The organism is Brevundimonas sp. (assembly GCF_051858995.1).
In the GTDB taxonomy this organism is placed as follows: Bacteria; Pseudomonadota; Alphaproteobacteria; order Caulobacterales; family Caulobacteraceae; genus Brevundimonas.
Genome location: NZ_JBHYGN010000004.1, coordinates 1 through 52,756 on the forward strand (window position 1 = coordinate 1; position 52,756 = coordinate 52,756).

Annotated in this window: 48 protein-coding genes, 1 tRNA gene, 1 other RNA gene and 1 pseudogene; 22 read left to right on the forward strand and 29 right to left on the reverse strand. The window is 68.2% G+C overall.

Annotated features, from left to right (window positions below; translation table 11 throughout):
* The first annotated feature begins 300 nt into the window (after positions 1 to 300).
* Positions 301 to 1,206 carry an SDR family NAD(P)-dependent oxidoreductase gene (locus tag ACTIEF_RS04135; RefSeq protein WP_439470937.1) on the forward strand — a complete coding sequence of 302 codons (906 nt, stop codon included), beginning with the start codon at positions 301 to 303 and terminating at the stop codon, positions 1,204 to 1,206.
* A gap of 169 nt (positions 1,207 to 1,375) precedes the next feature.
* Positions 1,376 to 2,581 (forward strand): acetyl-CoA C-acyltransferase, encoded by a 1,206-nt coding sequence (locus tag ACTIEF_RS04140; RefSeq protein ID WP_439470938.1) that lies wholly within the window; start codon positions 1,376 to 1,378, stop codon positions 2,579 to 2,581.
* A gap of 171 nt (positions 2,582 to 2,752) precedes the next feature.
* Here ACTIEF_RS04140 and ACTIEF_RS04145 read toward each other — a convergent pair whose 3' ends face one another.
* Positions 2,753 to 3,484, reverse strand: a complete 732-nt coding sequence (locus ACTIEF_RS04145; RefSeq protein ID WP_439470939.1) for a helix-turn-helix transcriptional regulator — start codon at positions 3,482 to 3,484, stop codon at positions 2,753 to 2,755.
* 103 nt (positions 3,485 to 3,587) lie between these two features.
* Between ACTIEF_RS04145 and ACTIEF_RS04150 the strand changes: the two genes are divergently transcribed.
* Complete coding sequence (locus tag ACTIEF_RS04150) at positions 3,588 to 4,202, forward strand: glutathione S-transferase family protein (protein ID WP_439470940.1); 615 nt, start codon at positions 3,588 to 3,590, stop codon at positions 4,200 to 4,202.
* A 6-nt stretch (positions 4,203 to 4,208) separates the two neighbouring features.
* Here the strand turns inward: ACTIEF_RS04150 and ACTIEF_RS04155 are convergent, their stop codons facing one another.
* Genes ACTIEF_RS04155 through otsB form a run of 3 tightly spaced genes read right to left on the reverse strand, consistent with a single transcriptional unit; the run spans position 4,209 to position 8,221 of the window.
* A complete protein-coding gene (locus ACTIEF_RS04155; protein WP_439470941.1) occupies positions 4,209 to 5,639 on the reverse strand; it encodes an alpha,alpha-trehalose-phosphate synthase (UDP-forming) in 1,431 nt (476 codons plus the stop codon).
* Between the two features lie 9 nt (positions 5,640 to 5,648).
* On the reverse strand, positions 5,649 to 7,436 hold the full coding sequence (locus tag ACTIEF_RS04160; protein WP_439470942.1) for a glycoside hydrolase family 15 protein: 1,788 nt from the start codon (positions 7,434 to 7,436) through the stop codon (positions 5,649 to 5,651).
* Positions 7,433 to 8,221 carry a trehalose-phosphatase gene (gene otsB, locus ACTIEF_RS04165; RefSeq protein ID WP_439470943.1) on the reverse strand — a complete coding sequence of 263 codons (789 nt, stop codon included), beginning with the start codon at positions 8,219 to 8,221 and terminating at the stop codon, positions 7,433 to 7,435. Before otsB ends, ACTIEF_RS04160 begins: the two co-directional genes overlap by 4 nt.
* 125 nt (positions 8,222 to 8,346) lie before the next feature.
* Between otsB and ACTIEF_RS04170 the strand changes: the two genes are divergently transcribed.
* A complete protein-coding gene (locus tag ACTIEF_RS04170; protein ID WP_439470944.1) occupies positions 8,347 to 9,339 on the forward strand; it encodes a KpsF/GutQ family sugar-phosphate isomerase in 993 nt (330 codons plus the stop codon).
* Between the two features lie 118 nt (positions 9,340 to 9,457).
* Here the strand turns inward: ACTIEF_RS04170 and ACTIEF_RS04175 are convergent, their stop codons facing one another.
* On the reverse strand, positions 9,458 to 10,042 hold the full coding sequence (locus tag ACTIEF_RS04175; RefSeq protein WP_439470945.1) for a CAP domain-containing protein: 585 nt from the start codon (positions 10,040 to 10,042) through the stop codon (positions 9,458 to 9,460).
* Between the two features lie 64 nt (positions 10,043 to 10,106).
* Complete coding sequence (locus ACTIEF_RS04180) at positions 10,107 to 10,670, reverse strand: hemerythrin domain-containing protein (protein WP_439470946.1); 564 nt, start codon at positions 10,668 to 10,670, stop codon at positions 10,107 to 10,109.
* A gap of 172 nt (positions 10,671 to 10,842) precedes the next feature.
* Here ACTIEF_RS04180 and ACTIEF_RS04185 point away from each other — a divergent pair, with 172 nt between their 5' ends.
* Positions 10,843 to 11,220, forward strand: coding sequence for a VOC family protein (locus ACTIEF_RS04185; RefSeq protein ID WP_439470947.1), 378 nt, complete (start codon positions 10,843 to 10,845; stop codon positions 11,218 to 11,220).
* Between the two features lie 62 nt (positions 11,221 to 11,282).
* Here ACTIEF_RS04185 and ACTIEF_RS04190 read toward each other — a convergent pair whose 3' ends face one another.
* A complete protein-coding gene (locus ACTIEF_RS04190) occupies positions 11,283 to 11,969 on the reverse strand; it encodes a hypothetical protein (RefSeq protein ID WP_439470948.1) in 687 nt (228 codons plus the stop codon).
* 375 nt (positions 11,970 to 12,344) lie between these two features.
* Here ACTIEF_RS04190 and ACTIEF_RS04195 point away from each other — a divergent pair, with 375 nt between their 5' ends.
* The 4 genes from ACTIEF_RS04195 to ACTIEF_RS04210 all read left to right on the forward strand — a co-directional run bounded on the left by ACTIEF_RS04195 (position 12,345) and on the right by ACTIEF_RS04210 (position 17,773).
* Positions 12,345 to 13,550 carry an acetyl-CoA C-acetyltransferase gene (locus tag ACTIEF_RS04195; RefSeq protein ID WP_439470949.1) on the forward strand — a complete coding sequence of 402 codons (1,206 nt, stop codon included), beginning with the start codon at positions 12,345 to 12,347 and terminating at the stop codon, positions 13,548 to 13,550.
* A gap of 17 nt (positions 13,551 to 13,567) precedes the next feature.
* Positions 13,568 to 15,742: a 3-hydroxyacyl-CoA dehydrogenase NAD-binding domain-containing protein gene (locus ACTIEF_RS04200; RefSeq protein WP_439470950.1), complete on the forward strand. Its 2,175-nt coding sequence runs from the start codon at positions 13,568 to 13,570 to the stop codon at positions 15,740 to 15,742.
* 253 nt (positions 15,743 to 15,995) lie between these two features.
* On the forward strand, positions 15,996 to 17,651 hold the full coding sequence (locus tag ACTIEF_RS04205) for an amidohydrolase (RefSeq protein ID WP_439470951.1): 1,656 nt from the start codon (positions 15,996 to 15,998) through the stop codon (positions 17,649 to 17,651).
* Positions 17,652 to 17,699: 48 nt separating this feature from the next.
* Positions 17,700 to 17,773 (forward strand) — tRNA-Gly (locus ACTIEF_RS04210).
* A gap of 270 nt (positions 17,774 to 18,043) precedes the next feature.
* Here the strand turns inward: ACTIEF_RS04210 and ACTIEF_RS04215 are convergent.
* The 8 genes from ACTIEF_RS04215 to ACTIEF_RS04250 form a co-directional block, all read right to left on the reverse strand.
* A complete protein-coding gene (locus ACTIEF_RS04215; RefSeq protein ID WP_439470952.1) occupies positions 18,044 to 19,030 on the reverse strand; it encodes a TraB/GumN family protein in 987 nt (328 codons plus the stop codon).
* Between the two features lie 41 nt (positions 19,031 to 19,071).
* Entirely contained in the window at positions 19,072 to 19,725 is a 654-nt protein-coding gene (locus tag ACTIEF_RS04220) for a hypothetical protein (RefSeq protein ID WP_439470953.1), read from the reverse strand.
* An 8-nt stretch (positions 19,726 to 19,733) separates the two neighbouring features.
* Positions 19,734 to 19,922, reverse strand: coding sequence for a helix-turn-helix transcriptional regulator (locus tag ACTIEF_RS04225; protein WP_439470954.1), 189 nt, complete (start codon positions 19,920 to 19,922; stop codon positions 19,734 to 19,736).
* A gap of 10 nt (positions 19,923 to 19,932) precedes the next feature.
* The gene (locus ACTIEF_RS04230; RefSeq protein ID WP_439470955.1) at positions 19,933 to 20,370 is read right to left on the reverse strand and encodes a hypothetical protein; all 438 of its coding nucleotides are present in this window, start codon (positions 20,368 to 20,370) and stop codon (positions 19,933 to 19,935) included.
* Positions 20,371 to 20,459: 89 nt separating this feature from the next.
* On the reverse strand, positions 20,460 to 21,728 hold the full coding sequence (locus tag ACTIEF_RS04235; protein ID WP_439470956.1) for a DNA recombination protein RmuC: 1,269 nt from the start codon (positions 21,726 to 21,728) through the stop codon (positions 20,460 to 20,462).
* Between the two features lie 413 nt (positions 21,729 to 22,141).
* Positions 22,142 to 22,744 (reverse strand): recombination mediator RecR, encoded by a 603-nt coding sequence (gene recR, locus ACTIEF_RS04240; protein ID WP_439470957.1) that lies wholly within the window; start codon positions 22,742 to 22,744, stop codon positions 22,142 to 22,144.
* Positions 22,744 to 23,121 carry a CPCC family cysteine-rich protein gene (locus ACTIEF_RS04245; RefSeq protein WP_439470958.1) on the reverse strand — a complete coding sequence of 126 codons (378 nt, stop codon included), beginning with the start codon at positions 23,119 to 23,121 and terminating at the stop codon, positions 22,744 to 22,746. The genes recR and ACTIEF_RS04245 overlap by 1 nt, the downstream gene beginning before the upstream one ends.
* Positions 23,121 to 23,450: a YbaB/EbfC family nucleoid-associated protein gene (locus ACTIEF_RS04250; protein WP_439470959.1), complete on the reverse strand. Its 330-nt coding sequence runs from the start codon at positions 23,448 to 23,450 to the stop codon at positions 23,121 to 23,123. The genes ACTIEF_RS04245 and ACTIEF_RS04250 overlap by 1 nt, the downstream gene beginning before the upstream one ends.
* Positions 23,451 to 23,613: 163 nt before the next feature.
* Between ACTIEF_RS04250 and ACTIEF_RS04255 the strand changes: the two genes are divergently transcribed.
* Entirely contained in the window at positions 23,614 to 24,228 is a 615-nt protein-coding gene (locus ACTIEF_RS04255) for a malonic semialdehyde reductase (RefSeq protein WP_439470960.1), read from the forward strand.
* 241 nt (positions 24,229 to 24,469) lie between these two features.
* Here the strand turns inward: ACTIEF_RS04255 and ACTIEF_RS04260 are convergent, their stop codons facing one another.
* Together ACTIEF_RS04260 and ffs are read right to left on the reverse strand one after the other, a co-directional pair.
* Entirely contained in the window at positions 24,470 to 26,323 is a 1,854-nt protein-coding gene (locus ACTIEF_RS04260; protein WP_439470961.1) for a DNA polymerase III subunit gamma/tau, read from the reverse strand.
* Positions 26,324 to 26,501: 178 nt separating this feature from the next.
* An RNA gene (ffs, locus tag ACTIEF_RS04265) (signal recognition particle sRNA small type) lies at positions 26,502 to 26,595 on the reverse strand.
* Positions 26,596 to 26,653: 58 nt separating this feature from the next.
* On the opposite strand from ffs, the gene nudC reads away from it, so the two are divergent.
* Complete coding sequence (nudC, locus tag ACTIEF_RS04270) at positions 26,654 to 27,586, forward strand: NAD(+) diphosphatase (protein ID WP_439470962.1); 933 nt, start codon at positions 26,654 to 26,656, stop codon at positions 27,584 to 27,586.
* 93 nt (positions 27,587 to 27,679) lie between these two features.
* On the opposite strand, the gene ACTIEF_RS04275 is transcribed toward nudC, so the two are convergent.
* The gene (locus ACTIEF_RS04275; RefSeq protein ID WP_439470963.1) at positions 27,680 to 28,402 is read right to left on the reverse strand and encodes a 3-deoxy-manno-octulosonate cytidylyltransferase; all 723 of its coding nucleotides are present in this window, start codon (positions 28,400 to 28,402) and stop codon (positions 27,680 to 27,682) included.
* 150 nt (positions 28,403 to 28,552) lie between these two features.
* Here ACTIEF_RS04275 and ACTIEF_RS04280 point away from each other — a divergent pair, with 150 nt between their 5' ends.
* The gene (locus tag ACTIEF_RS04280) at positions 28,553 to 29,266 is read left to right on the forward strand and encodes a c-type cytochrome (protein WP_439470964.1); all 714 of its coding nucleotides are present in this window, start codon (positions 28,553 to 28,555) and stop codon (positions 29,264 to 29,266) included.
* Positions 29,267 to 29,482: 216 nt separating this feature from the next.
* Here the strand turns inward: ACTIEF_RS04280 and ACTIEF_RS04285 are convergent, their stop codons facing one another.
* Together ACTIEF_RS04285 and ACTIEF_RS04290 are read right to left on the reverse strand one after the other, a co-directional pair.
* A complete protein-coding gene (locus ACTIEF_RS04285) occupies positions 29,483 to 30,256 on the reverse strand; it encodes a C40 family peptidase (protein WP_439470965.1) in 774 nt (257 codons plus the stop codon).
* Positions 30,257 to 30,424: 168 nt separating this feature from the next.
* Positions 30,425 to 31,804 carry a leucyl aminopeptidase family protein gene (locus ACTIEF_RS04290; RefSeq protein WP_439470966.1) on the reverse strand — a complete coding sequence of 460 codons (1,380 nt, stop codon included), beginning with the start codon at positions 31,802 to 31,804 and terminating at the stop codon, positions 30,425 to 30,427.
* Positions 31,805 to 31,878: 74 nt separating this feature from the next.
* Between ACTIEF_RS04290 and ACTIEF_RS04295 the strand changes: the two genes are divergently transcribed.
* The 5 genes from ACTIEF_RS04295 (at position 31,879) to thrS (ending at position 36,210) form a co-directional block, all read left to right on the forward strand.
* On the forward strand, positions 31,879 to 32,712 hold the full coding sequence (locus ACTIEF_RS04295; protein WP_439470967.1) for a tetratricopeptide repeat protein: 834 nt from the start codon (positions 31,879 to 31,881) through the stop codon (positions 32,710 to 32,712).
* A 39-nt stretch (positions 32,713 to 32,751) separates the two neighbouring features.
* Positions 32,752 to 33,414 (forward strand): HAD-IA family hydrolase, encoded by a 663-nt coding sequence (locus ACTIEF_RS04300; protein WP_439470968.1) that lies wholly within the window; start codon positions 32,752 to 32,754, stop codon positions 33,412 to 33,414.
* An 82-nt stretch (positions 33,415 to 33,496) separates the two neighbouring features.
* The gene (locus ACTIEF_RS04305) at positions 33,497 to 33,979 is read left to right on the forward strand and encodes an iron-sulfur cluster assembly scaffold protein (RefSeq protein WP_439470969.1); all 483 of its coding nucleotides are present in this window, start codon (positions 33,497 to 33,499) and stop codon (positions 33,977 to 33,979) included.
* A 45-nt stretch (positions 33,980 to 34,024) separates the two neighbouring features.
* A complete protein-coding gene (gene yidD / locus ACTIEF_RS04310; RefSeq protein ID WP_439470970.1) occupies positions 34,025 to 34,285 on the forward strand; it encodes a membrane protein insertion efficiency factor YidD in 261 nt (86 codons plus the stop codon).
* Positions 34,282 to 36,210 carry a threonine--tRNA ligase gene (thrS, locus tag ACTIEF_RS04315; RefSeq protein WP_439470971.1) on the forward strand — a complete coding sequence of 643 codons (1,929 nt, stop codon included), beginning with the start codon at positions 34,282 to 34,284 and terminating at the stop codon, positions 36,208 to 36,210. Before yidD ends, thrS begins: the two co-directional genes overlap by 4 nt.
* 180 nt (positions 36,211 to 36,390) lie before the next feature.
* Here the strand turns inward: thrS and phnE are convergent, their stop codons facing one another.
* From phnE to ACTIEF_RS04340, 5 genes and pseudogenes are all read right to left on the reverse strand, one after another.
* The gene (gene phnE, locus ACTIEF_RS04320; protein ID WP_439470983.1) at positions 36,391 to 37,149 is read right to left on the reverse strand and encodes a phosphonate ABC transporter, permease protein PhnE; all 759 of its coding nucleotides are present in this window, start codon (positions 37,147 to 37,149) and stop codon (positions 36,391 to 36,393) included.
* Between the two features lie 231 nt (positions 37,150 to 37,380).
* A pseudogene (phnD, locus tag ACTIEF_RS04325) lies at positions 37,381 to 38,235 on the reverse strand (phosphate/phosphite/phosphonate ABC transporter substrate-binding protein); the annotation flags it as partial.
* Positions 38,236 to 38,285: 50 nt separating this feature from the next.
* On the reverse strand, positions 38,286 to 39,290 hold the full coding sequence (gene phnD, locus ACTIEF_RS04330; RefSeq protein ID WP_439470972.1) for a phosphate/phosphite/phosphonate ABC transporter substrate-binding protein: 1,005 nt from the start codon (positions 39,288 to 39,290) through the stop codon (positions 38,286 to 38,288).
* Positions 39,287 to 40,084, reverse strand: coding sequence for a phosphonate ABC transporter ATP-binding protein (gene phnC / locus ACTIEF_RS04335; RefSeq protein ID WP_439470973.1), 798 nt, complete (start codon positions 40,082 to 40,084; stop codon positions 39,287 to 39,289). Before phnC ends, phnD (ACTIEF_RS04330) begins: the two co-directional genes overlap by 4 nt.
* A gap of 124 nt (positions 40,085 to 40,208) precedes the next feature.
* Positions 40,209 to 42,992 (reverse strand): M16 family metallopeptidase, encoded by a 2,784-nt coding sequence (locus ACTIEF_RS04340; RefSeq protein WP_439470974.1) that lies wholly within the window; start codon positions 42,990 to 42,992, stop codon positions 40,209 to 40,211.
* Positions 42,993 to 43,252: 260 nt separating this feature from the next.
* Between ACTIEF_RS04340 and ACTIEF_RS04345 the strand changes: the two genes are divergently transcribed.
* The 5 genes from ACTIEF_RS04345 to ACTIEF_RS04365 all read left to right on the forward strand — a co-directional run bounded on the left by ACTIEF_RS04345 (position 43,253) and on the right by ACTIEF_RS04365 (position 47,614).
* Positions 43,253 to 44,518: a type III PLP-dependent enzyme gene (locus ACTIEF_RS04345; RefSeq protein WP_439470975.1), complete on the forward strand. Its 1,266-nt coding sequence runs from the start codon at positions 43,253 to 43,255 to the stop codon at positions 44,516 to 44,518.
* Positions 44,519 to 44,641: 123 nt separating this feature from the next.
* Positions 44,642 to 45,694: a 1,9-bis(guanidino)-5-aza-nonane synthase gene (locus ACTIEF_RS04350; RefSeq protein ID WP_141627881.1), complete on the forward strand. Its 1,053-nt coding sequence runs from the start codon at positions 44,642 to 44,644 to the stop codon at positions 45,692 to 45,694.
* A gap of 224 nt (positions 45,695 to 45,918) precedes the next feature.
* Positions 45,919 to 46,263 carry a ribonuclease gene (locus ACTIEF_RS04355; protein WP_439470976.1) on the forward strand — a complete coding sequence of 115 codons (345 nt, stop codon included), beginning with the start codon at positions 45,919 to 45,921 and terminating at the stop codon, positions 46,261 to 46,263.
* 110 nt (positions 46,264 to 46,373) lie between these two features.
* A complete protein-coding gene (locus tag ACTIEF_RS04360) occupies positions 46,374 to 46,856 on the forward strand; it encodes a hypothetical protein (RefSeq protein ID WP_439470977.1) in 483 nt (160 codons plus the stop codon).
* Positions 46,838 to 47,614: a PA-phosphatase gene (locus ACTIEF_RS04365; RefSeq protein WP_439470978.1), complete on the forward strand. Its 777-nt coding sequence runs from the start codon at positions 46,838 to 46,840 to the stop codon at positions 47,612 to 47,614. Before ACTIEF_RS04360 ends, ACTIEF_RS04365 begins: the two co-directional genes overlap by 19 nt.
* Here the strand turns inward: ACTIEF_RS04365 and aguB are convergent.
* The 4 genes from aguB to ACTIEF_RS04385 form a co-directional block, all read right to left on the reverse strand.
* A complete protein-coding gene (gene aguB, locus ACTIEF_RS04370) occupies positions 47,611 to 48,519 on the reverse strand; it encodes an N-carbamoylputrescine amidase (protein WP_439470979.1) in 909 nt (302 codons plus the stop codon). The genes ACTIEF_RS04365 and aguB overlap by 4 nt on opposite strands.
* Positions 48,516 to 48,911 carry a four helix bundle protein gene (locus ACTIEF_RS04375; RefSeq protein ID WP_439470980.1) on the reverse strand — a complete coding sequence of 132 codons (396 nt, stop codon included), beginning with the start codon at positions 48,909 to 48,911 and terminating at the stop codon, positions 48,516 to 48,518. The genes aguB and ACTIEF_RS04375 overlap by 4 nt, the downstream gene beginning before the upstream one ends.
* Positions 48,908 to 49,909 carry an agmatine deiminase family protein gene (locus ACTIEF_RS04380; RefSeq protein WP_439470981.1) on the reverse strand — a complete coding sequence of 334 codons (1,002 nt, stop codon included), beginning with the start codon at positions 49,907 to 49,909 and terminating at the stop codon, positions 48,908 to 48,910. The genes ACTIEF_RS04375 and ACTIEF_RS04380 overlap by 4 nt, the downstream gene beginning before the upstream one ends.
* Before the next feature lie 131 nt (positions 49,910 to 50,040).
* Complete coding sequence (locus tag ACTIEF_RS04385) at positions 50,041 to 52,419, reverse strand: TonB-dependent receptor domain-containing protein (RefSeq protein ID WP_439470982.1); 2,379 nt, start codon at positions 52,417 to 52,419, stop codon at positions 50,041 to 50,043.
* Positions 52,420 to 52,756: the final 337 nt, after the last annotated feature.

Here is a 52,756-nt window from a genome sequence, read left to right on the forward strand (position 1 = left end):
CGATGGTGTGGTAGCCGGCGTCGATCGCCCCATACCAACCATTCGGCTCGGCAGCCGCTGCGCCGGCTGCGAACAGCCCCGCAATCGCGACGCCGGCGAGAAGTTTCACCTTCATCTTTTCTCTCACACTCAAGGTTGCCCGAAAGCCCACGCTTACACGGGGCGCTCCCGGCACCTAACCACAATGTACCGTTCCGGTTCCTTAATCTGGCTCTGAATGCGGCGACTGTGGCGCCATTTCAACACATTGCCGCGACGGAACCCCTGCTAGGAGGGAGGTACAAAAGGGAGACGCTTCAGATGACGATGAGATTTGACGGCAAGGTAGCCATCGTGACCGGCGCCGGCGGCGGTCTGGGCCGCGAACACGCCCTCGCGCTCGCCAAACGTGGCGCAAAGGTGGTCGTCAACGATCTGGGCGGGGCCCGCGACGGCTCCGGCGCCTCCGCCACCGCCGCCGAGGCCGTGGTCGCCGAGATCGAGGCCCTGGGCGGTGAAGCCCTCGCCAACGCCGCCTCGGTCACCGACTACGCCGCGGTCGAGGCCATGGTGAAGGCCGCCATGGACAAGTGGGGCCGCGTCGACATCTTGGTGAACAACGCGGGCGTCCTGCGCGACAAGACCTTCGCCAAGATGGAGCTGGCCGACTTCCAGTTCGTCATGGACGTGCACCTGATGGGCGCTGTGAACTGCACCAAGGCGGTGTGGGAGATCATGCGAGCCCAGAACTATGGCCGCATCGTCATGACCACCTCCTCGTCGGGCCTGTACGGAAACTTCGGCCAGTCGAACTACGGCGCGGCCAAGATGGCGCTGGTCGGCTTCATGCAGACCCTGTCCATCGAGGGCGCCAAGAACGATATCCGCGTCAACTGTCTCGCTCCGACCGCCCACACCCGCATGACCGAGGATCTGGGCGCCGCCCTGCCGCTGGAAGCGCTGGGGCCGGAGCTGGTGTCGCCGGGCCTGCTGTATCTGGTCAGCGAGAACGCCCCCAGCCGCTGTATCCTCGCCGCCGGAGCCGGCGGCTTCGAGCGCGCCTATGTCACCCTCACCCAGGGCATCCACGCCGTCGGCGAGGACGCTCCGGAGCAGATCGAGGCCCGCTTCTCCGAGATCTCGGACCGGGCCGGCGAGATCATTCCCGAGATGGGCGCCGCCCAGGGCATGATCGAACTGACCAAGGCTCAAGCCGCTCACGCCTGATCCCAGCCCTGCCGCCGCGCCGCGCTTGCGTTGACGCGGCGGCAGGAGCCTAGGTTATGGAAATCGCCCGACCGGACGCAGAAGCCGGAGGGAACAGAGAAGGAAACCGCGCTCAAGCAGCGAGCGACCGCGTCGCGAGCGATAGCGCCCCAAAGAGAGAACATCGAAGATGTCCCGCGAAGCCGTCATCGTCTCCACCGCCCGCACCCCCATCGGCCGCGCCTATCGCGGGGCCTTCAACGACACCCAGGCCCAGCAACTGGGCGCCCATGCGGTGAAACACGCCGTGGCCCGCGCCGGGATCGAACTGGCCGAGGTCGAGGACGTGGTCATGGGCGCGGCCCTGCAGCAGGGCTCGACCGGCACCAATGTCGCCCGTCAGGTGGCGCTGGCCGCCGGCCTGCCGTCCACCGTCCCGGGCATGTCGCTGGATCGCCAGTGCGCCTCCGGCCTGATGGGCATCGCCACCGCCGCCAAACAGGTCGTCTTCGACCTGCAGAAGGTCGCCGTCGGCGGCGGTCTGGAAAGCATCTCGCTGGTCCAGAACCAGTATATGAACCTGTACCGCGGCAAGGACGAGGAGCTGCTGAAGCTCTCGCCGCACATGTACATGTCGATGCTGGAGACCGCCGAGGTGGTCGCCCGACGCTACGGCATCAGCCGCGACGCCCAGGACGAATACGCCCTGCAATCGCAGCAGCGCACCGCCGCCGCCCAGGCCGCAGGCAAGTTCGACGACGAGATCGTGCCGATGACCACCAACATGCTGGTGGTCGACAAGGCGACAGGCGAGACCTCCAAGAAGGAGATCACCCTGTCGAAGGATGAGGGCAACCGCGCCGACACGACGCTGGAAGGCCTGAAGTCGCTGAAGCCGGTGTTCGGCTCGGGCGAGGAGATCCAACAGGGCGAGTTCATCACCGCCGGCAACGCCAGCCAACTGTCGGACGGCGCCTCGGCCTGCGTGATCATGGAAGCCGGCGAAGCGGTGAAGCGCGGCCTGCAGCCGCTGGGCGCCTATCGCGGCATGGCCGTGGCCGGCTGCGAACCGGACGAGATGGGCATCGGCCCGGTCTACGCCGTGCCCAAGCTGCTGAAGCGCCACGGCCTGACCATGGACGACATCGGCATCTGGGAGCTGAACGAGGCCTTCGCCGTGCAGGTGCTCTACTGCCGCGACACCCTGGGCATTCCGAACGAACTGCTGAACGTCTCGGGCGGCGCCATCTCGATCGGCCACCCCTACGGCATGTCGGGCGCCCGGATGACCGGCCACGTCCTGATCGAAGGCAAGCGTCGCGGCGCCAAATACGGCGTGGTGACCATGTGCATCGGCGGCGGCATGGGCGCGGCGGGCCTGTTCGAGATTTATTGAGAACAGGTCCTCCCCTCGGGGGAGGTGGCGCGGCGCGTAGCGCCGTGACGGAGGGACGCAGGCGACAGCTGGACGCCCCTTTTTCACGTCAGGACCGAGTGCTGTTCCACCACCCCTCCACCATCCTCGCCTGCGGTTTCGGACGGTCCCCCTCCCCCGAGGGGGAGGAACCTACTTGTGCGGATCCGGCTTACCCGCCGCGATCCACGCCGCCTTCTCGGCATCCATCTTGGCCCGCCATTTCCCACGCAGGACGGCAGGGCGGCCGGGGTAGCGGTCTTCCAGGAACTCGGCGGTGACCACCCGGTCGGTGCGGAAGGTGCGAAAGTCGTCGCGCGTCTCGCACCAGCCGACCAGCAGCCGCGTCGTGTCGCGATAGCCGACCAGACAGGGCCAGATGACCCGCAGGGTCTCGCGCCCCTGTTCGTCCGCATAGTGGAGCCGCAGCTTGCGGCCCGCGTGGATCCAGGTGCGGACCTGGGCCATATCCAGCGCGTCAGCCTTGCGGGCGCTGTCCCACACCGGCGGCCCGGCGACGGCGGGCTCCAGCAGGACCGGACGCAGCCGCTCCGGCACGGTGGCCGCAATCTTGGCGATCAGGTCACGGGCGGCGCGGGACAGGGCCGGGTCCCCTCGCGAGGCCACCCATTGCGCCCCCAGCACCGCCGCCTCGATCTCGTCCGAGGTCAGCATCAGGGGCGGCATGTCGAACCCGCCCTCCAGCACATAGCCCAGCCCCGCCTCGCCCCGGATCGGCACCCGCTGGCCCATCAGGGTGGCGATGTCGCGGTAGATGGAGCGTTTCGACGTCTCCAGCTCGGCGGCGATGGCGTCCGCCGTCACGGGTTTGGACGAGCGCCGCAGCACCTGGATAATTTGAAAAAGGCGGTCCGCGCGTCTCATCACCAACCCCTAATGCACGGCTGCTGACAGCATGCTGGCAGCAGGGTGGCAGTAGATCAATCTCCATCGGCGGCGAGGGGCCGTCATCCTTTGGGAGATCATCATGCTGACGCTTTTTCACGCCCCGCAGTCGCGGTCGGGTCGCATCGTCTGGCTGATGGAAGAGATCGGCGCGCCCTATGAGATCGAATACGTCGACATCTTCCGCGCCCTGACCGGCACGGGTCGCGCCGACCGCAACAACCTGCACCCGGACGGCAAGGTCCCGGCCCTGCTGCATGACGGGGCTCTGGTCACCGAGTCCGCCGCCATCGCCCTGTATCTGACCGACCTTTTCCCGCAGGCCGATCTGGGCGCCCCGGTCGGCTCGCCCGAGCGGGCCGCCTATGTCACCTGGCTGGCCTGGACGGCGGGCGAGATGGAGCCCGCCTACTGGAGCAAGATCAGCGGTCAGGCCGACGCCGACCCGCTGGCCATGAAGCGCTATGAGCAGGCCAACGCCCGCATCCTGACCGCGCTGGAGCACGGCCCCTATCTGATGGGTCACCGGTTCACGGCGGTGGACGTCATGGTCGGCTCGGCCATGGCCTGGGGTCGCGACTTCGGGCCGAAGAGCGAACTGCTGGATCGCTGGCTGGAGCGGGTCAGCAACCGCCCCGCCAATCGCGCCGCCATGGGCAAGGATGGAACCCCTGCCCTGATCGCCGAGGTCGCCTGATTGACCTCAGGCCGCGTGGGCGGCGGGACCGTTCCCGTCGCCCGCATGGCCGTTGCCGGGGCGATCAATGGCCTGCAGGGCCGTGACGAAGGCGTCGCGCCACAGGCTGACGTCGGTGTCCTGCACCACCGTCATCAGGGCCTCCCACTTCCGGCGGCGTTCGACCAGCGGCATGTCCAGCGCCTTCTTGATGGCGTCGGACAGCTCCTCGCGGCTGAACGGATTGACCAGCAGGGCCTCGCCCATCTGCTCGGCGGCCCCGGCGAAACGGGACAGGACCAGCACGCCGGGATCGTCCGGATTCTGGGCCGCCACATACTCCTTGGCCACCAGGTTCATCCCGTCGCGCAGGGGCGTGACCAGCCCCACCCGCGCGGCGCGATAGATGCCCGCCAGCTGGTCCCGGCGATAGGTGCGGTTCAGATAGCGGATCGGCTGCCAGTCCATATCGGCGAACTCGCCGTTGATCCGGCCCGCCAGCGCGTCCAGCCGGGCGCGGATGTCCTGATAGGTATCCACCTCGTCGCGACTGATCGGCGTGACCTGCAGCAGGAAGACCTCGCCGCGCTTCTCCGGGTTGTCCTTGAGGAACTGGTCGTAGCCGCTGAGCCGCTCCTCCAGCCCCTTGGAGTAGTCCAGCCGGTCGACCCCGACCATCATCGACCGGAAGGCGGCCGAGGCCGACATCCGGTCATAGGTGCGTCGTCCGAGTACGGAGTTTCGCGCGGACATGAACTCTTCGACGTCGATGCCGATGGGGAAGACGCCGGTCTGGACGCTGCGCCCGAAGGCCTCCACCTGACCGTCCGGCGTGACCGTCCCCTTCTCCTCGACCTCGACGTAGCGCTGGAACAGCTCCATCCATTCGCGGGTGTGGAAGCCGATCAGGTCGTAGTCGAACATCGATTCCACCAGCCGACGATGGTGCGGCAGGGTCACCAGCAACTGGCGCGCGGGCCAGGGCGTGTGCAGGAAGAAGCCGATGCGGTTGGTGATCCCCCGCCGGCGCAGGTCCCGGGCCAGCGGGATCATGTGGTAGTCATGGATCCAGATGATGTCGTCCGGCTGGATCAACGGCGCCAGCACATCGGCGAAGCGGGCGTTGGTCCGCTCATACCCTTCGCCGTACGACCGCTCATAGGCGGCCAGATCGGTGCGGTGGTGGAACAGGGGCCATAGGGTCTTGTTGGCGTAGCCGTTGTAATATTCGTCGACGTCCTGCGCCTCGAGATCGACCAGGCCGACGGTGACGCCCGCCCGATCCTCGAACTTCAGCTCTCCGGTGAATTTCTCGACCGTCTCGCCCGACCAGCCGAACCACAGGCCGTCATACTTCCGCAGCGCCGCCGACAGGGCCATGGCCAGACCGCCCGCCGAACCCGAGGCGGGGTCTTTCGGGGCCGAGACCCGGTTGGAAACGACAATCAATCTACTCATGGGGCAGGCTCACCGGACATCCGTCCACGACCGGCTCAGCAGCACGGCGCAGTTGATGATGCCGACCAGCGAATAGGTCTGCGGATAGTTCCCCCACAGTTCGTCGTCGCCCAGCGAGATGTCCTCGCTGAGCAGGCCCGCGTGCGTGCGGCGGCTCAGCATCTGTTCGAAGATTTCGCGCGCTTCCTCGTCGCGGCCATTCTGGTGCAGGGCCTCGATGAACCAGAAGGTGCAGAAGTTGAACGCCGTCTCCGGCTCGCCGAAGTCGTCCGGCTCCACATAGCGGAACAGGTAGGGGCCCTTCTTCAAATCCCGTTCGATGGCGTCGAAGGTGGCGACCTGGCGCGGGTCCATGGCGTCGAGGAAGCCGAGGTCGGTCAACTGCAGCAAGCTGGCGTCCAGCTCGCGATTGCCGAAGCTGGCGGCGAACCGGCCCTCGTCAGGCAGGAAGGCCTCGGTCTCGATCCGCTGACGGATTTCATCGGCGCGGCCCCGCCAGACCTCGGCCCGCTCGGGCAGGCCCAGATGACCCGCCGCCTTGGCCAGGCGATCGCAGGCGGCCCAGCACATAACCGATGAATAGGTGTGCACCCGCGCGATGGTGCGGAACTCCCACAGCCCCGCATCGACCTGATCGTGCATGGCGTAGGCGCGTTCGCCGACCCGCTCCAGCGCGTGGAAGTCGTCGATGGTGCCGGGGCGCAGCAGGCGCTGGTCGTAGAAGGCCTGCACCAGCGGCAGGACGATCTGTCCGTAGACGTCGTGCTGCAGGTGCTCGCGCGCCTGGTTGCCGACGCGGACCGGCTTCATGCCGCGATAGCCAGCGACCGTCTCGGTGATCCGCTCGTCGATGTCCTCTTCCAGACCGACGCCATAGACCGGCTGCACATGGCCGCCGCCCGAGGCGTCGACCAGATTGCGCAGATAGCCGAGATAGTTCTCGAGGATGTCGACCGCGCCCAGCCGGTTCAGCGCCCGCACCACATAGTAGGCGTCGCGGATCCAGCAGTAGCGATAGTCCCAGTTGCGCCCGCTCTCGGGGAACTCGGGCACCGAAGTGGTCAGGGCCGCGACGATGGCCCCGGTCTCCTCATAGGCGCATAGCTTCAGGGTGATCGCCGCCCGGATCACCGCCTCCTGATAGTCCAGCGGCAGGTAGAGCTTGCGCACCCAGTCCTGCCAGTAGGCCACGGTGCGATCCAGCGCCGCCGCGACGCCCGGACCGACGTCCTGATCATAGCCCTCGTCCGGCCCCAGGAAGAAGGCGTGGGCCTTCTCCAGCCGGAAGGTCCGCTCGTTGATCACATGCGAGACCGGGCAGTCGGTGGTCAGGCGCAGGGTCACGTCCGTGCACAGATAGCGGATGTGGTTCGAACCGCTGGTCCGCTCGGCCCGGCGCGCGCCCCAGTCGGCGGAGGGGCGCAGGCGCACGCGGATGCGGGGCGAGCCCTCCAGCGGACGCACGATCCGGCCATAGGCCAGCGGACGATAGGTGCGGCTGTGCTTCGGGTGGCGGGGGCAGAAGTCGATGATCTCGACCATGGCCCCGTCCTCGTCGGTCAGGACCGTGCGCAGCACCGGGGTGTTGCGGATGTAGGCCTGGCTGATGTGCTTCAGCCCTTCCATCTCGATGTCCCAGAAGCCGTGCTCGGGATCGTCGCCGTCCATCAGGGCCGAGAAGACCGGGTCGCCGTCGACGCGGGGGGCGCAGGCCCAGACATAGCGACCGCGCCGGTCGATCAGGGCGCTGATTGAACAATTGCCAATGGGGGCGAGGTCGAGGTCCGGGCGGCTCATGCGTCGGCCTCCAGCTGTTCCAGCCAGTCCAGCACCGCCGTCACTCCGGTCAGGCTGTAGCGGGCGGCGGTCTCGCGCGGCGGACCGACCAGCACGCCGAAGCCGCCCAGTTCAGTCGCGGCTCTGAACCCGTCCTCGTCGGTCAGGTCGTCGCCCAGCATGACGGGCACGCCGTCCCTGAACGGCGCCTCCTGCATGAAGGCCTTCAGCGCCGTGCCCTTGCTGGCGCCGGGCGTCTTCAGTTCGATGACCATGTTGCCCGGCTGGAGCATCAGCCCCGTCTCGGCGGCCAGGCGACGGGTAAGGGCCTCGGCCTCCAGCGCCGCGGCGGGCGCGCCGCGATAGTGCAGGCCCGCGGCCACGGCCTTGTCCTCGACCACCACGCCGGGGCGGGTGCGGGCGAATTCCTCAAAGGCGGCGACGGCGTTGCGAACGCTCTCAGACGCCTCGGCCCGCAGGAAGGTCCCGTCGGCGCGACGCCGTTCCAGGCCGTGCACGCCGGACGCCGAGGCCATGCTGCGGTCGGAGATGCGGTCGATCTCGGCGACCGTCCGGCCACTGATGATCGCGACCCGACCGCCAAGGCGGGGCGCCAGTGCGGTCAGCACGGCGGTGCGCCGCGCCTCGGGTACGACGCCTTCGGGCGTGTCCGCGAACTCGGCCAGCACGCCGTCGAGATCGAGAAAGAGAGAAATCCGGTCCAGCCGCGCGGGTGGCGCGGGCAAACGCGGGATGGCGTCGACCACCGTGGTCACGGCGTCGAGAGTCAGATCAGACGTCCCCATGGCAATCCTAACGACCTCGGGACCGAAGGGTTTCCCCCAGCTTGGCTTTTTCTTCGCAGATGCAGCAAAGCGCCCGGATACGTTCCGTGTTGCCGAACCGCCCGCGATCCGCCAATTCCCCCGCCATGACCGAAGCCGCCCCCCTGCCCGCCGATCCCGCCGCCATGGTCGCCCGCGCCCGCGAGGTGATCGCGCTGAACGTCTCCGCCCTTCAGCAGCTGGAAGCCGCCATCGACGACAGCCTGGCCAAGGCGGTCGAGATCATCCTGTCGCGGCCCGGCTATCTGGTCGTCACCGGCATGGGCAAGTCGGGGCATATCGGCGGCAAGATCGCCGCCACCCTGGCCTCGACCGGCACCAACGCCTTCTTCGTCCACCCGGCGGAGATGAGCCACGGCGACCTGGGCATGCTGCGCAAGGACGTCACCCTGCTGGCCATCTCCAACTCGGGCGAGAGCCGCGAGCTGCGTGATCCGCTGATCTATTGCCAGCGCGAGGGCATTCCGGTCATCGGCATCACCCAGCGTCCGAACAGCTTCCTCGGTCGGTCGTCGGCGGTCTGCCTGACCCTGCCGAACGCGCCGGAGGCCCATCCGGACGGCCTGGCCCCGACCACCTCCACCCTGATGACCCTGGCCATGGGCGATGCGCTCGCCATGGTCCTGACCGAGCGCCGGGGCTTCACGGCGGAAGACTTCGGCCTGCACCATCCGGGCGGCAAGCTGGGCATGAGCCTGCAGAGCGTGCGCGACTGGATGGGCGACCGCCCGCCGGCCCCAGCCACCGTGACCCTGACCGCGACCTTCGCCGAGGTCGTCTCGGCCATCACCGAGGGCCGCAAGGGCGCCGCCGCCGTGATCAAGGCCGACGGCACGCTGGCGGGCATCGTCACCGACGGCGACGTCCGCCGGGCCTTCGCGCGCGGCGACCTGACCGGCCTGACCGCCGCCGACGTCATGAGCCCGAAGCCCAAGGTCATCGATCCGAACGCCCGCATGAGCGACGCCATCGACCTGATGACCCAGAACAAGATCGCCACCCTGCTGATCGTCGAGAACGACCGCCCGGCGGCCATCGTCCACATCGCCGAGCTGATGCAGGCGGGGTATGTGAGCTAGCGAGTGGCTAGTGGCTAGTGGCTGGTGGCTAGTGGCTGGCCACCATCCTGCGACAGCGCCGTTGGCGTCGCCCTTCCGCAACCAGCGAATCCAGAAACACTAGCCACTAGCCACTCCTTCAATACGCCCTCATCCCGTCCACATTCCCCGGCGGTGAATAGCGGCAGGCCAGCACCGACCGGTCCCCCCGGCGCACCACCGCGCAGCCGACGTGCGTCGTCCGGCTCCAGATCAGCTGGGTGTAGTGGCCCACGACGGTCCAGTCGCCGGTGCGGCTGACCGCCGGGAAGGTCCCGTGGCGATACTGCGCCTTCTCGGCGATCCATTCCGCGACCATCTCCTCGGGCGTCCAGCGACGGTCGCCCCAACCGGTCCACAGGTTTTCTCCATGACCGTGCGGAGCCGGATCATGGGCGAAGCTGTTGGTGTCCAGCAGACGCTCGGCCCAGACCCGCGCCTCCCGCTCCAGCCCCTCGTCCCAGATCAGCGGCGCCGACCCTACCCGCGCCCGCTCTGCGTTGTGGGCGCGCAGCACTCGCGCCTCGATGGCGTCCGACGGCTGGCCATCACGCGGCGGGGCCACCGGCTGGATTTCCCGCGCACGGGGATCAGCCTGCCGGATGTGCACCGGGTCCGGCGCCGCGCAGCCGGACGTGGCGGACAGGGTCGTGACGGCGAAGACGAGACAGGCGAGGCGGCGCATCGGAACTCCGGTTCGGGCGGACCGGGTCAAAGCGTATGCCGCCGCCTCGCGTTCCCGCCAGAGCTTAGCGCTCCAGCGGAACCCCCTGGCCATCCATCGGCTCGTCGGTCAGGGCGCTCTCGACGTCGTCACCCTCCATGGTCCGGGTCTCGGCGGGCTTGCCGGCCTGGAACTCCTCCATGGCGCTCATCTTGCGGGCGCGCATGCGGTCCGCGAGTTCGTCCATGTCCAGACCGGCGTCGCGGGCCTGGCTGAACATGCCCTCGACCCGCTGCTCCTCTTCCTTGACGTGGTGCTCGATCATCTCGGACAGCACCTTGACCTTGGCGTCATAGAAGTCCTCGTCCGGGCTCCCCGCCTCGATCTCGTTGATTAGCATCTTGGCCGAGTCGTGCTCGACATAGCTCTCGTCCAGCAGGTCATCCTCGATCCGTCCACGACAGGCCGGATAGAAAATCTCTTCCTCAATGGCGGTATGGACCTTCAGCTCCAGACAGGCCTGTTCGGCCAGCTTGCGCTTGCGGTCACGGCTGGTCGCCTTCTCGAACGCCTCGAAGATCTCCTCCACCTTTCGGTGATCGGCCTTCAGCATGGCGATGGCGTCCATCTCTTCATACGACTGAGCCATGGTGTCCTCCTGTGCAATGGCTGCGAGCCCCGGAAAGGCGAGGCGCGCCGCTGCGTTCCAAAGGTCAAGCTAGCTGAGAGTCGTTCGCTCGAATTCGCCCCTCCGGGCGTCGGAGAGCCGACACAACAGGCTGTTTCGCGCGTTCCGAAGCGGACACAGCAGGATTATCGCCATGCTCGACCACATCGGCCTCGACGTCACCGACATCGCCCGCTCCCGCGCCTTCTACGAACAGGCGCTGGCCCCGCTGGGCTATGCGGTCGTGCAGGTCATCGAGGAGGGCGGGACCACCGTCGTCATGTTCGGCGTGGACGGCCAGATCGACTTCGTCATCGCCGACAAGGACCGCCCCGGCGAGGCCAACCATATCGCCTTCCGCGCACAGACCCGGGCTCTGGTCGACGCCTTCCACGCGGCGGCGTTGGCGGCGGGCGGCCGCGACCACGGCGGGCCGGGCCTGCGTCCCGCGTACGGCGAGACCTACTATGCGGCCTTCGTCTTCGATCCGGACGGGTTCAATGTCGAGGCGGTGTGCCACGCGGCGGGGTGACCCGACACTCCCGACACTTCCAACCTTGCCAAATCGTGGTACCGGAACCTGTCTTCCCGAGACTATTCTCGCGCATCAGCACCTGGCTGCTGCTGGGGCGGTCCCTGAGGCTCGTTTAAGTTCAGCGCATTCTGAACAGGCTCCGGCGTGTGCCCGATCCAGTGAAGCCAGTTTACGTCCCTATTAGTCTCAATCTCCTGCTCAGAGATGAGGAACGTCACGCGCAGAAAAGAACAGCCCCTAAACGTACAGTTTCGCAAGAATATTCCATTGATCGGCAAATCCCCGTCGCGCAACGCTATGGCATCGCAGTGGGGAGAACGCCCCTCAGCAACTGAATTCCCAGAAACGAGAAGCACGTTAGAGGGGCCAATGATCTCACAGTCGATAAAGGTCTTACCCTCGATTACTGGATGGGATGGCAGGACAAATTCGCTGAGGTAGATTCTTTTGGCCTCAAATGTTTTCGCGAGAGGGTCAACCATCCCTCCGCGCAACATCATCGTATTATCGTACTTAGTTCGAACCCATTTCGCCCTTGATGAGGCGAAGAGCCAATAAGAAACCGACACAACCAGCCCACCACATATCCCGGCTCCGACCCACGAAAACGGTGCATACGCAGACAGCAATTCGGCAGCCTTGGCGGCCCAAGCGGTCAGTGCAAACGCTCCAAGCCAGATGCCAATTTGAACGAAATTCCCAAGCCCCGACCAAACGAAGCTGACCACTTTTTGAATGCTGCCCATGACGACACCGTCGTCAGATTCCAACGTTCTTTGCAAGCTGCCCTAGTCACCCATTCTGCGAAGAAGTGCACGTCGTTGCGATCGCTCCCATGAGCCCCGCTCTGCCTCCGCTCTGAGAAGCGACACGACCAATCCTGACGCACTCCCCCGCTAAACTCCCCTCTCAACCCGACAGGGAGGCTCGAGATGGCAGGGTTTCCGCATTTTTCGCTGACAGGGTCATCCACCCCTTTCGCAGACGTGACCACAGGCATACTTGACGTTGACGTAAACGTACGCTTTCTGACGCCCAAGTTTCAATTCTGCACCCGCATCCCCTCATGCAGCGAGGCGCCGCGCGCCGAGCGGTAGGGGAAACCAAGAAAGAGACCTTCCATGGCCGACGCCTATATCTACGACGCCGTGCGCACCCCGCGCGGCAAGGGCAAGAAGGACGGCTCGCTGCACGAGATCACCGCCCTGTCGCTGGCGACCCAGGTGCTGGAAGCCCTGCGGGACCGCAACGATCTGGACACCTCCAAGGTGGACGACGTGATCCTCGGCTGCGTCTCGCCGGTGGGCGAGCAGGGCTCGGACATCGCCCGCACCGCCGTGCTGAGCGCGGGCTGGGCCCAGACGACCGCGGGCGTGCAGATCAACCGCTTCTGCGCCTCGGGCCTGGAAGCCGTGAACATGGCGGCCGCGAAGGTGAAGGCCGGTGAGGCCGACTTCGCCGTCGGCGGCGGCATCGAGGCGATGAGCCGCGTGCCCATGGGTTCGGACGGCGGCGCCTGGCCGATCGACCCGACCTCGGCCTTCCCGACCTATTTCGTGCCGCAAGGCGTCTCGGCCGACATGATCGCGTCGAAATACGGCTTCAGCCGCGACGACGTGGACGCCTATTCGGTCGAAAGCCACAAGCGCGCCGCCAGGAGCTGGGCCGAGGGCCGCTTCGCCAAATCGGTCATCCCGGTGAAGGACCAGCTGGGCCTGATCCGTCTGGACCGTGACGAGACCATCCGTCCGAACGCCGACATGCAGACCATGGGCGCGCTGAACCCGTCCTTCGCCCAGATGGGTGAGTTCGCCTTCGACGCCGTGATCAACCAGCGCTACCCCGAGGTCGAGCGCGTGAACCACGTGCACACCCCCGGCAACTCGTCGGGCATCGTGGACGGTTCGGCCGGCGTGCTGATCGGCTCGCTGGAAGCCGGCAAGGCCCTGGGCCTGAAGCCGCGCGCCCGCATCAAGGGCGCCGCCTCGATCGGCTCGGAGCCGTCGATCATGCTGACCGGTCCGGAGTTCGTGACCCAGAAGCTGCTCGGCAAGCTGGGCATGACCACCGCCGACATCGACGTGTGGGAGCTGAACGAAGCCTTCGCCGCCGTGGTGCTGCGCTACATGCAGGCGCTGAACATCCCACACGACAAGATCAATGTGAACGGCGGCGGCATCTCGATGGGCCACCCGCTCGGCGCCACCGGCGCCATGATCACCGGCATCGCCCTGGACGAGCTGGAGCGCTCGAACAAGGAAACTGCCCTGATCACCCTGTGCATCGGCGGCGGCATGGGCACCGCCACCGTCATCGAACGCGTCTGATCCGAGGGAATAGAACCATGGAAAACTTCAAGATCGACGTGGATGCCGACGGCATCGCCCTGATCACCTTCGACGTCCCGGGACGCTCGATGAACACCCTGACCGGTTCGGTGATGAACGAAATCCCTGAGTGGGTCGAACGCATCAAGACCGACGACGCCATCAAGGGCGCGGTCCTGACCTCGGGCAAGGCGAGCGGCTTCTGCGCCGGCGCCGACCTGGGCGACATCGCCGGCGGCATGATCGGCGGGACCAGCCTGCAGGACGCGTTCGACGCGGGCTGGAAGATGAACGGCGCCCTGCGCGCGCTGGAAACCTGCGGCAAGCCGGTGGCCGCGGCCATCAACGGTCTGGCGCTCGGCGGCGGCCTCGAGCTGACGCTGGCCTGCCACTACCGCGTGGTGGCCGATGACTCGAAGATCCAGCTGGGCCTGCCCGAGATCAAGGTCGGCCTGTTCCCCGGCGGCGGCGGCACCCAGCGCCTGACGCGCCTGATCGGCGTGCAGAACGCCCTGATGGCGATGAGCGAAGGCAAGCCCTGGCGCCCGAACGACGCCAAGGGCGCGGGCGTCGTCCACGAAGTCGTGGCCAAGGGCACGGAAGTCGACGCCGCCAAGGCCTGGATCAATGGCGGCGGCAAGGCGGCCCAGCCGTGGGACGACAAGTCCTTCAAACTGCCCGGCGGCGGCCCCTATCACCCGGCGGGCGTGCAGACCTTCATCGTCGGCAACGCCATGCTGCGCAAGCAGTCCTACGGCAACTACCCGGCCGTGCTGAACCTGATGAAGGCCGTCTATGAGGGCGTTCAGGTTCCGATGGACGCCGCCCTGCGCATCGAGACCCGCTACTTCATCAAGACCCTGATGACGCCGCAGGCCCAGGCCATGATCCGCTCGCTGTTCCTGTCCAAGCAGGAACTCGACAAGGGCGCCGTCCGCCCGGCGGGTGTGCCCAAGTCGGACCCGAAGAAGGTCACCGTTCTGGGCGCCGGCATGATGGGCGCGGGCATCGCCTATGTGCAGGCCCTGGCCGGCATCGAGACCATCCTGATCGACCAGACCCAGGAAGCCGCCGACAAGGGCAAGGCCCACGTCGAGGAACTGCTGAAGAAGCGCCTGTCGCGCGGCGCGATCACTCAGGAGAAGTTCGACGCCCTGCTGGCCTCCGTCACCGCGACCACCGACTATGACCTGATCAAGGGCTCGGACCTGGTCATCGAGGCCGTATTCGAGAACCGCGAGATCAAGGCGGACGTCACCAGGCGCGCCGAAGCCCAGCTGGAGCCGGGCGCCATCTTCGGTTCGAACACCTCGACCCTGCCGATCACCGGTCTGGCCGAGGCTTCGGTCCGTCCCGAGGACTTCATCGGCATCCACTTCTTCTCGCCCGTCGACAAGATGATGCTGGTCGAGGTGATCCTAGGTGAAAAGACCGGCGAGGCGGCCATCGCCAAGTCGCTGGACTACATCCTCAAGATCAAGAAGACCCCGATCGTCGTGAACGACGGCCGCGGCTTCTACACCTCGCGCTGCTTCGCCACCTACGTCGCCGAAGGCCTGGCGATGCTGGAGGAAGGCTACGCGCCGGCCCTGATCGACAATATCGGTCGCATGACCGGCATGCCGCGCGGCCCGCTGGAAATGCACGACGACGTCGCGCTGGACCTGTCGGTCAAGGTCGCCAAACAGACCGCTCTGGATCTCGGCGACGCCTATGTGCCGCTGCAGGGCGCCGAGATCGTCCGCAAGATGGTCGAGGACCTGGGTCGCTACGGCCGCAAGAACGGCAAGGGCTTCTACGACTACGACAGCAAGCCCAAGAAGCTGTGGGCCGGTCTGTCGGAGCTGGCTCCGGTGACGATCAATGACTCGACCCCGGAACTGGTCGCCGACCAGAAGGAACGCCTGCTGTACCGTCAGGCCGTCGAAGTCGCGAAATGCTGGGACGAGGGCGTGATCAGCGACCCGCGTGAAGCCGACGTCGGCGCCATCCTGGCCTGGGGCTTCGCGCCCTGGACCGGCGGCCCGATCACCTTCATCGACCAGACCGGCCTGAAGGCCTTCGTGGCCAAGGCGGACGAATACGCCGAACGCTACGGCGACCGCTTCAAGGTCCCGCAGTTCCTGCGCGACATGGCCGCCAAGGGCGAGACCTTCTACGGAAACTTCGAAGGCAAGAAGGCGGCGGCGTAAGCCACCGTCAGATCACTCCGGACGACGCGCCAGCGGCGATCCGGACGGATTGGGGGGATGCCGGAAACGGCGTCCCCCTTTCCAATTCCGCTACGTCCGCTTTTGACGCATCGGCGGTGCATACTTCCCCGGTGGACTGGGGCCGGCGGACCGGGGAAAGTGGACAATGTGGACGAAGTGGACGGTGTTCGGCGGGCTTGACCTCTCCCCGCCCCGGTTCCACCCCTTGAGCCTCTTCACAGGAGCTTCGCCGATGATCCGCGCCGCCTTCCTCGCCCTGTTGCTCACGGGAACCGCCGCCTCGGCTCAGGCGCAGGACCTGCTGATCCGGGGCGGCCCCATCTACACCGGCGTCGACGCCGCCCCCACCGCCGAGGTGGTTCAGGTGCGCGGCGGACGGATCGCCTATGTCGGCGCCGCCGCGGGTGCGCCGGATGCTGCGGGCCTGACGGTCGTGGATCTGAAGGGCGCGGCCATGTTCCCCGGCTTCACCGACGGCCACGCCCATCTGGACGGCGTCGGCTGGCGCGAACTGACCCTCAATCTCGAAGGCTCCCCCTCGGTGGCCGAGGCGATGGCGCGGCTGGCCGACTGGGCGCGGACACACCCGGACGGGCCAATCATCGGGCGCGGCTGGATCGAGACCCATTGGCCGGAAGGCCGCTTCCTGACCGCCGCCGATCTGGACGCCGCCGCCCCGGGGCGGGTGGTCCTGCTCAGCCGCGCCGACGGTCACGCGGTCGTCGCCTCGAGCGCCGCCCTGATCGCCGCCGGTATCGACGACTCGACCGTCGCGCCGACCGGCGGCGAAATCCTCAAGGGAGCGGACGGCCAGCCCACCGGCCTTCTGGTCGACGCCGCCGAGCAACTGGTTTCGCGCCTGATGCCACAGGCCGATCCCGTCGCCACGCGTGAGGCCTATCGCGCCGGCTTCCGCGTCGAGGCCGCCTACGGCTGGACGGGCATCCACTTCATGAGCGCCCCGTGGCGCGACATCCCCCTGCTGGAGCAGATGGCCGAGGCGGGCGAGGCGCCCCTGCGGATCTACAACAGCGTCACGCCCGACGGCGCCGCCGAGCTGATCGCGGGCGGGCCCCGCAGCGTGGCGGACGGGCGGATCATCACCCGGGCGATCAAATACTACGCCGACGGGGCGCTGGGCTCGCGCGGCGCGGCCCTGTTCGCCCCCTACGCCGACCGGCCCGACACCACCGGCCTCATGCAGATCACCGAACAGGAAATTGTCCCCCTCTACGAGGCGGCGCTGAAGGGCGGCATCCAGGTGGCCACCCACGCCATCGGCGACCGGGGCAACGCCTCGGTGGCGGAGTGGTATGCCGAGGCCCTTGAGGCCGTGCCCGCGCCCCAGCGCCCGAACGGCGCCGATGTGCGCTGGCGGATCGAGCATGCCCAGATCGTGCGACCGTCCGATTATCACTGGTTCCGCGACCTGCCGATCATCGCCTCGATGCAGCCCAGCCACGCCATCGGCGACCTGCATTTCGCTCCGGCCCGGCTGGGCGACGCGCGGCTGGACGGCGCCTATGCCTGGCACAGCCTGAGCGACCTCGGCGTCGTCGTGGTCGGCGGCTCTGACGCGCCGGTCGAACGGGGCGCGCCGCTGATCGAATTCTACGCCGCCGTCGCCCGCCGCGACCTGCCCGGCTTCCAAGGTCCGGACTGGCGTCCGAACGAGGCGGTGGACCGCGCCACCGCCCTGAAGATGTTCACCCTGTGGCCCGCTTACGCCAGCTTCCGCGAGGCCGAGCTGGGCACCATCGAGGTCGGCAAGCGCGCCGACTTCACCGCCTTCAGCGTCAATCTGATGACCGCCCCCTTCGCCGACATCCCCCGCGGTCACGCCACCCTGACGGTGGTCGATGGAAAGGTGGTTTATCGCGCCGACTGAAGACGTCTTGAGGTCCGACGCCGTTGGCCCTAAGTCAGGGGCGGCTCCGCGGGCATGATGTAGTGGTAGCCTGAAAGCTTCCCAAGCTTTTCGTGCGGGTTCGATTCCCGCTGCCCGCTCCAGCCTCCCCCTCAGCTCTCCGTCGGAGCCGTACGGCTGTAGGTCCGGTAGGTCTCGCCGCCGATGGCCGCGAAGGGCTTGAGGACCAGCCCCTCGCCGCGCCACAGGTCACGCCTTCGCGGCGAGCGGCCAGCAAGGCCGCCGCCGAGACCGGCGCGTCCCCCGGCTCGACCGGGAACAGCACCAAAGGCCCCGTCATCAGAGCGACCATCTCCGGGCGGGCTCTCCGCGGGGGTCGGAAATCACACCGTGCGATCGGGGGCGGCAGCCCCTCAGTGCACCCGTTCGGCGCGGACGCCGCGGCGGGCGAGGATGGCCTGGACGCTGTCCGGACCGGCCAGGTGGGCGGCGCCGACGGCGATGAAGGCGGCGCCCGAACCGTCCAGCAGGGTCTGGATCTGACCGGCCCAGTTGGTGTTCCGATCGACCAGCAGGGCGCGGTAGATGCCCGGGGACTCCCGGCGCATCTCGGTCACGGCGGAGCGTTCGATCGCGCGGACGTCGCCCCGCGACCAGTCGTTGACCAGAGCGTCCAGCTCGACCGTGGCGTCGTCATAGCCGTCCAGCACGCCGCGCAGAAAGGCGAGCTGCTGAGCCTCTGGCATGCCGGCGAGGATGCGGACCTGTTCGTCGATAGTCTCGAAGCCATGGACCGGCTTGCCGGCGGCCTCGGCGCGGGCCTTGAGGACCAGCTCGACGCCCGACTTGGGATCGTAGCCCGCCTTGACCAGCGGGGCGACCGAGAGGGTCAGGCCCGCCAGCCAGGGACGGAAGATGTTCATCTGGGCCGCCGGCACCCCGATGGCGTTGGCGGCCTCGGTCAGCTGGGTGTTCTCCGACGCCGACAGCAGGGTGTTCAGCGGGCGATCGGCGGCGACGCCGTGCTGCTGGACCAGCGGCAGGATGGCCGCCTGATCGTCGGGATTGGAGATCTCGAGCCAGACCTGGTCGGCGTTGTCGAAGGCGGCCTCGACCTCGGCCCAGCGCCAGATGGTCTGGGGCCGCAGGACGTGGATGGTGCCGAACAGATAGATGGTCGAGTCCGCGTCGCGGATGACCCAGAGCGCCGGGCCGGCTTCAGCGGCCGGGACCGAGGCGACGGCGACCGGCGCGGGCGTCGGGGCGATCCCGGCGTTGCGGGCCAGGGCTTCGGCCGGCTGGAAAGCCACGACGGCGGCGATGCCCAGCCCCAGCACCGCGCCCATCAGGTTAGGGCCGGTGAAGGCGACGGAGGACTTGAGGCGCGAGACGAGGGTCACGAAGGCGATCTCCTGAAGGGAGGTGGGAGAAGGAGGACGGGTCAGGCGAGGCCGCGCCGGACGGTCACGATCATGGACACGACCAGATAGACGGCCATCAGGACGACATAGATGTCCCAGGCGGTGAGCGCCGGGGCGGCGCCGAGGCGCTCGGCGGCGGCCCAGAGGAAGAGCACCCCCTGCCCGACCCAGAAAGTCAGGGCGCCGGCCTCAATGACCACGCGGCGGAACAGCTCATCGACCGAGCGGTACAGGCGCAGGTTCAGCGCCGTATGCACGACCAGCAGCAGGGCGATGAGGGCGAGGGAAGCGGTCACCGGCAGGCCGACGCCCGACAGGACGATGGGCAGGATCATGATGATCGCCGACAGGCCGAGAATGGCGGACTGGGCGCGCACCTCGCGGACCTCGCCGTCGCCGGCGGGGCCTTCGAGCTTGAGGATGCGACCCAGGCTGGGGCGGTTGAAGGAGGTGACGAAGGTGCCGAGGCAGGCGACCAGCAGGCCGAGAGCCACGATGCCGCCGACCGCGTCGCCCCAGCGGAGCGCCGAGAGGTCAGGCCCCAGACCGGGGAAATGGTCGGCGGCAAGGCGGCCGACGCCATAGCCCAGGACGCCGAAGACGACGCCCGAGAGGAGGGCCTTGGCCAGATGACGGGCCCACTCGGGCAGGGACGCGGGGGAGAGGCCGGACATGACGGCTCCTATTCCGAGAAGATGGATTCGATGGGCTGTTCGAAGACCTTGGCGATCTTGAAGGCCAGCGGCAGGGAGGGGTCATAGCGACCCGTCTCCAGCGCATTGACGGTCTGGCGGGAGACGCCGAGGGCGTCGGCCAGATCGGCCTGGCTCCAGTTGCGCTCGGCGCGAAGGACCTTGAGACGATTGTTCATGACGGCTCCCTCACTGGCGCTTGCCCCACCAGGCGGCCCAGGCGACGCCGTAGCCGATGATCATGCAGGTCATCATCAGGAACATGCCGATGGCCAGCAACTCATTGGCGCTGAAGTCATCAATACGCTCCTGCTCGCGGACCAGGGCGGTCAGCAACAGGGTGGCGCCAACGGCCATGCCGGAGCAGCCGCCCCACCACCAGGCCCATTTGTGCGCCTCCTGGGCGGCCTCATCGATGCCGCGCCACCACTGGACGCAGATCAGCATGGCCAGCCCCATGGCGACGCCAGTGGTCAGCAGGGTCAGGCCCAGGCCGAGCAGGCCGGGCATGGCGCCGAAGATCTGGCTGCCGACGCCCGCCAGCAGCCCCACAGCGCCGGCCATGGCCATGCGGACCGCGAATGCGCCCGGACCTCGAGCTGGTAGGATGGACTTACGGTTGGCCATGACAAGCTCCCCTGTCTGATTGACAAGTGTGTTTTACAACACCCGGAGCTAATGTCAAGCGCCCTTGTCAATTAGACGTCAAGACTTGTCTATGCGTCATCCGCAAGGCTAAGGCGAGCGCTTTCCGTCAGTTCGGGACGGCTGAGCGTGCGCGGGGCCTGCTCGACCGGGGGCAACTCGGGGATATCCTTGCCCTCGTGGTCAACCTGCAGATCCTCGAAGCGACGGGCCGACACCATGACTTGGCTCTCGAGCGAGCCGACGAACTGGTTGTATCGGCCGACGGCGGCCTCGAGCGCCTTGCCGACGGAAGCGGCGTGACCGCCCATGACCGACAGGCGCCTGTAGAGCTCCTTGCCGAGCCTGGCGACGTCCTCGGCGTTCTTGGCCTGCTCCTCGGCGCGCCAGCCGTAGGCGACGGCCTTGCACAGGGCGAACAGCGTGGTCGGGGTGACGATGACCACGCGCGAGGCCATGGCGTCAGTCAGCAGGTCCGGTTCGCGGTCGAGGGCGGCGGACAGGAAGGCGTCGCCGGGCACGAACAGGGCGACGAAGTCCGGACTGGGCTTGAACTGGTCCTGATAGGCCTTGGACGCCAGCTGACGCATGTGGGTCTTGAGGCTGGCGGCGATGCGGACCGAGCGGGCGTGGGCGCGGGTCTCCTCATCGCCCTGATCGGTGCTGTCGTCGAAGGCGAGCGGCACCTTGGCGTCGATGACGAACATGCCGCCGCCCGGCAGGCGGACGATGAAGTCGGGACGTTGCTGGCGACCTTCGTCATTGGCGGAGGAGTTCTGCTCCTCGAAATCGAAGCGCCCGGCCATGCCGGCGGCTTCCAGGACATTGCGGCAGGTCTGCTCGCCCCAGCGGCCGCGACGGCCGGTGTTGCCGCGCAGGGCCTCAGTCAGCTTGCGGGCCTCATCGCGGGTGGCGCTGGAGGCCGTCATCAGCTGGGCCAACTGCTCCTTGAGACCGCCGGTCTCCTCGGCGCGGGCCTTCTCAAGGGCGGCGACCTGTTCCTGGAAGAGCTTGAGGGTGTCCGCGACCGGCTTGAGCTGCGCGTCCATCCGCTGCTGGGCCAGAAGCTCGCGGTTGCGGAAGGTCTCGTCGGTGCGCTTGAGCATCTCGTCGGCGGCAGTCCGGGCCGACTCGGCGGCCTGGGCGCGGAGGAGCTCGGCCTGGGTCGCGGCCATGTCCTCGGCGTGATGGAGCCGGGCCTCGGTGGCGGCGAAGCGCTGGGACAGGTCCCAGGCCCGCGCGTCGGCGGCGGCGGCGCGCCTGCGCTCCATCAACGCCCATGCGAGCGCGATCAGGGCGACAATGGCGGCGGCGAGGAAGGCGACGAGCGAAGCGTTCATGCTCCGTTCCTTATCCGGAGTCGGCGGCGACGCACAGGCCGGAGCCGATCTGGCGCACGAGGCGCGCACTCAATTATTTTTCGAGTGCACTTTAGTGGACATTTCACATGACGGGGCGGGGCTGGAAGGAGCGGAGACCGGTCATGGCGCCAGTATGAACCGGCCCTCCGTCATTTTTGGACGTACGCCAGAAGAAAACGGCGGCCCCGAACTGAACCGCCGTCCCGAAACCTGAGCGGGTGAAACTCACGGGCGTCGGGACGAGTGACGCGGTAGGACGCCTGGGCCTCGGAACAGATGATGCAGGCGTCACGTTCCGGGGGGCCTGGAACCCTAAGGACAATCTCAACCTTAACGATAAACGGGCAAAGAAAGACTCGTTTTCCGACAGGACGAATTTCGTCTGGACCGGATCAGGCCGGACGGCGCGCCCTGAGGGCCTGGACGATGGTGCCGTCGTCCAGCCAGTCGAGCTCGCCACCGACGGGGACGCCCCGGGCGAGGCTGGTGATAGCGACGCCGTCGCCGGTCAGGCGCTCGGCGATGTAGTGGGCTGTGGTCTGGCCATCGACGGTGGCGGGCAGGGCCAGGACGACCTCCCTGGCCTCGCCGCCCCGGACACGCCCAACCAGTTCGGCGATGCGCAGGGCCTCGGGGCCGACGCCGTCCAGCGCCGACAGCAGGCCGCCCAGCACATGGTATTTGCCGCGGAAGGCGCCGGAGCGCTCCATGGCCCACAGGGCGCCGGCCTCCTCGACCACGCAGATCAGGGCGTTGTCGCGCGCGCCGTCCGAACAGATCGAGCAGGGATTGCGGGTGTCCGGCGCGCCGCAGACGCTGCAGGAGGAGACCTTCTCGGCCGTTTCCGCCAGCGAGGCGGCCAGTGGGACGAGCAGTTGCTCGCGCTTCTTCAGCAGGGCCAGGGCGGCGCGGCGGGCCGAGCGCGGGCCCATACCGGGCAGCTTGGCCAGCAGGCTGATCAGGCGTTCGATTTCAGGTCCCGCGGAAGCGGCCATCAGGATTTCAGCCAGTAGGGCGCGCCGGGCTCGGCGCCGGCGGCGTGAAGATAGTCAGAGGCGGCGCCCGGCGGCAGGGCCCCGGCGAGATCGCGCCGGGATTCCCACGGACGCCAGGCCGGATCCGGCGCCTCGGCCTCGGTCGGCGCGCGGACACGGGCGGTGAAGCGGGGATCGCTGAAGCCCGAGCTGATGAAATAGAGCTGGGCCTCGGCCAGGCTGACGGCGTTGGCGCCGCCGCGCAGGAGGGGTGACGCCATCTGCACGGGATCGTCCTCCCACCAGCAGACGGGACAGACTTCATAGCCGCCCGCTCCGCCCTCAGGGAGGGTGCGGTAGCCGCAGCATGCGCAGGTGGCCCCCTCCCCCAGGCGCATCAGAAGAGCTTTGGCATTCCGGGGATATTCATGCCCGCCATCGGTCCGGCCGCCTCGCGCATGAGGGCGGCGTTGACCTCGTCCAGCCGCCGCTTGGCGTCGGCGTGGGCGGCGACGATCAGATCGGCCAGGATCTCGGCCTCGCCGGGAACCATCAGGCTGTCGTCGATGGTGACAGCGGTGATGTCGCCGGGGCCTTTCAGGGCGATGGTCACAAGGCCGCCGCCGGACGTGCCGGAGGCCGCGGTTTCAGCCATCTTGGCCTGAGCATCCTGCAGCCTTTGCTGCATCTGCTGAGCCTGCTGCATGAGGGCGTTCAAATCTTTCATGCGCCCTAGATAAGCGGTTCGCGCGCGCCGCGACAGGGGGTCGCGAAATCATCAAACGCCGATCCGCAACAGATTTTGTTGCAGACCCCTTGGCGCCGCATCCGCGCCCTCCCATTTAGCATCCACTGCTGTTGCAGTTATCTATTTCGGAGGGATCACCCCAATGGCTTTTGACGCTCAAACCACCCGCGACGCCCCGCTGTCCGACGCCGCCCTCGCCCAATTGTTCACCGAAGCGCGCACGCGCAACGGCTGGACCGACCGCCCCGTGCCCGAGGCCCTGATCCGCAAGCTGTACGACCTGACCAAATTCGGGCCGACGGCGGTGAACGCCACCCCCGCCCGCTTCGTCTTCGTGACCTCGCCGGAGGCCAAGGCTCGCCTCGTGCCGCTGATGAGCGAAGGCAACCAGGCCAAGACCGCCCAGGCGCCGGTCACCGTGATCATCGCCCAGGACATCGACTTCCACGAACACCTGCCGACCCTGTTCCCCCACGCTCCGGGCGCGAAGGACTGGTTCGCCGACGAGACCGGTCGCCGCGAGGCCGCCTTCCGCAACAGCTCGCTGCAGGGCGGCTACCTGACCATCGCCGCGCGGGCTCTGGGTCTGGACGTCGGCCCGATGTCGGGCTTCGACGCCGCCGGGGTGAAGTCCGAGTTCTTCCCGGACTCCAACGTCGAGCCGAACTTCATCATGAACATCGGCTACGGCAGCGACGACAACCTGTTCCCCCGCTCGCCGAGGCTGGCGTTCGAGGAAGCCTCGCAGATCCTCTAGGGATCAAGTCGAGGTCCCTTGTCATCCCGGCCGAAGCGAAGCGGAGAGCCGGGACGGCGGTCCACCAGTGCTTCCCCTCCCGGAAATCGCGAAGCGGTTATCCGGGAGACGGCCGGCTATCGCGCGATCTTCAACCCGCCTCCCGGATAGCTGCTGACGCAGCTTCCGGGAGTTTCGCGTTTATGCGGGCCAGCGTCCCGGATTGCCGCTGCGCGCCGTCCGGGATGACAAGGCGCCGAACTCAGTCGTCGGCGTCGTCCGCCTCATCGGGGATCACCGGCATCTCCACCGGCGCGGCCGTCTTGCGGATTTCGCCGATCTTCGCGCCCGGGAAGGCTTCCATGATGGCCTTCACGAAGGGATCGGCCTCGACCTCGGCGCGCTCTTCGGCCCGCTTGCGGCGGTCGATCTCGATGATGGTCTCGCCGCCGCCCTGACCATTGGCGGCGATCAGCCAGGTGCGGCCCGTCCATTCCTTGAGGCGGCCGGACAGGCGGCGGGCGAGGTCGATGGGCGCGCCCTGCACGCTCTCATAGGTGATAGCTCCGGGCTTGAAGGCGACCGGGCGGACGAAGCGTTGCACGTCCATCTGCAGCCCGACTTCGCGCTTCTCGCCGATCAGGGCGACGACCTGTTCGAAGGTCTGCGGATCGGGCAGGGCCGGGGCGGCCATGACGCGGGGGGCGAGTTGGGCCGAGGCGCCGCCGCCCCCACCGCCGCCGCCGCGCGGGGCGGAGCCGCCACCAACGGGGTCGCCTTCGCGCAGGGCCTTGAGCGCCTCTTCCGGCCCGGGCAGATCGGCGGCGTAGGCCAGACGGACGATGGCCATCTCGACCGCGTCGGCGGGATTGGGCGCGCGCCGGACCTCGTCCAGCGCCTTGAGCAGCATCTGCCAGACCCGACCGAGCGTGCCCGCCGAGATGACCGCGCCCAGCGCCGTCAACTTCTGGGCCTGATCATTGGGCAGGCGGGTGGCGTTCGGCCCCAGCATCTTGGCCACCGAGGCGGCGTGGCAATGCTCCAGCAGGTCGTTGGTGATCTGCACCGGGTCGGCGCCGTAGCCGTAGAGGGTGCGGAACAGCTCCAGCGCCTCGGGCGTGCGGCCCGCCATGATCGCCTCGAACAGGGCGATGGTCTGGGTGCGGTCGGCCAGACCCAGCATGTCGCGCACGGTCTCGGTCTTCACCGTCTCGCCGCGCTCGGCCTGGACCAGGGCCTGATCCAGCAGCGACAGGCCGTCGCGGACCGAGCCTTCGGCCGCGCGGGAGATCAGGGCCAGGGCCTCCTGCTCGATCTTCATGCCCTCGCGGTCGGCGACCCGGCCGAGGTGCTCGATGAGGATTTCCGGCTCGACCCGGCGCAGGTCGAAGCGCTGGCAGCGGCTGAGGATGGTCACCGGGACCTTGCGGATCTCGGTGGTGGCGAAGATGAATTTGGCGTGGGGCGGCGGCTCTTCCAGCGTCTTCAGCAGGGCGTTGAACGCCTGCGTCGACAGCATGTGGACCTCGTCGAGGACGTAGACCTTGTAGCGCGCCTCGACCGGGGCGTAGCGGACGCTCTCGAGGATGTCGCGGATGTCGTTGACGCCGGTGTGCGAGGCGGCGTCCATCTCCATGACGTCCATGTGCTGGCCGGCCATAATGGCGGCGTCGTGCACGCCGTTGGCCGAGAGCTCCAGCGACGGGCGGTCGATGACGTCGGTCTCGTTGTTCAGGGCGCGGGCCAGCAGACGGGCCGTGGTCGTCTTGCCGACCCCCCGCACGCCGGTCAGCATGAAGGCGTGGGCGATGCGGCCCGTGGCGAAGGCGTTGGTCAGGGTGCGCACCATCGCCTCCTGACCGATCAGGTCCTCGAAGGTGCGCGGGCGGTATTTGCGGGCCAGAACGGTGTAGGCCTCGCCGTCGCTCTCGACCGGTTCAGCGGCGGGCGTCGGTTTGGGCGCGGCGGAGGGGACCGGCGCGGGCGCAGGCTCGGGTTCCGGCGCTGGGGCGGGCGCGCCGAACATGTCGTCGGTATTGGGGTCGCGTTCTTCGACCGCCTCGGGGGCGTCCTCGTCCCACGGGGGGCCGTCGAGATTGGGGTCGATATCGCTCATACGCCTGTCTTAGCGTGACGGCGGCCCGGGGCGAAGGGTTTGTGGAAGGGAGTTGTGGGCGGTCTGACGCCCCTCCACCGCGCTACGCGCGGTCCCCCTCCCCCGAGGGGGAGGAATGCGACCGCGCTCAAGCAGCGAGCGACCGCGTCGCGAGCGTTAGTGCACTTAAAATGTGGGAAAGGGTGGAGACCGCGACCCGAAGGGGAATTCGTTGTGGCTGCTGCCTTCCGGCCCTGACCAGATTGGCGAAGCCTTCGCCCGCGATCTCCGAGTTGGGATATGGCGGTTTGGGCTCGCCGATGCAAGCACAGCCTTGCTAGAAGACGGCTCATGCCCCTGACCGCCCAGAACACCTTCGCCGGCAATCCGCTTGATCGGGCGGGGGACCGACGGAACGATCCCGCATGGCTGGCCGAGCAGGAAGCCAATCCCGAAGCGCTGGCGCTGGCCATGTGGCAGGGCAAGCCGCTGGTCGAGGACCATGCGGACGGGCCGCGCCTGCAATGGCTGTCGCTGGGTCACGCCCGCGACGTCGTGCCGGACCGCGAGGTGTTTCTGGGCCTGTGGAAGGACGCGCCCGTCTTCGCGGTGGAGGTCGAGAGCCCCATCGATCCGGCGACCGGTCCGCTGCAGGGCATGGGCGCCTTCATGGATATGCGCGAGGCGGCGGGGGTGCTGTCGGGCGCGGACGCGGCCATGGCCGGGCTGGCCAAGAGCCTGTTCGACTGGCGCGCCCGGCACGGCTTCTGCGCCGCCTGCGGCCACGCCAGCGACACGGCGTCGGGCGGCTGGAAACGCATCTGTCCGGCCTGCAAGACCGAGCATTTCCCGCGCGTGGACCCGGTCACCATCATGCTGGCCATCCATAAGGGCGGGGTGGAAGACCGCTGCCTGCTGGGCCGTCAGGCGGCCTGGCCCGAGGGGCGGATGTCGGCGCTGGCGGGCTTCCTGGAGCCGGGCGAGAGCATTGAGGAAGGCTGCGCCCGCGAGATCGAGGAAGAGGCCGGGCTGACGGTGACGCGGGTCCGCTATCACTCCAGCCAGCCCTGGCCCTTCCCGTCGCAACTGATGATCGGCCTGTTCGCGGAGGTGGACAGCGACGACGCGCGGCCGGATCAGACGGAGCTGGAGGCGGTGGCGTGGCTGACGCGGGCGGAGGCCGCCGAAGTGCTGGCCGGGACACATCCGAGCATCAAGGCGCCGCCGAGGATCGCTATCGCGCGCACGCTGTTGCAGGCGTGGGTGGATGGGTTCGATCTGTAAGCGCCCCGGTGAAAAGTGAGCAGAGTGAGCGAAGGCGTGAGCAAGCAACCCGCTCACTACTTGCTCACTAGCACGACCTGCTCACCGCCACTTTCACGCGAGAGCCCGCGCCGCCTCCAGATCCCCCGGATTGTCGACCGAGAGCGGGGCCTCGTCGATGACGGCGGCCCAGATCTGCAGGCCCATCTCCAAGGCGCGGAGCTGTTCCAGCTTTTCGCGCTTCTCCAGCGGCGACGGCGGGGCGGCGCAGAATTTCAGCAGGGCCTCGCGGCGGTAGCCGTACAGGCCGATGTGGCGCCAGATCGGCGCGTCGCCGTACAGGGTCGAGCGGGTGAAATAGAGGGCCTGGCCGTGGCGCTCGCCCTCAGTCAGGGCGACGACGGCCTTGACCACGTCCGGGTTGGACCGGTCCGAGACGTCGGCCTCGCGCGCGACCAGGGTGGCGATGTCGCACTGGGGCTGGCCATGCAGCAGGGCGGCGCAGGCGGTGGCGAGGCCCGGATCGGCGAAGGGCATGTCGCCCTGCAGATTGATCACCGCGTCATGGACGCCGTCGGGATCGATGGCCTCCAGCGCGGCGCGGATGCGGTCCGAGCCCGAGGGCAGGTCCGGGTCGGTCAGGACGGCGACGCCGCCGATGGCCTCGATGGCGTCCACGATCTCCTGATCCCCCGCCGCCACGGCCACCGGCAGGCCCGACAGGGCGGCCTGCTCATAGGCCCGCACAATCATGGGCTTGCCGCCGATGTCAGCCAGCGGCTTGTCCGGCAAACGGGTCGCCGCCATGCGAGCGGGAATCATTATCAACGGATTCATCGGTCTGCCTCGCTGCCTGCGACGCCGGACCGTTTGAAAGGTCGCTCCGGCCCGGTTGCGAAGGCCGCGCTACCGTGTAAGAGACGCCCACGCAAGAATTCGCCCGCCGTTCATTCGGCCGGGCCCTAACGTACGGGATGCGACGACGCGATGAGCGGCAGTCTGAACGGCAACAAGATTCTCGGCGCCGCCCTGGCGACCGCCTTCGTCATCGTCGGCGTGCAACAGGTGACGGGCGCGATCTATCACACCGAAGCCCCTGAAAAGATGGGCTACTTCGTGGACGCGCCGGAAGAAGCCGCCGGTGGCGCGGCCGAAGTGGTCCTGCCGCCGGATTGGGGCACCGTCCTGCCCGCCGCCGACCTGGCCGCCGGTGAAGCCGCCTTCGCGCGCTGCCAGGCCTGCCACGACGCGCACCAGGGCGGCGCCGACAAGATCGGCCCGAATCTGTGGGCCGTCGTCGGCGGCCCGGTCATGCACCGCGCGGGCTTCGCCTATTCGGACGCCATGAGCGCCCACAAGGCCGAGGCGCCGAACTGGGGCTATGACCAGCTCGACCAGTTCATCACCGCTCCGGCCCGCTATGTGCCGGGCACCAAGATGTCGTTCGCCGGCATCCGCGACCAGCAGACCCGCATCAACCTGATCGCCTGGCTGCGCACGCAAGGGTCGGGCGGCTTCGCCATCCCGGCGCCGGATCCCGCCCGTCAGCCGGGCGCCGCCGTTCCGGCGGAAGGCGCGGCTCCGGCCGAGGGTGAAGCGGCTCCGGCTGAAGGCGCCGCCGCCACCGAGGGCGCGGCTCCCGCCGCCGCTCCGGCCGCCCCGGCGACCACGCAAGCGACCCCCGCCGCTCCGGCCCACTAAGGTCCGCGACAGATACGGAAAGGCCCCGCTGGAAACGGCGGGGCCTTTTTCGTTTGGGGCTGAACCTCTCCCTCCCCGTCCCGGGGAGGGTGGCTGAGCGCAGCGAAGCCGGGTGGGGAGGGCCGGGGTGACGGGAGCGCGACGGCCTCGCTGAGCCGCCCCCACCCGTCGGCTTCGCCTTCTCCCTCCCCGGGACGGGGAGGGAGAAGGCTTGAGCTACAGCCTTCTGAACACCGCCGCCCTGAAGCCGTCCGCCGCATAGCGGGCCTCGGCTTCGGCGAGCGGCTCGATGACCACCGCGCCGTGATGGCCGGTGGCGTGCAGGACGCGGTCGGCGTCGAGCAGAATGGCCGAGTGGCCGTTCCACGGCCCCATGTCGTCGTGCAGCCAGATGACCAGATCGCCACGGCGGGCGTCGGCCTGGGTGACCTCGCGGCCCAGTTCGGCCTGCTGGTCGGGATAGCGGGGCGCGGCGCGGCCGCAGGCGTAGAGGGCCTGTTGCACCAGACCGGCGCAGTCCGTGCCGCGCGAGCTGCGGGCGCCGGGGACGTGGGGGACTCCCAGCAGGCGCTCGGCCACGGCGACCGGATCGCGCTCGAAGGCGCCGACGGGCTGGAAGCTGGGATCCTCGCCCTCGATAACCAGGGCGTTCAGCGGTAGGGCGGCGTCAACGGCGGCGACGCGAGCGGCGGGCAGGACCACACCCTCGGTCAGGTCCACGCGGGCGACCCAGCCGACCACGCCGTCCCGCCGCGCGCGACCCCACAGGCGGTCGCCGTCGGCGTCCAGAACGTCGAAAATCTCACCGAAGATCAGCTGGTCGATGCGCGCGCCGGTCTCGCCATTCACATCGGCCACGGGCGCGGTGCAGCGCATCGCCCGGGTCGCGCGATAGGTCGTGGCGGAAACCACACCCTCCAGCGCCTGCTCGGCCAGATCGGGCCGGGCCAGCGTCGTGCGGGGGTCGAGGATGTCGGCGGCTGCGGTCAAACGAGGCTCATCCGGTTGAGCCAGCCTTGTAACGCGCGGTGGTGGAGGGGCGGTTAACGCGGCCTCGGAGAGAGGGATTAGGGACCAGGGATTGGGGATTAGGTCTGACGGAGCACGGACGACCCGCCTGAGCGACCCTCGAACTACCTAATCCCTAATCCCTCATCCCTACGCCGCGAAGCGGCGCTTCAGCATCTCGAACGACGCCCGCAGGCCCTGCGCCTCGCCACCTTCGGGCCAGCCGGGGCGGGCGCGGGGGTTCCAGGCGAAGATGTCCATGTGCGCCCAGGCGCCGGTCTCGGGCGCGAATTTCTGCAGGAAGAGGGCGGCGGTGACCGAACCGGCCTGGGCCCAGGCGGCGGGATCGTTGCGCAGGTCCGCGATCTCGGCCTCGAGCGCGGGCTTGTAGCCGGGCCAGAGCGGCATCCGCCACAGGGGGTCGCCGACGGCGGCGGCGGCGCTGAGCATGTCGGCGGCCAGCGCCTCGTCATCGGTGTAGAGCGGCGGCAGCTCCGGCCCCAGGGCCATGCGGGCGGCGCCGGTCAGGGTGGCGAAGTCCAGGGTCAGGTCGGGCTGGTGCTCCGCCGCGCGGGTCAGGACGTCGGCCAGGATCAGGCGGCCCTCGGCGTCCGTATTGCCGACCTCGATGGTCAGGCCCTTGCGGGTGTGGAGCACGTCGCCCGGGCGGAAGGCGTCGCCGGAGACGGCGTTCTCGACCGCCGCGACCAGCACCACCAGCCGGACCGGCAGCCCGGCCTGGGTGATCAACCGGGCCAGCCCCAGCACATGGGCCGAGCCGCCCATATCCTTCTTCATGTTGCGCATGCCCGCGGCGGGCTTGAGGTCCAGGCCGCCGGTGTCGAACACCACCCCCTTGCCGACCAGCGCCACCAGCGGCAGGTCGGTCTGATCGAGGTTCCAGCCGATCTCGATCACACGCGGCGCCCGGTGCGGGACGGCGGCGCGACCGACGGCGTGGACGGACGGATAGTTCTCCTCCAGCAGGGCGTCCCCGGTGATGACGGTGATCGCCGCTCCGGCGCTTTCGGCGATCTCGCGCGCGATGGTCTCGATCTGCAACGGCCCCATGTCGGCGGCGGGGGTATCGACCATCTCGCGGGTCAGGGCGCAGGCGGCGGCGATGTCGAGTAGCGGCTGCACGTCCACGCCGGGGACGGCGAGGCGGGCCCCGCTTGCGGGCCAGCTCTTGTAGCGATCAAACCGATAGGCCCCCAGCGCGAAGGCCAGCGCCGCCTGCGAGGCGGCCTCGCCCTCGACGCCGTCGAGACGCCACAGACCGGCGGGCAGTTTCGCGGACAGGGCGCGGGCGCTGAGCGGCTCGAACCGGTCGCCCGCGCCGAACAGGGCGCCGACAGGTGCGCCGTCCGCGCCGGGGAGCAGTAGGAACTGGCCCGCCTTGCCGGTGAAGTCATTGGCGACGGCCCAGGCCGCTTCGGCGCCCGACAAGGCCTGATCCCTGCCCACGACGCGCACCGGCAGCGCGCCCGTGACGTCGGCGATCAGGAGGTCGGGGTGAAGAACGGACATGGCGACGGCCTTTGTTAACCAGCAGTTGACGCGGAAGACCGATTCTTGAGGCGATCTTTCCGGAGCGCCTTCCCATGTCGCGCACGACCGCCCGTCTCGCAACCGTCGTCCTGTTCGCCGCCCTCGCCACGCCCGCGCTGGCGCAGCAGCAGCCCGCCGCCCAGCCCGCCCAAGCGCCCGCCGCGCCGCGCCCGATGCCCGCGCCGGCCACCGCCGAGGCCCGCGCCGCCGCCGACCGCGCCGACGCCCTGACCCGATCGGTGTTCTGGACGCAGGAGGCCGAGATTTCGCCGAACGACCCCATCGCGGGCGTGAAGGCGTCGCAAGCCCTGCGCGAACTGGGCCGCTATGACCAGTCGGCGGACATGGCCCAGCGGGTGCTGATGGTCCAGCCGGACAACTATGACGCCATGCTGGAGGTCGGCCGCGGCCACATCGCGCGCGGGCAGGCCTTCTACGGCATTCAGGCGCTGGAGAAGGCGCGCGACGCCCGCCCCGGCGACTGGCGCCCGTGGTCCCTGCTGGGCACGGCCTATGAGCAGGTGCGCCGCGCCGACGACGCCCGCGCCGCCTGGGCGCAGGCGCTGGCCATCTCGCCCGAGAACCCCGACGTCCTGACCAATATGGCCGTCTCGGCCATGGCCAAGGGCGACAACGCCGCCGCCGAACCCCTGCTGCGTCGCGCCGCCGCCCAGCCGGGCGCCTCGCTGAAGGTGCGGCTGAACCTGGCCATGGTGCTGGGCCTGACCGGCAGGATGGGCGAGGCGGAACAGATCCTGCGCCGCGACCTGCCGCCGGAACAGGCGGACAGCAATCTGGCCTGGCTGAACGCGCGCCTCGCCGGTGGCTCGCCACAGGCGGTCGCCGCCGCGCCGGGCCGGACCTGGGGTTCGCTGCAGGGAGGGTAGAGCGGTTGTTCCCGGACGGCCCCTGTGGTGAACAGGAGCATGGCCTCCCCTCCCCCGGCTTCGCCCCGCCTCTGGCAGGCGTTCCTGTTCGACATGGACGGAACCCTGATCACCTCCACCGCCGCCGCCGAGCGCGTCTGGTCCCGCTGGGCCGAACGGCACGGGCTGGACGTCGCGACCTTCATCCCGACCATCCACGGCGTCCGCGCCGCCGACACCATCCGCAAGCAGAACCTGCCGGACATCGACCTTGAGGCCGAGGTGGCCTGGGTCGAGCGAGGCGAGATCGAGGATGTGGACGGCGTCCTCCCCATCGCCGGGGCCATCGACTTTGTGAAGCGCCTCCCGCCGGACCGCTGGGCCGTGGTCACCTCGGCCACCGTGCCGCTGGCCGAGGCGCGGCTGAAGGCGGCGGGCGTGACGCCGCCCGCCCTGATGATCACCGCCGAACAGGTCGAGCGCGGCAAGCCGGACCCGGCGGGCTATCGGCTGGCGGCCGAACGGCTGGGCGTCGACATCGCCGACTGTCTGGTGTTCGAGGACGCCGAGGCGGGGATCAAGGCCGGTGAAGCCTCGGGCGCGGACGTGGTCGTGGTGACGGCGGCGTGGACACATCCGCTTCAGACCGTCCATCCGAAACTGGCGGACTATGGCGAGGTGACGCTGGAGATCGGGGCGGACGGGATGCGGCTGACGCTCTAACCCCTCGCCCTTGGGGAGAGGGACCTGAACGAGAAGGCTTGAGACCTTCCCTCCCCTGCTCCCAGGCCTTATCTTTCACCGCATGATCGACGAGCTCTACAGCGCGCGCATCCTGTCGCTGGCGGCGAACCTGCCGCACAGCGGGCGTCTGGTCGCGCCGCAAGGCACCGGCGAGCGGGTGGCCAAGCTGTGCGGGTCCAAGGCCGTCGTCGATGTGACGCTGGACGCCGAGGGGTGGATCGAAAGCTTCGCCCAGGACGTGAAGGCTTGCGCCCTTGGTCAGGCCGCCGCGGGCGTGCTGGGGCAGAGCGTGATCGGCGCGAGCGAGCCGGAGCTGGTCGCCGCGCGCGACGCCATGCTGGCCATGCTGAAGTCCGGCGGCGAAGGTCCTGGGGGCCGGTTCGAGGGTCTGCGCGCCCTGAAACAGGTCGCCGACTATCCCGCGCGCCACGCCTCGACCATGGTCGCCATTGAGGCGACGCTGGAGGCCGTGCAGCAAGCCCAGATCCGGACTTTGGCCCGCAAGACCCCCGACACACGAACTAGGCTCGCCGGCGCGGCCTGATGACGGCTTGTCCTGACCGTAGCCACGGTCGATAAGCGCGGCGACATGGCCTCCGGCGATACCCTTTATGAACGCGGCGTCCGCCTGGCCCATCGTGGGTACAAGGTGACGCTGTCGCCCCTGATCGGGCAGCAGTGCCGGTTCCGCCCGACCTGCTCCGACTATGGCCGGGACGCGCTGATCCAGCACGGACCGATCAAGGGGGGATGGCTCACCGTCCGACGCCTCTGTAAATGCCATCCCTTCAGCGGCATGGACTGGAAGTATGATCCGGTGCCGCCGCCGCCCGAAAAGACAGACCGATGATCGAACTCAAATTCCCCGACGGCGCCAGCCGACAGTATGACGACGGCGCCACGGGCCGTGACGTCGCCGCCTCCATCTCCCCCTCGCTGGCCAAGCGCGCGGCGCTGGTCGAGATCAACGGCCAGCAGTGGGATGTCGACCGTCCGCTGGAGAGCGGCGGCGACTTCAAGCTGATCATGCGCGACGACCCCGACGCGCTGGAGACCATCCGCCACGACGCCGCGCACATTCTGGCGCAGGCCGTGCAGGAGCTGTTCCCCGGCACCCAGGTGACCATCGGCCCGGCCATCGAGGACGGGTTCTATTATGACTTCTTCCGCGAGGAGCCCTTCTCGACGGACGACTTCACCGCGATCGAGAAGCGGATGGCCGAGATCGTCGACCGCGACGAGAAGCTGGTCCGCGAGGTCTGGGACCGCGACGACGCCGTGGCGATGTTCGAGGCCAAGGGCGAGAAGTTCAAGGCCGAACTGATCCGCGACCTGCCCGCCAGCGAGACGATCACCGTCTATCGCACGGGGACCTGGGCCGACCTGTGCCGGGGCCCGCACTTCCCCTCGACCAAGTTCGTCGGCAAGGCCTTCAAGCTGACCAAGGTGGCCGGGGCCTACTGGCGCGGTGATTCCAAGCGCGAGCAGCTGCAGCGCATCTATGCGACGGCCTGGGCCACCCAGGCCGACCTGGACGCCTACATGCTGCGTCTGGAAGAGGCCGAGAAGCGCGACCACCGCAAGGTCGGCAAGGCCATGGAGCTCTTCCACATGCAGGAAGAGGGCCGGGGCATGGTCTTCTGGCATCCCAAGGGCTGGGTCCTGTGGCGCGTGCTGGAAGCCTATATGCGCCGCCGCCTGGACGCCGCCGGCTATGTCGAGGTGAAGACCCCGCAGGTGCTGGACCGGAAATTCTGGGAACAGAGCGGCCACTGGGACAAGTACCGCCCCAACATGTTCGTCTGCGAGACGGTCGAGGGCGAGGAACTGAGCCTGAAGCCGATGAACTGCCCGGGCCACGTGCAGATCTTCGACCAGGGCCAGCGCTCGTACCGCGAACTGCCGTTGCGCATGGCCGAGTTCGGCGCCTGCCACCGCTATGAGCCGTCGGGCTCGCTGCACGGCCTGATGCGGGTGCGCGGCTTCACCCAGGACGACGCCCACATCTTCTGCCGCGAGGATCAGATCGTCGAGGAGACGGCCGAGTTCATCAAACTGGCCCGCAGCGTCCACGCCGACCTCGGCATGGAGACCGCCTATATCAGCCTGGGCACCCGCCCCGAGAACCGCGCCGGCACGGACGAGTTCTGGGACAAGGCCGAGGCCCTGATGGCCGACGCCGCCCGCGCCGCCGGAACCGAGCCGGTCGTGACCGAAGGCGACGGCGCCTTCTACGCGCCCAAGCTGGACTTCATCGTCAAGGACGCCATCGGCCGCGAATGGACCTGCGGCACGATCCAGCTGGACTATGTGCTGCCGGAACGTCTGGATGCGACCTACATCGCCGAGGATGGCCAGAAGCACCGCCCGGTGATGCTGCACCGCGCGATCCTGGGCTCGTTCGAGCGCTTCATCGGCATCATGATCGAGAACTACGCCGGGGCCTTCCCGCTGTGGCTGGCGCCGACGCAGGCCGTAGTGGCGACCATCGTCTCGGACGCCGACGACTACGCCCATGAGGTGGTGGCCAAGTTCAAGGCCGCCGGTCTGCGCACCGAGATCGACCTGCGCAACGAGAAGGTCGGCTACAAGGTGCGTGAGCACTCGGTCGCCAAGGTCCCGGTCATCGCCGTCGTCGGCAAGAAGGAGGCCGAGGAAGGCAAGGTCGCCATCCGCCGCCTCGGCTCGCAGGCGCAGGAGGTGGTCACCGTCGAGGAAGCCATCCACATCCTGACCGACGAGGCGACGCCTCCGGATCTGAAGCGCGCGGGCTGATCCGGAAAGGTAAGCAAGGGGTGCTAGTGAGCGAAGGGGTGAGCCGCCAAAGTGCGTTTCTGCGCCATCCTTCCGCTCACTTCTCGCTCACTTTTCACTCTTCACCACCGCAATCCTGAAACAGGAAGCCCGCCCCGTGATCCACGGGGCGGGCTTTTTCGTGCGTCGATGGCGAACGGCTCAGAGGAGCCGCTTGCGCATCGCCTGGGACAGCATGTCGATCAGGGTGACGGCCACGACGATGATGATCGCGATGGTCGAGACCTTGGAATATTCGAAGGCTTGCAGGCTTTCGAACAGGGTCTGGCCGATGCCGCCCGCGCCGATCAGGCCCAGCACGGTGGCCGCGCGGCTGTTCGATTCGAAGCGGTACAGGGCGAAGGAGGTCCACAGCGGGGCCACCTGCGGGATGACGCCCCAGGCGATCTCGTGCAGCCCCCCGGCGCCGGTGGCCTTCACGCCCTCGATCGGACCCTTGTCGATCGACTCGACCGCTTCCGAGAACAGCTTGGCCAGCACGCCCGCGGTGTTCAGTGCGATGGCGAGGACACCGGCCAGCGGGCCGAGACCCACGGCGACGATGAACAGGGTGGCCACGACCAGATCGGGCACCGAGCGCAGCAGGTCCATCACGCGACGCACCGGCCAGACCAGCCAGGCGGGCGACAGGTTGCGCGAGGCCATCAGGCTGAGCGGGATGGCGATGAACACCGCCAGGAAGGTGCCCCACAGGGCGATCTGCACCGTCAGCCACATCTGGCCGACCAGCAGACGCCACTGGCTGAAGTCCGGGTTCAGGAAGGCCGCGCCGTAGCGCTGCATCTTCTCGGGCGCGGAGAACAGGTTGCCGATCTTGGGCAGGTCCACGGCGCCGACCGCGGCCAGCAGGATGATGGCGAAGCCGCCCCACAACAGGACGTCGAGCGACCAGGCGGCCATCGACTTCTTCGGCGGGGTCGGGACGACGTTCGGATCGCTCGGCGCCGGAGCCGGCTTGGGCAGGACGTTCAGGACGATGGCCAGCAGCACCAGCACCCCGATCAGGGCGAAGGGCGCCCAGCGACCGATCTGGTCCTTCTTAGACGGCGGGGCGACTTCCGACGGACGGCCTTCCCGGCGCGCCTGGTCGGCCTTCATCTCGCGGATCGGGTCGAGGTAGCTGTTATCAGCGGCGCGGAACTGGGAGTAGTTCAGCTTGGTCATCACCTCGCGCTGGCGCGCGACGTCGGGGCCGTAGCCCTGACCGTAGGTGACGAAGAACTGGCGGATCCTGGCCTTGACGTCGGCGGGCAGGTCGCCCCGGATCAGGATGCCGGATTCCGGAATGGGCGGCGATTCCCAGATCACCTCGATCTGGTCGGCGATCTGCGGGTTCTCGCGGCGCAGGAAGACGGTGTTGACCGAGTTCGAGGTCGCCACGTCGACCAGTCCGTTGGCGATGGCGAACGAGTTCGCCTGGTGGCTGGCGGAGCGAACGGTCGAGAAGCAGGTGCGCGGGTCGATGTTCCTCGGGCTGAAGAAATAGGTCATCGGGGCGAGCGTGCCCGAGGTCGACTGGGCGTCACCAATGCCGAAGCTGTAGCGCTTACCGCAGCGTTCGACGTCGGCCAGGGTGATGCCCGAGCCTTTCTTCACGATCAGGGACGAGACGTAGGAGTCCTTGCCCTCGACATCGACAGTGCGGGCCACGACCTCCGCGCCGGCGCGGTCGATGGCCTGAACGGCGGGCAGGGCCGAGAACCAGCCGATCTGGGCCTGGTCGGCGGTCATGGCCTCGACCAGGACGCTGTAGTTCGAGCCGAAGATGGGCTCGACCGGAATGCCGAGGTCGCGCTCCAGATCATCCAGCAGCGGCTGCCACATCGGACCGGACGAGGCCTGGCCTTCCGCCGACAGGATGGTGAAGACGAGCTTCTGCGGACGCTGCTGCGCGCGGGCATCGGAGGGGACCGTGGTCAGTCCGAGGACGACGACGGCGAGCGCCAGAACGGCGGCGAAGACAGTACGAAGGCGGCTCATGCCCATGGCTTTCCGGAACGCGCCCGCGAGGGCGGCTGGGGTGGTCTTAAGGGGGCTCACGGCTGAACCTCACGTCGTTTCGCCCGAAGGCGAGTCAGTTCCTGCTCGGCCGCGGCGACGCCGGCGGCGTCCCGTTCGGCGCGGGCGGCGATCAGCCGCTGGTCGGCCATCATTTCCCGGATCGGGTCCAGATAGTCGTCGTCGGCGGGATTGAAGCGGGAGTAGCGAAGACCGGCCAGAACGCGACGCTGGCGCTCGGCCTCGACGCCGCTGCCCTGTCCATAGGTCAGGAAGAAGCTGCGTATCTTTTCCTTCAGCGCCGGGTCGAGGTCCTCGCGCACCACGATCCCGCCCTCGGGCAGCGGGGGCGATTGCCAGATGATCTGGATCTGCTCCGCCAGGGTCGGGTTCTGGGCCAGAAGGGCCGCGCCGCTGACGGTGTTGGAGGTGGCCACGTCGAGCACGCCCGAGGCGACCTCGAAGGCGTTGCGCTCATGATTGGCTGGACGGACGCTGCGGAAGCAGCGGTCCGGGTCGATCCCGCGCGGAGTGAACAGATAGGTCAGCGGCGCGAGGGTGCCCGAGGTCGATTGGGCGTCCCCGATGCCGAAACTGTAGCGCCGACCGCAGGCCATGACGCTGTCCAGCGTGATGCCCGAGCCCGTCTTGACGATCAGGGTGGCGCGATAGCTGTCCTGCCCGACCTGGTTGACCGTGCGGGCGATCAGCTCGGCCCCGGCCTGATCGATGGCGTCGATGGCGGGTTGGGCCGAGAACCAGCCGGCCTGGGTCTCGCCACGCTTCATGTCCTCGACGAGGTCGGCGTAGGTCGAGGCGAAATGCGGCTTCACCGGCGCGCCGACGGCCTTGGCCATGTCGTCGAGCAGAGGCTGCCAAAGGGGCGCGGCGGAGGCCTGGCCCTGAGCGGAAAGGATGGAGAAGGTCACGGTCTGGGCGGGGACGCCCGAGACATGCTGACGCTCGCCGCAGCCGGTCAGGCTCAGCGCGGCGACGGCGAGAACGCCGACGCCGGTTCGGCGAGCCCAGCCGGAAAGGATCATGCCTTGGCTTCCCAGAAGGCGTCCTCGAATTCCGGGCCGTAGATTTCGATCAGGCGCGCGGTGTCCAGACCGGTCGACGGGCCGTCGTAGACGATCTTGCCCGCCTGCAGGGCGATGACGCGCTCGCAGTAACGGATGGCGTAGTCGACCTGGTGCAGGGTGACGATGACACCGAGGCCGTCGCGCTGGTTCAGCTCGACCAGCAGCTCCATGACCTTGCGGGCCGAAACCGGGTCCAGCGAGGCGACGGGTTCATCGGCGAGGATGGCCTGGGCGCCCTGAACGATGGCGCGGGCGATGGCGCCGCGCTGCTGCTGGCCGCCCGACAGGGTGTTCGCGCGCTGGGCCGCATAGTCGGACACGCCGACGCGGTGCAGGGCGGCCATGGCCTTGTCCTTGTCCGCCGACGGCCAGGCGCCGAGCAGGCCGCGCCAGCCCGGGAGACGACCGAGCGCGCCCAGCATGACGTTGGAGAACAGCGACAGGCGGCCGACCAGATTGAACTGCTGGAAGATCATGCCCAGCTTCTGGCGCGCGTTGCGGACCTTGCCGGTCACGCGACCATCCTTCTGGACCACCTCGCCGAAGACGGAGATCGTCCCCTTGCCCGAGTCGATCGACTGCAGGCCGGTGATCGAGCGCAGGAGGGTCGACTTGCCGGACCCGGACGGGCCGATCAGTGCGACCATCTCGCCGGCGCCCACCTCGACGGAGACGCCGTTCAGGGCCTTTCGGGCGCCGAACGTCTTGGACACGTCCTTGACGGACGCGACGGCTGCGGTGGCTGAGGTCATGAGCACGCGGGGATGCGGTTGCAAAAGGGCGCGCCGCATCGCCCGTGAAGGCGTGCGAGGCAAGTCTTAATGACACGCCTGCGTCGTTTTCGTCCAGCGGAACGGCGCCCGCGACACGTCGCCCCTACTGCGCCGCCCGCACCTCGACCGGCAGGCCGAGGGCCTCCAGCTGGGGCCGGACGGTGGCCGCGTCGCCGACGATCACCCAGACGAAGGGGGCCTGGCCCAGCAGGCGGCGGGCCTCGGCGTCCAGCGCCGCTTGGTCCAGTCCCTGATAGCGCGGAGCCAGGGTCGTCCAGTAGTCATCCGGGCGGCCGTACAGGGCCATCGACCGCAGGGCGCCGAGCAGGGCCGCCGAGGTCTCGAATTGACCCGGGAGCTGGCGGACGTTGGCGTTGACGATCCGCTCGCGCTCGGCGGGTGAAACGCCCCGCTCGCCGAGGAAGGCGCGGTACTGGTCCATCAGCACCTGCACCGACTCGCCGGTACGGTTCGACTGGACCGGAGCCGAAATGACGTAGGGCACCTGCTGCTCCAGCCCGGCGGCCGAGCCGCTGAGGCCGTAGGACCAGCCGCGGGTCTCGCGGATGTCCTGATTGATGCGCGACAGGAAGCCCGAGCCGATGGCCTCGTTGGCGGCGTTGAAGATCACCCGGTCCTGATGGCCGGTTGTCGGCAGGACCATGGCCCCTATGATGATCGACTGCGGCGACTGGGGCCGGTCCACAAGCACGATGCGCGGTTGGGCGGCCGGGATGGCGGCGTCGAAATTCTTCACCCCGGGCGGCGTGGCCGAGGGCACCCAATGGCCCAGATGCGTATCCAGAAGGGCGGCGACCTCCGACAGGGGCTTGTCCGAAACGACGAAGATCTGGGCCGTATCCGGGCGGATCCAGTTGGCGTGGAAGGCCAGCAGGTCCTCGCGGCTGATTGCGCCGACGGTCTCGGGCGAACCGAGGCCGGTCATCGGGCGGCCGTACGGGTGGTCGGCGCCGTAGACCAGGGCGGGCCAGGCGCGGGCGGCCATGCCGTTGGGCGAGCTGCGCTCCTGGGCGATGGAGGCCAGTTGCTGGGCGCGACGGCGCTCGATATCCGCCGGCCGGAAGGCGGGACGGCGAATGATGTCGCCGAGCAGGGCCAGAGACGGATCGAGGTTGGCGCTGGGCGAAGTCAGGCTGACGACCGTCCGGTCCATGGAGGCGCCGGCGCTGACGGAGGCGCCCAGCTGTTCCTCGCGCTCGGCGATCTGGGCGGCGTCGCGATCGCCGGCGGCCTCCTTGAGCAGGCCCAGCATCAGGCTCTGCGTGCCCAGCTCATCCGCCGGATCAGCGGCGAGACCGGCGTTGAACTCCACCGCCACCCGGGTGATCGGCACCGTGGTGGAGCGCAGGTAGATGACCTCAATCCCGTTCGACAGACGCATCCGCTCCGTGGTCGGGAAGACCAGAGGCCGCATTTCGCCGACCGCCGGCATGGGCGCGCGCGGGGTGATCGGCAGGGGCTGGGCGGGCGCGGGCGGCGGGCGGTTGTCCGCCGCCTCGACATAGGCCTCGCGCTCGCCGGGCTCGACCCGGATGGCTAGGGTCGGACGGCTGAGCCAGCGCTGCATCGCCGCCTTCACCGAGGCGGGGGTCACGGCGCCGTAGGCGGCCAGCTGGCGGCGATAGAAGCCGGGATCGTCGGCATAGAGCTCGCCCTCGGCCAAGGTCACTGCCTTGCCGCTGAAGCCGCCGGTGGGTTCCAGCGCCTGCAGGGTCTGGGAGATGCGGCGGGTGACCGCGCGCTCGACCTCGGCCTGGGTCGGGCCATTGGCGATATAGTCGGCCAGCAGTTGATCCAGCCGGGCCGAGACCGCGTCGGCGTCGCCGCCGGGCTTCACGTTCACATCCAGATCGAACATGCCCAGCCGCTGGAAGGGCTGATAGCTGGAACTGACCGAGGTGGCCGTCTCCTCGCCGCGCACCAAGGCGTTGTCCAGACGCGAACTGGCCAGACCGCCGAAGATGCTGGCGGCGATATCCAGCGACGCCGCCTCTTCCGACAGCAGGCCCGGCACCACCCAGGTGCGGCTCAGCTGGGTGTTCGGCACCCGGTCATGCAGCAGCTTGTCCACGCGCGCGGGCAGGGTCGGGATGTAGGCCTGCGCCGGCTCGTTCTGCGCCCCGCGCGGGATGTGGCCGAAATAGCGGTTCACCAGCGTCCGGGCCGTCGGAACGTCGATGTCCCCCGCCAGCACCAGCACGGCGTTGTTCGGGCCATAGTTGTCACGGTGCCACTGGCGAAGGTCTTCCAGACTGGCGGCGTCCAGATCGGCCATCGAGCCGATGGTCGAGTGGCGATAGGGGTGGCCTTCAGGGAAGAGGGTCTCCAGCACGGTGTAGTAGACGAGGCCATAGGGCTGGTTGTCGCCCTGACGTTTCTCGTTCTGGACGACCCCGCGCTGGTTATCGAGCCGCTCCTGGCTGAGCGCGCCCAGCAGGTGGCCCATCCGGTCGCTCTCCATATAGAGCGCCTGCTCGACCGCCGAGGTCGGGACGGTCTGGAAGAAGTTGGTGCGGTCGAACCAGGTGGTGCCGTTCCAGTCGGTGGCGCCCATGGCCCGCAGGGGCTCCATCAGGCCGCCGGGCACGTTCTCGGTCGGATTGAACAGGCCGATGTGTTCGAACAGGTGGGCGTAGCCGGTCTGGCCCTGCGGCTCGTCCTTGGAGCCGACATTGTACCAGGCGTGGATCGCCACGACCGGCGCCTTGCGGTCGGTGTGGACGATGACCCTCAGACCGTTGTCGAGGGTGAACTCCTCGAACGGGATGTCGACGCTGCGGGCCAGCTCCGAGGCCGGGACCTGGGCCATGGCCTGCCACGGCGTGACGGCGAGAAAGACGGCGGCGAGAAGAGCGGCGCGGCGCATGATTACAGTCCCCCGAAGTGATCGTCGGCCGGGACGGTAACAGCGCTCTGTGACGCCACAAGTTACGACTGTGTCACACGTCGCGGCCCAGCTCCGTCCGCACGCTGACAAATGTCGTGCAAACTCAACGGCTGCCTAGAAAAAACCTCTTTACATGACAGTCGTATGACCTCATATCGCGCCTTCCGGCGGACCCCGTAGGTCTAACGTTGCGCTGCTAACGCCGGTCTGGGTTTAACAATTACAGGGGTTTACGTGAATTGCGCACGTACCAACTTCCCCTGGACCTGGTCCGCGAGCGGTCCCCTGAACGTCCCGTCGCCCTCGTGCGACCGCGTTCGGTTTCCGTAGCGGCGCGCTGGTTCCAGGACAATCTGAAAGCTGACGTCTTCTATGCGGTGAAGGCGAACCCCTCGCGCTGGGTCATCGAGACCCTGATCGAGGCGGGCGTCACCGCCTTCGACGTGGCCTCCATCGCCGAGATCGAACTGGTTCGTTCGGTCAGCCCTGACGCACGTCTGGCCTTCATGCACCCGGTCAAGAGCCGCGGCGCGATCACGAAGGCCTATTTCGACTACGGCGTCCGCACCTTCTCGCTCGACAGCCATGACGAGCTGAGGAAGATCATCGACTGCACCGGCGGCGCGAACGATCTGAACCTGCTGGTTCGGATGGGCGTCTCGGCCGACGGCGCGGCCTATTCCCTGTCGGGCAAGTTCGGCGTCACGCCGGACCAGGCTCCGTCGCTGCTGCTGGCCACCCGCCAGGCGGTGAAGGACGGCCTGATGGGCGTCTGCTTCCATGTTGGTTCGCAGTGCATGCGCCCGTCCGCCTATGAGGCCGCCATGGCCCAGGTCGGCCGCGCCATCAGCCGCGCGGGCGTGTTCGTGGACATCGTCGATGTCGGCGGCGGCTTCCCCTCGGTCTACCCGGGCATGGTCCCGCCGGACATGAGCGAATACGCCGACGCCATCCACCGCGGCTTCCGCGAAATGCCCGTGTCGGAAACGACCGAGCTGTGGTGCGAGCCTGGCCGTTCGCTGGTCGCCGAATCCTCGTCGGTCCTGTGCCGCGTCGATCTGCGCAAGGGCGACGCCCTGTATCTGAACGACGGCTCGTACGGCTCGCTGTTCGACGCGACCCACTCGCGCTGGCCCTTCCCGACCAAGCTGGTTCGGGACGGCGACAGCGCCTCGGACCTGAAGCCCTTCCGCTTCTACGGCCCGACCTGCGACTCGATCGACCACATGCCGGGCCCGTTCTGGCTGCCGTCGGACGTGCAGGAAGGCGACTTCATCGAGATCGGCATGCTTGGCGCCTATGGCGTCGCCATGACGACCGGCTTCAACGGCTATGGCGAGCATGACATCGCCGCGGTCGAGGACGCCCCGATGGCTTCGCTTTACGGCCTGGCGCCTCGCTCCATCCCGACCGTGCGCACCACGGCGGAAGAGCAGGCCCGCAAGGTCGTTCGCCTGTCGCGCCCGAAGGGCAAGGCCGGACAACGCAAGAAGTCGCGTCGGTAAAACAGTCACGCTGACGCGAAAGCGTCGCTCAGGCGTTCCATACAACAGCGGCCCGTCGCTCCGTCCGGGCCGCTGTTTCCTATTCAAACGACGGGCGCTCAAAACCAAAGGGAAACCCTTGCAATGAACGCTCCCGTTCAATCGAACCAGAAGGCCCAGTTGCTCCAGAACACGGTGGAGCACGTCGACATCACCTCGTTCGACGCCCGTCCGATCATCGACAGCATGCGCAAGATGTCGTTCTCGTCGCGCGACACCGCCCGCGCCGCCGACATTTTCAACATGGCGCTGGAAGACAAGGACTGCTCGCCGTGGCTGATCCTGGCCGGTTCGACCTCGGCCGGCGGCTGCATGCACGTGTACCGCGACATGGTGAAGTTCGGCATGATCGACGCCGTGGTCGCCACCGGCGCCTCGATCGTCGACATGGACTTCTTTGAAGCCCTCGGCTTCAAGCACTATCAGGCCGCCGGCGAGGTGGACGACAACGTCCTGCGCGACAACTACATCGACCGGATCTACGACACCTACATCGACGAGGAAGAGCTCCAGGCCTGCGACCACACCATCCTGGAGATCTGCAACCGTCTGGAGCCGCGCGGCTACTCGTCGCGTGAGTTCATCTGGGAGATGGGCAAATGGCTGTCGGAAGGCAACGCCAAGAAGCCCGGTTCGCTGATCCAGACCGCCTATGAAGAAGGCGTGCCGATCTTCTGCCCGGCCTTCGTCGACTCCTCGGCTGGTTTCGGTCTGGTCAAGCACCAGAAGGAGCGCATGGCCGAGGGCAAGCCCTACCTGATGATCGACGCGGTCGCCGACTTCCGCGAACTGACCGACATCAAGATCGCCGCCGGCGTCACCGGCCTGTTCATGGTCGGCGGCGGCGTGCCGAAAAACTTCGCGCAGGACACCGTCGTCTGCGCCGAAATCCTCGGCATCGAGGCCGAGATGCACCGCTACGCCGTGCAGATCACCGTCGCCGACGTGCGTGACGGCGCCTGCTCGTCCTCGACGCTCAAGGAAGCCGCCTCGTGGGGCAAGGTCCAGACCACGCACGAGCAGATGGTCTTCGCCGAAGCCACCACGGTCGTGCCGCTGATCGGCTCGGACGCCTATCACCGCGGGACCTGGAAGAACCGCGACAAGCGCCGCTGGGCCAAGCTGTTCGGGAAGTAAAACCAGTTCACGGAATGGAATGGGGGCCGGAGCAATCCGGCCCCTTTTTGCTGCCCGGGATGGCTCACGGTGAAAAGTGCTGGTGAGCAAGAGGTGAGCGAAGTCCACCGGTCGCCGCCAAAGCGGCTCACCTCTTGCTCACGCCTCGCTCACTCTTCACTGCCCCAAGCCGTGGTCGGGAACCGCGCGCGCCGTCGCTCGCTAAGTCCGCGAAGGAGCCCGTGATGACGCACCAGCACCAGCCCCAGCAGGCCGAAGACGCCCGTGAAGCCGATGACGTGGGCGAGAAGCCCGATCTGGGCCGGACGCCGGACGCCCTGATCGACGCCCTGTCCGGCTCGGACATGGGCTCGGACACCCGCGCGGGCTCGCTGGAGGGCGGGGCCGCCACCGGCTCGGACGACGATCCCGATCAGGACGCCGTCAACGAGGCCCTGAGCCGCGAAGGCAAGGCTTCCGCGGCCCCGAAATCCCCGTCCGGCGTGGACCCTAACCCGGTCAATAACACGGGCGAGGACGAGGAGGGCGCCGAGGGCGGGCGCGGCGAGGCGGACGCGGCCACCGGCTGAACACCCCGGCGACCCAATCCGACGCCGGAGGGACCTCAAGCCGCCTTGCCGCCGCCGCATCGTTGGGCCACGGTGAAGCCAACAACCAAGACTGAAGAACAGGGTACGGGATGAAGCGCATGCTTTGGGCCGCCGCGGTGTCGGCGGCCATCGTCATGACCGGTTGCGACAACAACGCCGGAACCGACAAGACCGCGGTCGACGCCCATCCGGCGGAGGCGATGACCGAAGCCGCCGAAGCCGCCGGTCCCGCATCGGCGGCCTCGGCCGCCGCGCCCGCTTCGGCGGACGCCCCCGATTTCGCGGTCATCTATCCGGGAGCCGAGGCGACCGGCCCCGCCACCACGGCCCAAGGCCCCGCCGGTCCCGGCGGCATCCTGAATTTCACGACCGAGGCCACTCCGGACGAGGTTGTGGCCTTCTACCGCGCCCGCGCCGAAGCGGCGGGCCTGACGTCGATCAATGCGATGAACCGGGGCGACGCGCGGGGCTATGCCGCCGGCGACACCCGCAACCGCCTGCTGAACGTGGTCGCCACCCCCGTCGAAGGCAGCCCCACGGACGTCCAGCTGTCGTGGTCGAGCGGCAACTGATCCGCGCCGCGGCGGCGGCAATCCTGATCCTGGTGCCGGGCGCCTGCGTCACCGGCGGCGGGGGCGCCCCCGCCCTGCCCGCCTCCGGCTATCTGGAGGCCGCCGCGCTGGGTGAGCTCGCCGACGGCTTCACCCCCTCTCCCCAGACCCTGACCTGGACTGAGGGCTCGCCCGCCGCCGGACCGGGCACCGACCGCTGGTGGCTGGCCATCGCCCAGGCAGAACTTCGCGCGCCCGACGCCGCCCAGCATTTCGACTGTGTCCTGGGCACGCGCCTGACCGAGGAACCGCGCCCGGCCCTCACCCGGCTGATGAACCGCCTTCTGGTCGACGCCGACAGCCTGACCCGGCGGCTGGCCACCGAACACACCCGTGCCCGCCCCATCGCCGTCGATCCGACCCTTCAGCCCTGCCAGAGGGTCACCGGGGCGATGCGCGACAGCCCCTCATGGCCCGCCAACGGCGCGGTCGCGGGCGCGGCCTATGGCGCGCTGTTCTCCGCCCTCGCGCCCGATCAGGCGGCCGGGTCCCGCGCGCGCGGACGCGATATCGGCCAGAGCCGCGTGATCTGCCGCATGAACTGGCCCGGCGACGTCGCCGACGGCGCGCGGATCGGCGAGGCGCTCTATGCCCGCGTGTCAGCCGCGCCGGGCTTCGCCGCCGATCTGGAGGCCGCCCGCGCGGAGGTCACGACGGCCCGGGCCGAAGGCCTGACCCACCCCTCCTGCGCGTCGGAACGGCGGGCGCTGGCGGATTAAGCCGGGCGGCCGTTGGCCAGCGGGGCGTACAGGTCCGTGCGGCGGTCGCGGAAGAAGCCCCAGGCCGCGCGGTGGCGATCCAGGAAGTCCAGATCGAAGGTGTGCACCAGCACGCCCTCGTCGGTCGCGCCGAAGCTCTCGACCAGATCGCCGCGATGGTTGGCGATGAAGGAGTGGCCGTAGAAGGTCTGGCCCGCCTCGGTCACCTGCTCTTGGCCAATCCGGTTGGCGCCGACGACCGGCACGACATTGGACACGGCATGGCCCTGCATGGCGCGCTGCCACGGGGCGGCGGTGTCCAGGGTGTCGTCATGCGGCTCGGTGCCGATGGCGGTCGGGTACATCAGAATCTCGGCGCCCTGCAGCATCATCGCGCGAGCTGTCTCGGGGTACCACTGGTCCCAGCAGATGCCGACGCCGATGCGGCCGAACTTCGTGTCCCAGACCTTGAAGCCGGTATCGCCGGGTCGGAAGTAGTACTTTTCCTGATAACCCGGGCCGTCGGGGATGTGGCTCTTGCGATAGACGCCCATCAGGCTCCCGTCGGCGTCGATCATGACCAGCGAGTTGAAATAGTGCGGCCCCTCGCGCTCGAAGATCGAGACGGGGATGACCACGCCCAATTCCTTGGCCAGCGGTTGCAGTTGGACGACAGCCGGATGCTCGCGCCAGGCATAGGCGGTTCCGAACCACTTCTCCTCCTGCGAGACGCAGAAATACGGGCCCTGGAACAGCTCGGACGGCAGGATCACCTGCGCGCCCTTGGCGGCGGCGTCCCGTATCAGGGCAACGGTCTTGTCGATGTTCGCCTGAATGTCTTCGGAGGCGTACGAGGTCTGCAGCGCGGCGACGGTGATGGTGCGCGGAGTGGCGAGTGGCGAGTGGCGAGTGGCGAGTGACGTCATGAGCGGCGCTCCTCCAGCTTATTGATGAGGCCGGCGATCATCCGGCTGACTTCGTCTGCTGCATCAAGCAGCGCGGACTGTTGAGCGGTATCAATGTAGGCCAGCCGCCCGGCGATAATGAGTTGGGTCTCCGCTTCGGCGAGAGAGCTTTTGGCAATCAGCAGGAAACGCACGAAATCGCCGGTGCTGCGACGGGTGCACCCTTCGGCGATGTTGGAGGGTATCGACACCGCCGCTCGCCTGATCTGACTGGTCAGACCGAAGCGTTCCTCAGACGGCCAAGTCCCGGTTACCTTGTAGACACTCTCGACCCAGACGACCGCCTTCTGCCAGACCAGCAAGTCGCGGTAGTGACGCGTCTCGCCACTCGCCACTCGCGTCTCGCCACTCATTCCGGCTCCTGCTGGCTGATGCAGTGGAACGAACCGCCGCCCGAGAGGATGGCGATGGACGGCAGGGGGATGATCTCCCGATCCGGATAGACCGTCGCCAGCCCCTCGCAGACCAGACGGGCGGCAGTCTCGTCGCCGTAGGTCGGGACGATGACCGCACCGTTGGCGATGAGGAAATTCATGTGACTGGCGGGGATCGGCTTCTCATCCTCGTCGCCGACGAAGCCGGGCGACGGCAAGGGCAGGATCTTGATCTGGCGGCCTTCGGCGTCGGTCATCTGCGACAGGGCGCGAGCGACCTCGGCATAGACGTCGTCATTGGGATCGCCCTTGCCCCATGCCACCGGGCAGGCCACCACGCCCGGCGCGACGAAGCGAGCCAGATTGTCGACGTGGCCGTCGGTGTGGTCGTTCAGCAGGCCATCGCCCAGCCACAGCACCTTGCGGGCGCCCAGCGCCTCGGTCAGGGCCGCTTCGGCGGCTGCGTCGGTCCAGCCTGTGTTGCGGTTGGCGTTCAGCAGGCACTGGCGGGTGGTCAGGATGGTCCCCTGCCCATCGTGATCCAGCGCGCCGCCCTCGAGGATGAAGTCGTTGTGGTCCAGCGGTACGCCTGAGGCCTCGCCGATCTGGGTCGCGACCGTGTCGTCATGCTCGAGGTCGTACTTGCCGCCCCAGCCGTTGAAGCGGAAGGCGGCGGCGCGGGCCGATCCGGCGCCGAAGATCGGGCCGGTGTCACGCAGCCAGATGTCGCCGAAGCGACCATCGATGACCTGAACCCCGTCCACGTCGGCGAAGCGGGCGCGGGCGTCGTCCAGCGCCTCGGGCTTGCCGACCATCAACTTGACCTGTTCGCGGCCCGGACCGGCCAGCGCGCGGACCAGCGCCTCGACCTCGGCCTGGGCCGGTTCGAGGTTCTCTTCCCACAGCTCGTCATGGCTGGGCCAACCGACCCACATCGCGCGGTGCGGAGACCATTCGGCGGGAACAGGCGTGGTCATGGCAGTCTCCTCGACGCGCGATACGGCGGGACCAGATAGGGGGCTGAGCCCCCCGTCGCAAGCGGCGCAAACGAAAGGGGCGGAGCCTTGCGGCCCCGCCCCCGGTCGTTCCGTCATCTAAAGCCGAAGCCTTAGAAGGCGACGCCCAGCGTCAGCATGACGGCGCGCGGGGCGCCGACGTAGTAGGTGCCCGCGTCACCCGGGTTCTGGGTGCGGATGTCGGACAGGTAACGCTTGTCGAACAGGTTCGACACGTTCAGCTGAACGTAGGTGTCAGCCACCGGCATCCAGGTCGGGGTGTAGCGCAGGTCCAGGTCGAAGACCGTGTAGTCCGGCGCCTTCTCGGTGTTGATGTCGTTGGCCCAACGCTCGCCCACGTACTTGCCTTGCAGGCCGAAGACGAAGTCCGAGATCTCGTACTGGGCACGGATGCCGTACTGCCAGGTCGGGGTCTCGAACAGCTCGTTGCCGGCGGTCGGCAGGAAGATCGGGTTGCCCAGAGCGTCCTCACCGTTCGGCAGGTCGTTCTTGACTTCGCTCTTCACGTAGCTGGCGGTGGCGTACAGGCTGAAGGCTTCAGCTGGCGACCAGCCGATTTGACCGTCGAAGCCCTGCAGGGTCACGTCACCGACGTTGCGGCTGAAGAAGATGTCTTCTTCCTGGTCGAAGGTGCGGACGATGCGGTTCTCGTAGTTCGTCTGCCAGATGGCGGCCGAAGCGATCAGGCCCGACGAGGTGTAGCGGTAGCCCAGGTCGAAGGTCTGGGTCTTTTCGAGAGCCGGGTTCGGCGGGACGCGGTCGTACAGGTCGTCCGTACGCGGAGCCGACAGACCTTCAGCATAGCTGGTGTAGACCGACTGGTTCGGGGCGAAGCGCCAGGTGGCGCCCAGGTTCGGCAGGACGGCGTCGTACTTCTTCTCGAACGACATCGGGCGGCCGTAACGGTTGGCGGCGCTGCTGTTGTACGGGCCGAGGACCGGGAACTGCACGGTGCCGTCAGCATTCACGACGGTCGGCGTGACGTTGGTGCACAGCGCGTTGAAGGTGTCGCGTTGGTAGCAGTAGTTGTTCAGCTCGCGCTTGAAGAACGGAGCGCGGACGCCGATGACCAGGTCAACGGTGTCTTCCATGAACGAGCCGCGATATTCCAGCGAGAACTGGTTCAGGATCGCGTGCGACAGGCGGTCACGGCGGCGCAGGATGCTGCCGTCGGCCAGTTGGACCGGCTCACCGTTACGGCCGGCGAAATCGTCAGCGAAGAAGCCGTTCGACAGGTAGCCCTGTTGACCGGTCTGGCGGTGACGGCCGAACTCATAGGTGTAGGCGGCGCGGACCTGGTGAGAGTCGTTGATGTCCCAGATCAGCGAGGACAGCACGCTGTAGCGGTGCGTGTTGGTGATGTTCGGACGGGCCAGGGTCACCGTGGTGGCGCCCGGAGCGGCGCCGGCCGCCGTGAAGACCATGTTGCCCGAACCGGCGCCGCCGATGGCGTCCAGTTGAGCGCGGGTCCAGCTGTTGTTACCGCCGCCGTGCGCCAGGGTGTACTGGAAGCTCGGGTCGATGGTCAGGCGCAGGCCTTCGGCCAGGGTGAAGCGCGATTGACCGCGGACGTTGCCGGTGTTCGACGGGTTGATGCCGGTCTGGGTCGAGCCCGGAACGTAGTTCGGACGGTTGTAGCCGAGGCCCTGGTTGAACTGGGCCAGCGTGACTTGCTGGTTGCCGAAGAAGTTGCGGTTCTCGTTGTAGTGACCCGACAGGCTGACGAAGTCGCCGTTGTCGCCCAGCGGTTGGTAGATGCGGGCGTTGTACTGGGTCTTGTCGACGCCGAAGAGGGCGTTGAAGTGGTCGTACTCGGTCTGCGAGTACGAGAACCAGGCCGAGGTGCCCCACGGGCCGAACTCGCCGGTGTCCACCATGGCGAAGATACGGGCGAAGCTTTCATCGCCGACCGAGCCGACCAGGGTCACGCCAAAGTCCTTGGCCGGACGACGGGTGACCATGTTGATGGTGCCGCCGGTCGCCGAGGCGGTCGGGCTGTCGACTTCGGTGGTGCCCAGGTTCACGCCGATGCGCGACAGGGTTTCCGGGTCTTGCTGCTGGTTGGTGTAGATGGCGTAGTTGCCGGTGTCGTTCAGCGGGATGCCGTCGACGGTCAGCGACACGCGGGCCGAGTCGAAGCCGCGCATGGTGACGTCACCGCCCGACGAACCGTAGGCGTCGGCGTTGTTGAAGTTCACGCCCGGGACGAGGTTCAGCGAGGCCAGCGGCGATTGGCCGGCGTTCTGGGTTTGCAGGTACTCGCTGGTGATCGTCGCGGTCGAGCGCGGGTTGCGCTGGGCGACGATGGCGCCGTCGATGCCCGAGGTACGGGTGCCGGTCACGATGATCGTGTCCAGCTCGGTGGTTTCCACGGTCTGCGAGCCGGTCGATTGGGCCGAAGCGGCGCCGGCGACCAGGAGGCCGCTGAAGAGGGCGGTCGTCGCCCAGAACACGCGTTTGCGGTTCGTCATTGTCATCTATCCCCGATGAAGTGGGCGGAGGCGCCCGCGACCGGCGGCTGCCGATCGAAATCACGCCCCCCTTAGGCGTGACGTCGGAAAGTGGGACGACACTGATGTGACAGTGATATGACAGCCGAGAGGGGTGGCGCGAGAGCCACACCTTTGTTGCGCCGCGGCGAATGGCCTCTGAAAGCCCGCCACAACGGGATCCGGGCGAAACCGACCGTCGCCGTTCGGTCATTACACCGGGGCAGTAATAGGGCGGCGCACGGACGAAAATCTCTTAGCCGTGTCACAAAAGCAAAACCGCCGGCCCTCTTTCGAGGACCGGCGGCTTCGTAGTCTT

Excerpts from the sequence above, each read along its gene's own strand:
- phnE (WP_439470983.1), bottom strand. The coding sequence starts at position 37,149 with ATGGCCGCCTGGTCGCTCGACGTCCTGTTGTGGGGCGGCTTCGCCATC.
- ACTIEF_RS04155 (WP_439470941.1), bottom strand. The coding sequence starts at position 5,639 with ATGAGTAGATTGATTGTCGTTTCCAACCGGGTCTCGGCCCCGAAAGAC.
- otsB (WP_439470943.1), bottom strand. The coding sequence starts at position 8,221 with ATGGGGACGTCTGATCTGACTCTCGACGCCGTGACCACGGTGGTCGAC.
- aguB (WP_439470979.1), bottom strand. The coding sequence starts at position 48,519 with ATGACGTCACTCGCCACTCGCCACTCGCCACTCGCCACTCCGCGCACC.
- ACTIEF_RS04350 (WP_141627881.1), top strand. The coding sequence starts at position 44,642 with ATGAACGCTCCCGTTCAATCGAACCAGAAGGCCCAGTTGCTCCAGAAC.
- ACTIEF_RS04250 (WP_439470959.1), bottom strand. The coding sequence starts at position 23,450 with ATGAAAGATTTGAACGCCCTCATGCAGCAGGCTCAGCAGATGCAGCAA.
- ACTIEF_RS04225 (WP_439470954.1), bottom strand. The coding sequence starts at position 19,922 with ATGAACAATCGTCTCAAGGTCCTTCGCGCCGAGCGCAACTGGAGCCAG.
- ACTIEF_RS04340 (WP_439470974.1), bottom strand. The coding sequence starts at position 42,992 with ATGCGCCGCGCCGCTCTTCTCGCCGCCGTCTTTCTCGCCGTCACGCCG.
- ACTIEF_RS04205 (WP_439470951.1), top strand. The coding sequence starts at position 15,996 with ATGATCCGCGCCGCCTTCCTCGCCCTGTTGCTCACGGGAACCGCCGCC.
- phnC (WP_439470973.1), bottom strand. The coding sequence starts at position 40,084 with ATGACCTCAGCCACCGCAGCCGTCGCGTCCGTCAAGGACGTGTCCAAG.
- ACTIEF_RS04360 (WP_439470977.1), top strand. The coding sequence starts at position 46,374 with ATGAAGCGCATGCTTTGGGCCGCCGCGGTGTCGGCGGCCATCGTCATG.
- ACTIEF_RS04185 (WP_439470947.1), top strand. The coding sequence starts at position 10,843 with ATGCTCGACCACATCGGCCTCGACGTCACCGACATCGCCCGCTCCCGC.
- ACTIEF_RS04300 (WP_439470968.1), top strand. The coding sequence starts at position 32,752 with ATGGCCTCCCCTCCCCCGGCTTCGCCCCGCCTCTGGCAGGCGTTCCTG.
- ACTIEF_RS04260 (WP_439470961.1), bottom strand. The coding sequence starts at position 26,323 with ATGAGCGATATCGACCCCAATCTCGACGGCCCCCCGTGGGACGAGGAC.
- ACTIEF_RS04150 (WP_439470940.1), top strand. The coding sequence starts at position 3,588 with ATGCTGACGCTTTTTCACGCCCCGCAGTCGCGGTCGGGTCGCATCGTC.
- ACTIEF_RS04170 (WP_439470944.1), top strand. The coding sequence starts at position 8,347 with ATGACCGAAGCCGCCCCCCTGCCCGCCGATCCCGCCGCCATGGTCGCC.
- ACTIEF_RS04295 (WP_439470967.1), top strand. The coding sequence starts at position 31,879 with ATGTCGCGCACGACCGCCCGTCTCGCAACCGTCGTCCTGTTCGCCGCC.
- ACTIEF_RS04380 (WP_439470981.1), bottom strand. The coding sequence starts at position 49,909 with ATGACCACGCCTGTTCCCGCCGAATGGTCTCCGCACCGCGCGATGTGG.
- ACTIEF_RS04230 (WP_439470955.1), bottom strand. The coding sequence starts at position 20,370 with ATGGCCAACCGTAAGTCCATCCTACCAGCTCGAGGTCCGGGCGCATTC.
- ACTIEF_RS04355 (WP_439470976.1), top strand. The coding sequence starts at position 45,919 with ATGACGCACCAGCACCAGCCCCAGCAGGCCGAAGACGCCCGTGAAGCC.
- ACTIEF_RS04255 (WP_439470960.1), top strand. The coding sequence starts at position 23,614 with ATGGCTTTTGACGCTCAAACCACCCGCGACGCCCCGCTGTCCGACGCC.
- ACTIEF_RS04200 (WP_439470950.1), top strand. The coding sequence starts at position 13,568 with ATGGAAAACTTCAAGATCGACGTGGATGCCGACGGCATCGCCCTGATC.
- recR (WP_439470957.1), bottom strand. The coding sequence starts at position 22,744 with ATGGCCGCTTCCGCGGGACCTGAAATCGAACGCCTGATCAGCCTGCTG.
- ACTIEF_RS04195 (WP_439470949.1), top strand. The coding sequence starts at position 12,345 with ATGGCCGACGCCTATATCTACGACGCCGTGCGCACCCCGCGCGGCAAG.
- yidD (WP_439470970.1), top strand. The coding sequence starts at position 34,025 with ATGGCCTCCGGCGATACCCTTTATGAACGCGGCGTCCGCCTGGCCCAT.
- ACTIEF_RS04160 (WP_439470942.1), bottom strand. The coding sequence starts at position 7,436 with ATGAGCCGCCCGGACCTCGACCTCGCCCCCATTGGCAATTGTTCAATC.
- ACTIEF_RS04145 (WP_439470939.1), bottom strand. The coding sequence starts at position 3,484 with ATGAGACGCGCGGACCGCCTTTTTCAAATTATCCAGGTGCTGCGGCGC.
- ACTIEF_RS04245 (WP_439470958.1), bottom strand. The coding sequence starts at position 23,121 with ATGCGCCTGGGGGAGGGGGCCACCTGCGCATGCTGCGGCTACCGCACC.
- thrS (WP_439470971.1), top strand. The coding sequence starts at position 34,282 with ATGATCGAACTCAAATTCCCCGACGGCGCCAGCCGACAGTATGACGAC.
- ACTIEF_RS04275 (WP_439470963.1), bottom strand. The coding sequence starts at position 28,402 with ATGAATCCGTTGATAATGATTCCCGCTCGCATGGCGGCGACCCGTTTG.
- ACTIEF_RS04140 (WP_439470938.1), top strand. The coding sequence starts at position 1,376 with ATGTCCCGCGAAGCCGTCATCGTCTCCACCGCCCGCACCCCCATCGGC.
- ACTIEF_RS04375 (WP_439470980.1), bottom strand. The coding sequence starts at position 48,911 with ATGAGTGGCGAGACGCGAGTGGCGAGTGGCGAGACGCGTCACTACCGC.
- ACTIEF_RS04290 (WP_439470966.1), bottom strand. The coding sequence starts at position 31,804 with ATGTCCGTTCTTCACCCCGACCTCCTGATCGCCGACGTCACGGGCGCG.
- ACTIEF_RS04280 (WP_439470964.1), top strand. The coding sequence starts at position 28,553 with ATGAGCGGCAGTCTGAACGGCAACAAGATTCTCGGCGCCGCCCTGGCG.
- nudC (WP_439470962.1), top strand. The coding sequence starts at position 26,654 with ATGCCCCTGACCGCCCAGAACACCTTCGCCGGCAATCCGCTTGATCGG.
- ACTIEF_RS04175 (WP_439470945.1), bottom strand. The coding sequence starts at position 10,042 with ATGCGCCGCCTCGCCTGTCTCGTCTTCGCCGTCACGACCCTGTCCGCC.
- ACTIEF_RS04220 (WP_439470953.1), bottom strand. The coding sequence starts at position 19,725 with ATGTCCGGCCTCTCCCCCGCGTCCCTGCCCGAGTGGGCCCGTCATCTG.
- ACTIEF_RS04235 (WP_439470956.1), bottom strand. The coding sequence starts at position 21,728 with ATGAACGCTTCGCTCGTCGCCTTCCTCGCCGCCGCCATTGTCGCCCTG.
- ACTIEF_RS04190 (WP_439470948.1), bottom strand. The coding sequence starts at position 11,969 with ATGGGCAGCATTCAAAAAGTGGTCAGCTTCGTTTGGTCGGGGCTTGGG.
- phnD (WP_439470972.1), bottom strand. The coding sequence starts at position 39,290 with ATGATCCTTTCCGGCTGGGCTCGCCGAACCGGCGTCGGCGTTCTCGCC.
- ACTIEF_RS04135 (WP_439470937.1), top strand. The coding sequence starts at position 301 with ATGACGATGAGATTTGACGGCAAGGTAGCCATCGTGACCGGCGCCGGC.
- ACTIEF_RS04305 (WP_439470969.1), top strand. The coding sequence starts at position 33,497 with ATGATCGACGAGCTCTACAGCGCGCGCATCCTGTCGCTGGCGGCGAAC.
- ACTIEF_RS04180 (WP_439470946.1), bottom strand. The coding sequence starts at position 10,670 with ATGGCTCAGTCGTATGAAGAGATGGACGCCATCGCCATGCTGAAGGCC.
- ACTIEF_RS04385 (WP_439470982.1), bottom strand. The coding sequence starts at position 52,419 with ATGACGAACCGCAAACGCGTGTTCTGGGCGACGACCGCCCTCTTCAGC.